This is a genomic window from Streptomyces sp. NPDC001530, from assembly GCF_042894545.1.
GTDB lineage: Bacteria > Actinomycetota > Actinomycetes > Streptomycetales > Streptomycetaceae > Streptomyces.
In genome coordinates, this window is the sequence record NZ_JBIAVS010000005.1 from 335480 (window position 1) to 393150 (window position 57671).

Sequence of the window (57671 nt, forward strand, 5' to 3'; positions counted from 1 at the left end):
GCCTTCCCGAGGACCTCGAGTTCGAGCTCGTCGAGCCGCTGCGCAAGCTCTTCAAGGACGAGGTCCGGATGGTCGGCCAGGAGCTCGGCCTGCCGGACGAGATCGTCCAGCGCCAGCCGTTCCCGGGCCCCGGCCTCGGCATCCGTATCGTCGGCGAGGTCACCAAGGAGCGCCTGGACCTGCTCCGCGAGGCCGACGCCATCGCCCGCGAGGAGCTGACGGCCGCCGGTCTCGACCGCGACATCTGGCAGTGCCCGGTGGTCCTGCTCGCGGACGTCCGCAGCGTGGGCGTCCAGGGCGACGGCCGGACGTACGGCCACCCGATCGTGCTCCGTCCGGTGTCGAGTGAGGACGCGATGACGGCCGACTGGTCCCGTCTCCCGTACGACGTCCTCGCCAAGATCTCGACGCGGATCACGAACGAGGTCGCGGACGTCAACCGGGTCGTCCTCGACGTGACGTCGAAGCCGCCGGGCACCATCGAGTGGGAGTGACCCTCCCCGACAGCTGACGAAAGGCGCCGCCCCTTCCCGGGCGGCGCCTTTCGTCTTGTGCCCCGGGCCGCTTGTGCCCCGGGCCGCGTCTTGCGCCGGGCCGCCTCTTGCGCCGGGTCACGTCCGCTTGACGATCCGCAGGTCCTCGCCCGGCCTCCAGATCTGCAGCACCAGGTACTTCTCGTCCTCCACAGACGTCCGTACGACCTCCGTCAGGTCGGCGCGGAAGCAGTGGAAGGCGGACGGGTCCGGCGGGTGCACCTCGTCGGCGTACCGTCGCAGGGCCTCGGGATCGAGGACCTCGACGGCCCGCCCGCTGATCCGGACGTCGCCGCCGCCCATGTCCGTGCCCGGCCCCGGGTTCGCCTGGAGCGCGAAGCGCGGGTCGCGGCGCAGGTCGAGCGCCTTGAGCGAGTTCGGCATCATGCCGAGGCACAGCTCGCCGTGCAGGAACCGCACTTCGATGCCGGTGGTGCGGGGCGAGCCGTCCTTGCGGAGGGTCGCGAGGACGTGGTGCGTGAAGTTCCCGAAACGGTCCTCGACGGTCTTGGCGAGGTCCGGTTCGGCGGTGGTGAAGGCTGCCCAGTTCGACGTCATACGGGGAGTGTGGCGCGGATACCCGACATCCTCTGTCCGGTTTCCCGGGGCGGGCGCGGGTCGGTGTCAGACCACCGTCTGGACGCGCCGCGCGAGCCTGCGTCGGCGGACGACCTCCAGGTAAAGGAAGCCCAGGAAAAGGGCCTCCGCGCCGATGAAGGCGGCGAGTGCCGCCTGCCAGCCGGAGACGAGAAGGAACAGAGCGATGAAGAGGGCGCAGACAGTCATGATCATCGACTTGGCACGCACGCTCAGATCGCCGGCCAGGGCGTCGAGCTCGATCCGATCCCTCAGCCGCCGGACCGCCGGTGCCGCCTCCGGAAGCGGTCTGAGGGTGCCAGGACGCAGCCCCCGCACCGTGACGGCGCCCGCGGTGTGCGATCGTGCGTCCGCCGGCTCGGTACGCACGAGGTGGACCTGCAGTGCCCGGCTCACCCGGTGCGCCTCCGCGTAACGGAAACCGTGCTGCTCGGCGACGTAGGTGAGGAGGGCCAGCCGGCGCGGGGAGCCGCCGAGATCGCTGAGGACGACGAAGTCGCGCTCCGCGAGCTGCCGGAGCAGGGCGAGGATCCGTCGCTCTGCGCGGTTCATGCGTGCCTCCTGAAGTCCTGGGATACATGGGTTCGAGGCAGGGAGTCGAGTTCGAGGCAGGGAGTCATTCGGGCAGACCAGTGACCACGCGCAACGGTTGTGCCCATCTCTTCACCGACCCCCTCTGTTCTCCTGCGCTGACCGGGGGTAACTTCCGCTCCGTACCGAACACGCCAGTGCTGGAGGACATATGCACGGGCCCACCCCGCCGCTGCCCCTGCCCACCGACCAGCTGCGGTTCGCCATGCCGCCGATGCACGAGTCGCCGGAGGACGAGCGGCGGCACCGCAAGGAACGGCTGGCCGGGGCGCTGCGGCTGTTCGGACGGCTCGGATTCGAGGACGGGGTCTCCGGGCACATCACGGCGCGCGACCCGGAGTACAGCGACTGCTTCTGGGTGAACCCCTTCGGGATGCCGTTCAAGCACGTCACCGTGAGCGACCTGGTCATGGCCAACCAGGACGGGCAGGTGATCGAGGGCCGCTACCACGTGAACCAGGCTGCCTTCACCGTGCACGCCCAGGTCCACGCCGCCCGCCCCGACGTCGTCGCCGTCGCCCACTGCCACTCCGTCCACGGGCGCGCCCTGTCCGCGCTCGGCGACCTGCTCGACCCCATCACCCAGGAGAGCTGCGCCTTTTACGAGGACCACGCGCTGTACGCCGCATACACGGGGGTCGCGGTGGATGCCGAGGAAGGGCGCCGGATCGCGGCGGCGCTGGGCTCCCGAAAGGCGCTGGTGCTGCGCAATCACGGGCTGCTGACGGTCGGGGACTCGGTGGACGCCGCGGCCTGGTGGTTCCTGTCCATGGAGCGGTCGAGCCAGGTCCAGCTCAGCGCGAAGGCCGCGGGGCGGCCGATCCTCATCGACCACAAGCAGGCGGTCGCGACGCGCGAACAGCTCGGCGGCGACCTGGTGGCGTGGATCAACTACCAGCCGCTGTGGCAGGACATCAGCCGCAGCGAGCCTGATCTGCTGTCGTAAGTCCCTGATCGCTGTCGTAGGTCGTGGAACGGGGTCGTGGAAACGGGGGCGCGGGTGGGGCGCGTGTTCAGAACCCGCGGAGCACCGCCGCCTTCGTCATGGCGAACTCCTCGTCCGTCAGCACGCCGTCGCGGTGCAGCTCGCCCAACTCCCGCAGACGGCGCAGGAGTACGTCGTGGTGGTCGCTCTGCGGTGCTACGGCGGAGGCGAGCTGGGGATGATCCACGTACTCGCCCGTACGCGTGGACGGGTGTGGCAGGCGTGCGGTGACCGCGGTCGCGACCAGCGCCGTGAGCAGGTCGCGGCGGGCGCTGCCCCACAGGTCGAGGGCGTACGGGTCCTTCTCCGGCGGCAGTTTGGAGAACACCGTCTCGCGTGTCACAAAGCGCACAAAGCCGTCCTCGTAACCGGAGTTGGGCAGCCACTCGACCTGGACGAGGTCGCCGACGGCGATGATCCGCGGGCCCGTCGCCCGCTTGACCCGGTCGGAGGTGTCCGCCCAGTCGATGCGCACCTGCGCGCCGTCGAAGGAGACCGTACCGTCGCTGGAACGGACCGACACCGGCACCGGCGGGCCGGAGAGGAGATAGGTCTTCGCCGGCTCCTTGGGGATCTGGTCCAGGAGCAGCGCGCGGCGGATCTCCTCGGCGACGTACTCGGCGACCCCGGAACGGTCGACGTCGACCGTGAGCTTGTAGGGGTCCGCCGCCTCGGGCAGCCGACCCCCGGTCGCCTGCAGGAGCGGGTCGGCGCCCTCGCGGAGCCTGAGGCGCAGACGGCCGCGCTTGCGTTCGGGTTCGTAGACGATGCCTGACACCGCCTCCAGGGGGACGGCGATCTCTCCGTACGTCTGCCGGAACAGCGGCACGGAGCGGTGGAGTCCCGGCGTGATCCTGACCGTGTTGCCGTCGAAGGCCCAGGTCCCGTCGCGCTGGATGATCTCGGCCATAGAGAAATTCTCGCAGCCGGGTCAACACGGGGTCCTGTTCTTCACCCGCGCTGACCAGACCTGCCGGATGCGTGCGGTGATTCGTACGGCACAATGCGCTGTCATCGCGAGGCAGTTGTAAGGCAGTTGTACGGCAGTCAGGCGTACGGAAGGTCTGGCTGCGCGGTGTTTTCTGGCGCGGGGAAGGCGGCAGCGGGCGTGGCGGTGCAGGAGGCGGGACACGGCGCGGGGCGCGGTGCCGGGGGTGGTTCCGGGCCCGGCTCTGGGCGTGGCTCAGGGCAGGGCGCGGGGCAGGGTGCGCACGAGGGTGGCTGCACCTGTGGGGACTGCCCGCACGGGGCGCGTGCGGGACACCGGCGCGCTGTCGCCGAATTCCTCGCCAAGCGCGACGAGTTGGCGTCCGGACACGGGCTGCCCGCCGCCGTCGCGCACTCGGCGTCCGCGTCGCGGCAGTGGGTCTCCGACGAGCTGACCCAGTCCGCGGACCTCGTCGCCGAGCGCGGGCGGGTCGAGGGCGAGGCCTGGCTGGGACGGCTGTGGCGGTACACCGCGTACGCGGTCTGGGGCGCTGCCGTGGCCCTGCTCCTGGTGCAGGCGCTCACCGCGATCGGGGCGGGGTGGACGGCCGCGCGGACGGCCGGGCTGCTCGCGGCGGTCGTCCTGGCCGGACTGCTGACGGGGGCGGCCCGGCTGCACCGGGCCCGGGGCGGTGCCCTCGCCCCCGTCATCGGCGAGGACAACCGGCTCTCCACCTCGCGCGCGGTGGCGGCCGGCTGGGTGCTCTTCGTGGTGTACGCGGTGCTCGTGCTGGTCGGGCAGCTCGCGGCGGCCTCCGCGCACCGCTCCCGGGACGAACTGATCGCCGGCCTCGAACTCGCCCGGGGCGCCGGTGTGGTGACCGTCGTCGCCGTGGTGTGCGGGGTCGCGGTGCTGGTGCGGCGGGTGGTGGGGCTGCGGGTGCTGGGGCAGCGCCTGCAGAAGGTACGCGCGGACCGGCCGCGCGCCGCCGATCTGCTGACCGACGACTCCGGGCGGGGCAGCTTCGCCGACATCCAGTACGTCGTGATCGCCGCGGTCGCTCTCGCCTTCGCGGCGGTACGGCTGGCTCGGCGGCCTGCGCAGCTGCCCGACCTGCCCTGGGGGCTGGCCCTGCTGGTGCTGGTGTCGGCCGGCACCTACCTCGCCGGAAAGTACGCCGAGGGCGGGCGTCCCGTGATCCTCTCCGTCGTCCGCTCCCGCGAGGCGGGCGACCTGGACGCACCCATCCGCACCGGCGACGACATCGAGATCCGGGGGGCCGGGTTCGTACCGCCCGGCGCGCAGACGGCCGATCGGCTGTCGCGGATGGTGGTCCGGATCGGGGCGGTGCATGTACATGTGCCACTGGTGCCGGTGGCCGGGGGGTTCAGCAACCCCACGGATGCGGTGCTCACCGTGCCGGTGCCGGTGGATGTGGAGCCCGGGCGGGTGGAGGTGCAGGTGATCACGGCGGCGGGGGCCGAGACAAACCGCTGCGCGATCGATGTGACGGACTGAGGGGGTGGGGTGCCGATGCTGCGCGTCGCGTTCCGCCGGTGGGTGGGGCGGGGCCGTGCCGGTACATCCGCCTCGTCGGCGGTCGCAGTGCGGGGTGGTGCCACGGCTCGGCCCGTTGGCAACCACGTAAGCGACGGGGCATGTGATGTACCGGCACGGCCCCTCCGGTGGTCTGGCGGGTGCGGGTGAGCGGGGGCGGGCGTCGGCGACTGCGGGTGTGTTCCGCTCACCGTGCCTGTGCCCTCCATTTCGGCGGGGCACCAACCAGCCCGCGGGTCGGGAAATCTTTAGCCCGTCCGGCGTTTGAGGACGAGGCCCTTTAGGCCGAAGGGGGGTCTGGGGGCGCAGCCCCCAGGGACGGGGAGGGTAGGGGCGGAGGGGGCGAAAAACGCCGGGGGGTGGCAGCGGTGCCGGGGGCTGTCATGGGGGTGAAGTCAGGAAAAACGGGCCCCCAGGATTGAGCGGGGGCCGACTGTCGTACGTATGGTCTGTTGAGGGGTCAACGGCACGCGGGCGAGAGGCGGCGGAGAGCGATGACTCACGGTATGCGGACGGATACTCATTCCTCCTATCTCGACGAGAGGCGAGACTGGCGGGACTCCGCCACGCGCTACGCCCTGTTGCCCCTACGCGTCTTCCTCGGCGTCACCTTCATCTACGCCGGCCTGGACAAACTCACCGACAGCGCCTTCATGAAGGACTCCGGCTCGGGCTCGATCGGGGACATGATGCGCACGGTCCGGGACTCGTCCGCGATCCCGGCCCTCGTCGACCTCGCCCTGAAGAACCCTGTCGGCTTCGGCTACGCCATCGCCTTCGGCGAACTGGCCGTCGGTATCGGCACCTTGATCGGCCTGCTGGCCCGCCTCGCCGCACTGGGCGGAGCCCTCATCTCCCTCAGCCTGTGGCTGACGGTGAGCTGGGCCTCCGACCCGTACTACTACGGCAACGACCTCGCCTACCTGATGGCCTGGCTTCCGCTCGTGCTCGCGGGCGCTTCGGTCTTCTCCCTGGACGCGGTCCTGCGAGCCCGGCGCGGGCAACGCGCCGGGGGGTATCGCTAGGCGCTCACGTCGGACGACCGGGGCTTGGCCCGGCGTCTGCGGACGGCGTGGGTCAGGAACGCCACCGCGCCCGCCAGGCAGAGCCCGACCGTGACGACGGGGATGACGGCGAACCATGGGGTCTCCCAGGCGCCCCCCGCGTCACCGGCGTAGGTGACGCCCGCGACGGTGAGGAAGAACCCCGCGACCAGCTTTCCCGGCTGGAACTCATGACGTAGCACGGGTCACCTCCGCCTGTCCCACGCCGACATGCAGGTCGAGGTCGAGCATGCCGCCGTTCTTGTCGGTGGTCGTTGGTGACAGCGTCACCTGCTTGGACTTGCCCGGCTCCACGTCCACATCCTTCTTGTCGTCGCCCGGCAGCTGGATGTCTCCGACGCCCACGTCCACGTTCAGTTTCACGGTCGCGTCCTTGGGGATGACGACCTTGAGCCGGCCCACGCCCACTTCGGCGCTCGTCGTCACCGTCCGGCCCTTGGCGAGGTTCAGACGGGTGAGGTCCAGGGTGCCGACGCCGGTGCCGAGGTCGTAATTCTTCTGGACGTCGGCCGTGGCGGCGGGCGTCCAGTCCTTTCGTATCCAGTGCGTGGTGATGTCCTTGGGCAGCGCAGCGGAGGCGGCCAGCAGAGCCGCTGTGAGCACGGCCAGGAAGATCGATCCCGCGCCCGTACGCCCGAGGAAGGCGCTGATGGCTATGCCGAGCCCGAACACGATCAGCGCGCAGGCCAGGCCGGTCTGCAGGCTGGTGCCCAGCGCGTGGTCGTCCCAGGTGAGGCCGGTGCCGAGGCCTCCCGCGAGCAGCGCGAGCAGGAAGACCCAGCCGCCGATCCAGCGGGGGCCGCGCGGCTTCGGCTGCCGTGGCGTGCGGATGTCGGGGCGGGTGGTGCCGCGGGCGATGTTGACCGCCGCCGCGACGTCCCGGTCCCGTGCGTCCTCCGGTCCCCACAGATAGCCGGTGCCGCCCACATGCGACCCGTCCTTGACGATCGGGTCGCGCCACCAGGAGGGGTAGGAGGCGGGCACGGGCGGTGCCTGCGCCTCGGGCGGGGCGTCGGCGACGGCCTGGGCGGCGAGCGGGTCGGGGTCGGGGGCGCCGCGCTGCTGCGACCAGTACCCCGCACCGGCCAGCAGGAGGGAGAGGACGACGGCGAAGGTCAGCACCCCGCCGTTGTTGAGCATGGAGAGGAACACTCCGCAGCCGACCAGCGCGAAGAGCACGGCCGCCAGGGCCTGGCCGTCGACGCGGCCGGTGAGCAGCTTGCGTACCTCGTTCTCCTCTTCGTCGTCGTACGGGACGAACAGCCACACGAAGCCGTAGAAGATGAGGCCGATGCCGCCGGTCGCGGAGAGGACCGCGAGCACGATCCGGAAGATCACCGGGTCCATGTCGCAGTGCCGGCCGAGACCGCCGCACACCCCGCCCAGCATCTTCTGCCGGTGGTCGCGCCGGAACTTGCGCGGGACCTCGGGCGCGGCCGGGTCAGCGGGCGCGGTCGGGACCGAGTCGGCGGGCTCGGCCGCGCCCTCGTGCGCGCGCGGCTCCTCACCTGTGGCGGGGTCCGGTGCGGGCGGCACGGCGTCCCGCGGCCCGGTGCCCGGCGGTGGGGCGCCCGGGCCGGGGCCGGGGTCCGGCTCCGCTGCCGCGTGCTGCTGATCTGTCATGCGTCCATGGTGACGGGCGAGACGGCGCGACGGCAGTCGGGATGACCCTGGCCGAACCCTGATATCGGCCCTGACGGGGGCTGGGGAGGGGGAGGGGGGAGTGTTCGATCGTCTGGTTTCCGGCGATCAACTACCGGCCTTGCGACGATCAATCGCCCGCTTTGCCTAGATCATCGCCGGTTTTCCGAAGATCAGGGGCGTCTCGGGGGTCGACCCTGATGCCCCGGCCCGCTGGGCGTGTGAACATCGATGGCATGCCGGAAGCCGCAGCCATGCCCCTCGACGACCCGCGGCCCACGCGCAAGCTCTACCGCAGCAGCGACGGACGCTGGCTCGGGGGCGTGGCGCGAGGGCTCGCCGGGCATCTCGGGCTGCCCGTGATCTGGGTGCGGCTCGTCTTCGTCGGACTGTTCATGGCGGACGGTCTGGGAGCGCTGCTGTATGCCGCGTTCTGGTTCTTCGTGCCGCTCGGCGTCGGCGGCGTCGGCTCCGGGCGGACGCCGGCGTTCACCACCGAGACCGCCCCCGACGGCCGCCGCAGACTGGTGGCCCGCAAGCCGGACAAGGGTCAGATCGTGGCCCTGCTCCTCATGGTCGTCGTGGCCATGGTCTTCGTCGGCAATGTGAACCTCGGCGGGGGAGCCAAGGCGTATCTGTGGCCGACAGTCCTCGTCGGCGCGGGCGTCGCCCTGGTCTGGCGCCAGGCGGACAACGCGCGGCGGGCCCGCTGGGTGGAGGTCGGCCGCCGCCGTCGTACGCTCACGCTGCTGCGTTCCGCGGCCGGCGTTCTGCTCGTCACCGCGGGCGTCTCCGGGATATTCGTCCTCCAGGGCTCCGCGGCCCACCTCGGCTCCGTTCTGCAGGCGGCGCTCGCGGTCCTCGTCGGCATAGCGCTCCTCGCCGGCCCCTATCTCGTCCGTATGACCCAGGACCTCTCCGAGGAGCGCCTGATGCGCATCCGCGCCCAGGAGCGGGCCGAGGTCGCCGCCCACGTCCACGACTCCGTGCTGCACACCCTGACCCTGATCCAGCGCAACGCGGACAATGGCAATGAGGTACGACGGCTCGCCCGAGCCCAGGAGCGCGACCTGCGCGCCTGGCTCTACAAGCCGGAGGGGACAGGGAAGGACGAGGCCGACGAGCCCGACACCCTCGCCGAAGCGGTCCGGCGCCATGCCGCCGAGGTCGAGGACAAGCACGGCGTCCCCATCGAGGTGGTCGTCGTCGGCGACTGCCCGCTCGACGAGGGCCTGACCGCACAGATGCAGGCCGCGCGGGAAGCGATGGTGAACGCGGCCAAGTACGGTGGCGAGGGCGGCGCGGTACAGGTCTACGCCGAAGTCGAGGGCAGGACGGTCTTCGTGTCCGTCCGCGACCGCGGCCCCGGCTTCGACCTCGACGCGATACCCGCCGACCGCATGGGCGTTAGAGAATCGATCATCGGCCGTATGGAGCGCAACGGCGGCACGGCGCGACTGCGCGCGGTGCCGGACGGCGGCACGGAGGTCGAGTTGGAGATGGAGAGGGCGGAGAAGACGTCATGAGCGACGCTAACGGGCCTGTGGAGTCCGGCAGTTCTGCTGAGGAGACCCCTTCGGCCGCCGCATCCGGAGAGGTCGTGGACGCGGCCGCGTCGGCCGGTGCCGGGGGAGGGCGTCGCGTGCGGGTCGTGCTGGTCGACGACCACCGTATGTTCCGTACGGGCGTGCAGGCCGAGATCGGGCAGACCGAGCGGACCGGCGTCGAGGTGGTCGGCGAGGCCGCCGACGTCGACCAGGCGGTCACGGTCATCACGGCCACGCGGCCCGAGGTCGTCCTGCTCGACGTCCACCTGCCGGGCGGCGGCGGTGTCGAAGTGCTGCGCCGCTGCGCCCCGTTGATGGCCGCCGCCGAGCAGCCGGTCCGCTTCCTCGCGCTGTCCGTGTCGGACGCCGCGGAGGACGTCATCGGCGTGATCCGCGGCGGCGCCCGGGGGTACGTCACCAAGACGATCACCGGCACGGACCTCGTCGACTCCATCTTCCGTGTCCAGGACGGCGACGCGGTCTTCTCGCCTCGCCTGGCCGGATTCGTCCTGGACGCGTTCGCCTCGACCGACGCCCCGCCCGTCGACGAGGACCTCGACCGCCTCACCCAGCGCGAGCGCGAGGTCCTGCGCCTCATCGCCCGTGGCTACGCGTACAAGGAGATCGCCAAGCAGCTGTTCATCTCCGTCAAGACGGTCGAGTCCCATGTCTCGGCGGTCCTCAGAAAGCTCCAGCTGTCCAACCGGCACGAGCTGACCCGATGGGCCACGGCACGACGGCTGGTGTGACCGTCCGGGGGGCTTGACGTCCCGGTCACCGGGTCGGGTTCACGGCGTGGGCCTTGAAGAACGTGTAGTGGAACGTGCCGTCGTCGGTGGTCGTGCGGTACAGGTCCGTGATGCCGCGGTCCCAGTCGGAGGCCGTCATCAGGCCCGCGGCGAGGGCGTCCTCGCGTACGGACTCGATCATGGCGATGAAGGTGTTGCGGGTGAAGCCGTTCACCAGGGCGGGGCGGGAGCGGTCCGCGTAGACCGTACGGGGGCGGACCTCGACGTCCGTGTAGCCGGCGCCGGTGATGAGGGGGTGCAGTTGGCGGCCGATCAGCGCGTTGCCGCCCGCCGTGGACTGGAGTTGGACCTGGCAGTCGATCGCCGCGTGGGCGTACGCGCTGTCGGGGTGGAAGAACGTAGAGCCGTGGTCGCCCTCGATGACCGTGAGGCTGCCGCCGGGACGCAGGACGCGGCGCAGGGCGGTGAGGGCCTGGCGCGGGGCGGCCAGGTGTTCCAGGACGAAGCAGACGAAGACGTGGTCGAAGGAGGCGTCGGGAAAGGGGAGTTCGAAGAGGTTCGCCCGGTGCCACGACACGTGCGCGTCGGGGGCGTGGGCCGTCACGCGGGCGCGGGCCTGGGCGAGGGAGTCGGCCGAGACGTCGACCGCCGTGAAGTGCGCCTGAGGGCTCGCCGTCACCAGGTGCACCGTCTGCGCGCCCACCCCGCAGCCGACCTCGAGAATCTTGCTGCCCGCGAGGTAGGCCGTGCCCGAGTGCAGCAGCGCCGCCAGCGTGTCGGCCTGGTCGCCGAGGCGGCGGGTCTCGTGGGCGGAGTAGCCGTGGACGTAGTCGATTGGCGTGGTCATGAGGCGAGCCTCGTTCGAGAATGGTTCGGTGAACAGGTCCAATGGAGCTCCCGTTGACAGGTCCATACGTGCCGAGTCGGCCGCATCCGTAATCCCCGCGGCGTCGGGGTCCGACTTTCTCCAACTCGACATCGGCGATGCCCCGTTCGGCGGTCGGGCCGACTGGCTGGCGGGGCAGTTGCGGCGGGCGATCTCCGACGGGCGCCTGCCGCTCGGGAGCCGGCTCCCGGCGACCCGGATCCTCGCCGCCGAGCTGCGTGTCTCCCGTGGGGTGGTGACGGAGGCGTACCAGCGGCTGTCCGAGGACGGGCATGTGGCGGGCAGGGGCCGCAACGGGACGGTCGTCGTGGCGGCGCCCGCGCCTCCGGCGGAGCCACCGCGCCACCCCGCGCGGCGCGAGAATCCCGTCGGCTCCATCGACGCTAAGGCCCCCGCGCCGCACCAACTCGTCGCCCCCAAAGGGGTGTTCACCCATCCTCCCGGTGAGGACATCTTCGACCTGGTACGTTCCGCCCCCGCCCGTATCGACCTCTCGCCCGGTGTCCCCGACCTCACCGCGTTCCCGCGGGCGGCCTGGCTGCGCGCCGAGCGGGAGGTGTTCGGGAGCCTGTCCGCGGCGGGCTTCGGGTACGGGGATCCGCGGGGGACGCCGGAGCTGCGGCGGGCCGTGGCGCACTGGCTGGCGCGGAACCGGGGGATCAGGGCCGAGCCGGACGAGGTGGTCGTCGTGGCGGGGACCGCGCAGGCGCTGGCGCTGATCGGGCAGGTGCTGCGCGAGGACGGAGTCGAGGAGATCGCCGTGGAGGACCCCGGCTCGCTCGGGGTCCGGCAGCATCTGCGGCGCCAGGGGCTCCGTACGCCGCCCGTGTCCGTCGACGCCGAGGGCATCCGGGTGGACGAACTGCGGGCGCACCGAGCCGTGTTGCTCACGCCGGCCCACCAGTTCCCGACCGGGGTCGTGCTCGGGGGCGCGCGGCGCCGGGCGCTGCTGCGGTGGGCCGGGGACGGCGGGCTGATCGTGGAGGACGACTACGACGCCGAGCACCGTTACGACCGGCCGCCCGTGCCCGCGCTGCGGTCGATGCTGCCCGAGCGGGTCTGTTACGCGGGCAGCGTGTCCAAGCTGCTGGCCCCCGCGCTCCGTACGGGATGGGTGCTCGCGCCGCCCCGCCACCGCGACGCGCTGGTGTCCGCGAAACGCTTCGCCGACCTCGGCAACGCCGCCCTGCCCCAGCTCGTACTCGCCCGGCTCATGGAGTCCGGCGAACTGGAGCGGCATCTACGGCTGTTGCGCCGCCGCCATCGCCGCCGCCGCGACGCCATGATCACGGCGATCCGCGACCACCTGCCGGGCGCCGTCGTGCACGGAGCGGCGGCGGGACTGCATCTCCTGATCACCTTCGACGGAGACAGGGCGGAGGCGTTCGCGGACACCGACCTCGCCGCCGCCTCCCTCGCCCGTGGCGTCAAGGCCCATCCGCTCTCCTGGCACCACCAGCGCCCGGGCCCGCCCGGCCTGCTCCTCGGCTATGCCGCGTCACCGGCCACGGCCATCACCGAGGGAGTGGCGGCGATCGGCGAGGCGCTACGAGACCTCCGCTGAGAGCCTCCAAGGCTCACACCACCCGGGTGGCCCCCGCGAACGGCATCTCGTCGATCGGAGCCACCCGCACCGGCGCCGTCGGATTCGGGGCGTGGATCATCTGGCCGTTGCCCACATAGATGCCCACATGGCTGATGCTCGAGTAGAAGAACACCAGGTCGCCGGGGAGGAGTTCGGAGCGTGAGACCCGGCGTCCGGCGTCGATCTGGGCGTAGGTCGTACGGGGCAGGGAGATGCCCGCGGAGCGGTACGCGGCCTGGACGAGGCCGGAGCAGTCGAAGGCGTCCGGTCCGGTGGCGCCCCAGACGTAGGGGCTGCCGAGCTTCTCATAGGCGTACGCGATGGCCGTCGCCGCACGGGAGTTGGGGGCGGCGGCGGTGCCGGACGACGACACCGCATCGAGGTCGCGGGCCGAGGAACGCGAGGCGTGCTGCCCGGCGCCGCCGCTCTCCCCGAGCCGCGCGCGCTGATCGGCGCTGAGCTGTGACAGCAGCCGCCGTGCCGCGTCGAGTTTCCCGTTGATCGTCTTCTTGTGCCGCTTCAGCTCGGCCTGCCGCGACTTGAGCGAGCTGAGCTCGATGTGCGCGGCGCCGCGCAACTGCTCGATCTCCCGCAGCTGTTTGCGTACCCCGGCCACGGCCGCCGACTGCCGGCTGCCCGCCCGCTCGGCGAACGCGGCGCCGTCCAGGTACTGGTCGGGATTGTCGGAGAGCGCGAGTTGCAGCGCGGGGTCGAGGCCGCCGCTGCGGTACTGCGCCGCGGCTATCGAACCCAGCGCCTCCCGCGCCGAGTTGAGCCGGTCCTCCTTGCGCGCCGCCTCGTCGCGCAGCGCATTCAGCCGCTCCTCCGCCTTGTCGGCCTTCTCCTTGGCGCCGTTGTACTTCTCGGTGGCGACCTCCGCCTCCTCGTACAACTTGTCGACCTTGGCCTTCACCTGCGCCGGAGACAGTTGCGGATCGGCGTGCCCGGTCCCGTCGAAGCCGGTCGCCGTCGCCGCGCCCGCGAGGGCGATCGTGGCGGCTGTGCGGGCCGTGTTTTCGCCGAGCGAGCGCTGTCTGGGCTTGCGGTGCGCTGCCACGAGGGCCCACGTCCTTCCGTACGACCGCCGGAGCGAGCACCGGAGCGGTCAGCGGTTACACGTCCGGCGGCGGCCTGCACAGGGGGAGCGGGCCGCCGCCGGACCTTCTCGGCGGTGGTGACCGACTGCCGCCCCTGGCCCGGGCGGCGGTGGGGAGCCGGTCACCTGGTGGAGGACGCTAAACCTGGGAGTGAGGGGTTGGTAACGCCATGTACGGAACTGGCGCCACTGGATCGCCCAGTGACCGTATGTGACCGTGATCCTCGCCTGGCGTCACCGGCTTCACGCAGTGCGATGACCGATGCGGCGAATCCGGGACAACCGGCGTTGCTCCGGTGCTATGGGTTACAAGGGGTGGACCGGTGACAAGGGGGACCGGTGACTGGAGGGACCTGGGCGTCCGATTAGGCTCCGGCCTCATGGACGTACTCATCCATCTCTTCGTCGGCCTGCACATCATCGGCATCGCCTCGCTCCTCGGCGGCTTCCTCACGCAGATGAAGGCGATGGGCCAGGGCACCGCCCGCTTCGTCCCCGCGATGCTGCACGGCGCGCTGACCATGCTGGTCACGGGCGTGGTCCTGGTCGGCCTCAACCAGGCCGACGACAACCCGGTCAACAACATCAAGATCGGCGTGAAGCTGGCGCTGCTGATCGTGATCCTCGGGCTCGTCTATGTGAAACGGGACGACGAGAAGGTCGACAAGGGCCTCTTCGGGCTCGTCGGCCTGCTGACCACCGCGAACATCTTCATCGCGGTGCTCTGGACCTGATCGCGTTCATCGCGGCGCCCTGGACCTGATCGCGCGGGCCGGGTCGGTCGGGCTGTTCGAGGCGGCCGCGCTCATCGCGCGGACGGCTCCGGCCGCGACGGCCAGCCACGCCGCCGCCGAGATCCACAGCAGCACCTCCCCGGGGCCCTTGAGCCAAGGGGCATCGACGGCGGTCGCGACCGACAGGGCCGCCACCGCCGTCATCCCCATCGGGAAGACGGTCGCCCAGCGCCGTACGTCGTAGCTCGGGCGCGGCCACACCAGCTCCGCGGCGGCGAGGACGGCGTACCAGGCGAAGGCGAGCACGAGCAGCGCGACGGTCACGGAGCGCAGGACGTCGCTGTCGTCGTCGTTCCACAGGTACGGGTTCACGTGGTGCGCGTCGATGAGCTTGGCCCCGGCCAGCGCCGAGAGGGCGAGGGCGCCGCCCGCGATCCACTGGTCCCCGGCACCCCGGGCCACCTCCCGGACGTCGAAGTGCGCGAACGCCACCCCGTAGAGCACGATCCCCAGCCAGAACAGCACCAGCGCGCCATGCGCGAGCCACTCCGGGCCCACCGCCGCGGCGAGCGTGGCGCCCAGCACCGCGAGCCCTTGCGTGGCCACGCACACCAGGAACACCCCTCCCGGCATACGACGCTTCCAGTGCCGCACGACGACGAAGAGCAGCACCGGCCACAGCATCGCCGACAGCGCGAGCAGGGCCTCGGCCGGCTCCTGCCACCCCAGGGCCGACAGCCGCGTCCCGAGCACCGTGGTCGCCGCGACCGCGGTGAGCCCCGGGGGCGAGCACGCCTCCTCCACCCACCGCGTCCGCTCCCGCATCAGCCGTACGACGAAGTCCGCTGCGAGCGCGAGCCAGGCGACCGACCCCAGGGCCAGCGCGATACGGGACAGGGTCTCGTAGCCGGTCAGATGCAGCCCGACCGAGACGATGCCGGTGGCCATGACGGCGGCACCGGCGGCGGGCGGCCGATGCGCCCACCAGGCGCGGAGCTGGGAGATCGCTGGCATGCGCCTGATGCTAGGGATCTCCGGACAAGTTGCCCGCGGGGCACGCGCGCGGGACGCGTGAAAACGCGGTGGCACGCGCGCGTGGGGCACGAAATCGCGGTGGCACGCGCGCGTCGAGCACGAAGAGGGAATGCACGCGTGCGTCGAGCCCGCAGCCAGAATGCACGCGCGCGTGGGGCACGAAAACGCGGGACACGCGCGCGTGGAGCGCGACATGCCCCACGCGCGCGTGCCCCGCACAAAGCGTTGCTCGCGGAATGGCCTACGCCGGTCGCACCACGCTGTGGATGATCGACTCGCCCGCGTAGTAGATCGACTCCTCGCGGACGTACGCCCCCGGCTTCGGCGCGTGGATCATCATGCCGTTGCCGATGTAGAGGCCGACGTGGCTGATGTCGTCGTAGAAGAAGATCAGGTCACCGGGCTGGGCGTTGGCGAGGGAGACCGTCGTGCCCGCGTTCACCTGGTCCCAGGTGGTGCGCGGGAGGGTGACGCCGGCGGCCTTCCAGGCGGCCTGGGTCAGGCCCGAGCAGTCGTACGAGTCCGGGCCGGTCGCGCCCCAGACGTACGGCTTGCCGATCTGCGCACGGGCGAACGCGATGGACTTCGCCGCCTTCGTTGCGTACGAGGAGTCGGTGGTGGTCGAGCCCGACGAACCGGTCGTGGTGCCCGACGAGCCGCTCGTGGTGTCCGACGAGCCGCTCGTGGTGCTCGACGACGACTCCTGCTCCGCCGCCTTCTTCGCGGCCTCGGCGGCGGCCTGCTGCTCCGCCAGCTCCGCCGCCTTGCGCGCGGCTTCCTCCTGCTTCTTCTTCTCGATCGCCGCGAGCCGCGCCTTCTCCTCGGCGGTCAGCTTCGAGAGCAGTTCGCGGGCCTCGGAGAGCTTGTGCTGGACGTCGGCCTTGGACGTCTTCAGCGCGTTCTGCGACGTGGTGAGCGTCTGCAGGCTCTTGGCGGCCTCCGCGCGCTTCTTCGTGGTGGCGGCCTGCTCGGTGATGTAGTCGTCGACGGCCGCCTTCTGGCGGGTGGTCAGACGGCTCATCAGCTGCGTCTGGTCGAAGTAGTCCTGCGGGTCGTCGGCGAGCAGCAGGGTCGCGGTGTTGGGGGCGGCGGCCCCGGTGCGGTACTGCGCCGCCGCGAACGATCCGAGTTCCTCGCGCGCGGTGTTGAGCTTCTCGGTGCGCTGGGCGACGTCGTCGAGGAGCGTGTCGACGCTCTTGCGCTGCTTGGAGGTCTTCTCCTTGGCGGCGTTGTACTTCTCGGTGGCCGTCTCGGCCTGGTGGTAAAGGTCGTTGACCTTCTTCTCGACTTCTTCGAGGCTCGGCTTGGGTTCGGCCGAGGGCGCGGCGTTCGCCGTCTGGGAGAGCAGGGCCACGGAGGTGAGCGCCGCCGTCGCGAGCGCGGGGGTCCGTATGCCTGCTATCCGCGTACCCGTAGGACGCCATTTGCGATGCGACGCCAAGAGAGGCGACTCCTTCCGTCATCCGCCTACCGAGTTAGCTGTCGGGTTCGGGCGGGTGGTTCCGGAAGGATTGCCCTACGGTCCTTGCCCCACAAGGCAGTTGGACCGATTCACCCCAAGGTCGGTGGGTCCCCGGCTCCGGCTGCTGCGAGGGCGTACCGGACTCGGCGGAGGCCGCACGGCCCGGCGACGTTCGCCGGTGGGTGTCGAGCGGCCTGTGCGCACGCTAGCCAACTCGTGTGGCCCCTGTGAAGGTTGATGTGCGATATGCCCGATACATTTTCGTGACCTTATTCATGGACCTCCCTATGCACGGTCAATGCGGAGGGGTCTGTGACGAGTTGTCCGGAGTGGTGACGTCCGCCCGGTTCTGGGTGGGCAACGACCTGGTGGCCCTCTCGCCCAAGGGCAAGGCCGGCCGTTCACGACGTACGACGGGAAGGCCTACGCAGGCCCATGTAGGTCCATGCAGGTCCATGCCTCGGCCTGGCTGATCGCCGACCGTGACGGAACGGTCCTGGAGGGTGAGGAGGTGCCGGGGCGGCCGGCTCTGGAAGATCATCGGCATCCGAGGACCCGAGGACCCGAGGACCCATATTGGTCCCCATAAAGGTGCGGAGTTTCCGGGGTGGCGGCGGGCTGTCAGTGGGGCGGCCTAGACTCGGAGAGCGATGAGCAGCCTCTTTGATGACAGCTTCCTGGCGGACCTCAAGCCCTCCGGGGCCCACGAGGAAGAGCCCCCGCCGCCGCCCGAGGACGATCACGTGCCGGAGCCCGTTCCGGACGATCTGTTCGGCGGGAAGTTCGACGTGCCGCCGGACCGGGACGCGTACTACCGCGACGGCGCGCACCGCCCTGCCGTGGACCCGGCGGCGCTGCTGGACGGGCTGAACGAGAACCAGCGCGCGGCCGTGGTGCACTCCGGCGCCCCCCTGCTCATCGTGGCCGGCGCCGGCTCCGGCAAGACCCGTGTGCTCACGCACCGCATCGCGTATCTGCTGGCCGAGCGGAATGTCCACCCCGGCCAGATCCTCGCGATCACCTTCACGAACAAGGCCGCGGGCGAGATGAAGGAGCGCGTCGAGCACCTCGTCGGCCCGCGCGCGGGCGCGATGTGGGTGATGACCTTCCACAGCGCGTGCGTCCGCATCCTGCGCCGCGAGTCCAAGAAGCTCGGCTTCACGTCGTCCTTCTCGATCTACGACGCCGCCGACAGCAAGCGCCTGATGGCCCTGGTCTGCCGCGACCTGGACCTCGACCCCAAGCGCTTCCCGCCCAAGTCGTTCAGCGCCAAGATCTCGAACCTGAAGAACGAGCTGATCGACGAGGAGGACTTCGCGAACCAGGCCTCCGACGGCTTCGAGAAGACCCTCGCCCAGGCGTATGCCCTGTACCAGTCGAGGCTGCGCGAGGCCAACGCGCTCGACTTCGACGACCTGATCATGACGACGGTCAACCTGCTGCGCGCCTTCCCGGACGTCGCCGAGCACTACCGCCGCCGCTTCCGGCACGTCATGGTCGACGAGTACCAGGACACCAACCACGCGCAGTACGCGCTGGTCAGGGAGCTGGTGGGGCCTGCCGACAGCGACCCCGGCGAGCTGTGCGTGGTGGGTGACGCCGACCAGTCGATCTACGCCTTCCGCGGCGCGACCATCCGCAACATCCTCCAGTTCGAGGAGGACTACACGGACGCGACGACGATCCTGCTCGAGCAGAACTACCGCTCCACCCAGACGATCCTCTCCGCCGCCAACGCGGTCATCGAGCGCAACGAATCCCGCCGCCCCAAGAACCTGTGGACCAACGCGGGCGCGGGTTCGAACATCACGGGATATGTCGCCGACACCGAGCACGACGAGGCGCAGTTCGTCGCCGACGAGATAGACCGTCTCACCGACGCGGGCGAGGCCAAGGCCGGCGACGTCGCCGTCTTCTACCGGACGAACGCGCAGTCCCGTGTCTTCGAAGAGGTCTTCATCCGCGTCGGCCTGCCCTACAAGGTCGTCGGCGGCGTCCGCTTCTACGAGCGCAAGGAGGTCCGGGACGTCCTCGCGTACCTGCGGGTGCTGTCCAACCCCGAGGACTCGGTCCCGCTGCGCCGCATCCTCAACGTCCCCAAGCGCGGCATCGGCGAGCGCGCCGAGGCGATGATCGACGCGCTCTCGCAGCGCGAGAAGATCAGCTTCCCGCAGGCGCTGCGCCGCGTCGACGAGGCGTACGGGATGGCGGCCCGCTCGACCAACGCGGTCAAGCGGTTCAACACGCTGATGGAGGACCTGAGGACGATCGTGGAATCGGGCGCGGGCCCGGCCACCGTCCTGGAGGCGGTCCTCGAACGCACCGGCTATCTCGCCGAGTTGCAGGCCTCTACCGACCCGCAGGACGAGACCCGGATCGAGAACCTTCAGGAACTCGCCGCCGTGGCCCTGGAGTTCGAGCAGGAGACCGGTGAGGGCGAGGCCGCGGGCGGACTCTCCGACTTCCTGGAGCGGGTCGCCCTCGTCGCCGACTCCGACCAGATCCCGGACGAGGAGGACGGCAACGGCGTCATCACCCTGATGACCCTGCACACCGCCAAGGGCCTCGAATTCCCCGTGGTCTTCCTGACCGGCATGGAGGACGGCGTCTTCCCGCACATGCGCGCGCTGGGACAGGTCAAGGAGCTGGAGGAGGAGCGGCGCCTGGCGTACGTCGGCATCACACGCGCGCGGGAGCGGCTGTACCTCACCCGGTCGTCCATGCGCAGCGCGTGGGGGCAGCCCTCGTACAACCCGCCGTCCCGCTTCCTGGAGGAGATCCCGGCGGCCCATCTGGACTGGAAGCGCACGGGTGCGACGGCTCCCATGCCGTCCGGCCCGGCCTCGGGTGTCGCGGCGTCCCTGTCGTCCTCGCGCGCGCGGTCCGCGGCCTCGGGTGCCTCCGGGTTCGCGACGCGCCGCGGCGTCTCCGAGAAGCCGGTGGTCTCGCTGGCCGTCGGGGACCGGGTCACGCACGACCAGTTCGGCCTCGGCACCGTCGTCGGGGTGAAGGGGACGGGTGCGAACGCGGAGGCGACGATCGACTTCGGCGAGGCGAAGCCCAAGCGGCTGCTGCTGCGGTACGCGCCGGTGGAGAAGCTGTAGCCGGTACGGAGGCGGCTGGGCCCGGCGGTCGGTGACGTCCTACGTCGGGTCCAGGCCGTGGCTGCGCAGCCACGGCAGCGGGTCGATCGCCGAACCGCCGGCCGGCCGGACCTCGAAGTGCAGATGCGGGCCGGTCGAGTTGCCGGAGTTCCCGGAGAACGCGATGGGGTCACCGGCCTTCACGGTGGTGCCCGAGGCGACCCTGTAGCTGGAGAGGTGGCAGTACCACGTCTCCGTGCCGTCCTTCGCGGTGACGATCGCCATGTTCCCGTACGCGCTGTTCCACTGCGTCCGGACGGTCCCGTCGGTCGCGGCCATCACCGTCGTACCGTACGAGACCGGGAAGTCGATGCCCGTGTGCACGGACATCCAGTTGATGCCCGCCTGGCCGAAGTAGGCGCTGAGCCCCTTCTGCATCACCGGGAGCGCGAACTTCGGACGCAGCCGCTCCTTGCGGGCCGCCTCCTCCGCCGCCTTCCTCTTCTGGGCTTCCTGCTCGGCCTTGAGGTCAATACGTTCCTGCGTCCGGCTGGCCCGGTCGGCGAAGTCGTCGGCGCCCGCGGAGAGACTCTCGAGCTGGGTGTCCAGCTTGTTGTTCGCGGTGGACGGCTTCACGGCGGTCGCGTCGGAGGCGCTGGCCGTCGTGTCCTTGCTGTCGTTCCCGCCGATGCCGCCCACGGAGGCGGCGGCGATCCCCGCGACCCCCATCACACAGGCTGAGGGCACGGCGACGGTCAGCAGAGCGGAGCGTTTCGCGGGGCTGCGGCGACGGGAGCGGGAAGCGGCCCGCGACGCGGCGCGGGGGGCCGGGATGATCTCTTCCATGTCGTCGAGCAGCGGCGTCTCGTGCGCGTCGTCGACGTCATGGGCGTCTTGGGCGTCGTGCTCGTCGGCCGACGCCTCGAACTCGTCCTCCGAGGAGGCGGATTGCTCGTACGAGACCTGCTCGAACGTGGCGGTCGCCTGCTGGTCGAAGGGCTCGGGCGCGTGGGTCTCGTGCTGGTGCTCGTACGGCTCGGGATGCGCGTGCTGGTGCTCGTACGACTCGCTCTGCGGGTGCTCGTACACCTGGTACATGTCATGAGCCGTGTCATGGCTGCCGGCGGTGTTCCACTGCGTGGCGTCGTACGCGCCCGTTTCCTGGGTCGGGGCGCTCCACTGCTGGGTCCCGTCGAGCGGCTGCTCGGGCTGGAGCCAGGCGGTCGCGTCCCACTGGCCCGAGGCTTCTGGACCCGGATGCTGCGCGGGGATCTCGGCGAGCTGCTGGTAACCGGTCGCCCACGTGGTCGTTTCGTAGCTGCCGGTGTCGTACGCGGCCTGGTGCTGCGCGGCGTACGGGTCGTAGTTCAGCGTCTGGTGGCTGCCGGTGCCCCACTGCGTGGCGTCGTACGAGCCCGTGCCGCCGCCCGCGCCCGGCATGTCGCCGAAGAGGGGGTCGGTCTCGAAGCTCGCGGTCGCGTAGGTGCCGGTGCCCGTGGTGATGCCCGTGCCGTGGGTGCCCGTGTCAAAACCGGTGGCGGTGTAGCCGTCGTACGTGGTGAAGTCGCCGTACTGGGCTTCCTGCCCGCCGTACGACGCATAGAGCGCCGAGGCGGCATCGGAAGCCGGAGCCGGGGGAGTTACGGTCCCCGACGGGTGACGGTCGTTCACCAACTTCTCTTTCGCCTCGACAACAGGGGCTGGCAGAGCAGTGCGGTGACTGTACCCGGCGGTACGCGGGCGCGACAATCTTCGGCAGGTTTCCCCTCCACAGGAAACGGGCATTCGGCCGTGTTTCGGGGGAGTGCGGGCACGCCTTTGGCCTGGCGTTCGAGAGTTGTTCGAAGCGGCGGGTCCGTCCGGCGGCTGTCCGGTGGCTGTTACGCCACTGTCAGGCCGCCGGTCTGGGCGGTGGCGCCGACTCCTGTCTCCGCGATGTCGAGTGCCTGCCGTATCCCTGCCGCGACCGCGGGGTGCACGGGCAGGGCGAGATGGCCGACGCCGCTCACGCGGACGTTCTGCGCGAGCAGGTCCGGATGGTCGACGCAGGCCGTCTCCAGCGGGTCCATGAGGTGGTCGAGATCGCTCCAGAAGCTGACGAAGTGCGTACGGCAACCCGGTGCGGGGCCCCGCAGCTCCTCGATCACCTCGGAGCCCGGGCGCATCTGACGGACGATCGGGTGCGCGTTCATCAACGGGGCGACGCGGGTGCCCGAATGCGGTGTGCCGAGTGTGACCAGGGTGCGTACGTGCGTGTCACCGCCCAGGCACTGTACGTAATAACGCGCGATCAGGCCACCGAGGCTGTGCCCGACGATGTCCACCCGCTCATGACCCGTGCGCTCACAGATCTCCTCTATGTGCCGACCGAGCAGCTCGGCCGCGGTGCGGATGTCGCACGTTAATGGGGAGTAGTTGAGTGACTCGACGTGCTGCCTGCCGTGCTGGGCGAGATTGCGGCGCAGTAAGACGAAGACCGAGCGGTTGTCGATGAAGCCGTGCAGCAGGACGACCGGAGGCTTGGCCTCGGTGGGCAGCTGGGCGGCGTCGGGCGAGGGGAGCGGCGGGGCGGAACGGCGCTCCGGGGTGATGCCGGAGGGGTAGAGGAGGAGGTGTCCGGCGAGGATCGCGATCTCCAGGGCCGTCGCCTTCAGGATGGCCACCGAGATTCCTGCCAGTCTGCTCGGAAACAGGCGTTGACAGAGGGGGAGAAAGGGCAGCGCTGCCCTGGTGACCTTCATGGCCGACCTCCAGTCGGCACGCGGCAGGACCGCTCTGTCCCCCGTGTGCCCTCGTGGAAAGCCGCGGTGATGGTGACGACGGTGGCCGACGGTGCGTGTGCGGCGCGTGAGGCGCCGGTGACGCTACGGAGTGCCCTGTCGAGGGGCGCGATACGGTTCCACGCCGTGGGCGGTGGGCCCGGTGGCGCCGTGGAGTCGTCTTCGTCGTCCCGTCGTGATGGTGCTTGTGCTGGCTGGCTCCCCGCTGTCGTGCCTCCGCTGATGTGCCCCACCGCCGCGGTGTCCCGCTGACGTCGCGGTGGTAAGGCCACCTGATCGCGGCTCTCCTTGCGCAGGCTCCGGCCGGGGCCCGTGTGCCGCATCTCCATGCGGCGCGTGTGCCGCCGGACGCGGAACGGTGCGCGGTGAACTTGTCCCAGTGTGTGATTTCCCCCTCGGTCTCCACCGTGAAACTGCCGGTTGCGGGATGCTGGCGATAACGTTCGTTCACTTCCCCGGCTTGTGCGGCTCGGGGCGCCCGTGCCGCCAGGCGCATCCGGTGCGGTGAGCAGCGGAATATGCGATATGTGTCGGTAGTCGTATTCGGTAGTTCAGTTAGCCATGTGTCGGTAGTCGGTACAGGTTGATACAGGTTGATGTAGTCGGTTCATGGAGGCAGTGATGGGTGTGGCAGCCGGTCCGATCCGCGTGGTGGTGGCCAAGCCGGGGCTCGACGGCCACGATCGCGGGGCCAAGGTGATCGCGCGGGCGCTGCGCGACGCCGGTATGGAGGTCATCTACACCGGGCTCCATCAGACCCCCGAGCAGATCGTCGACACCGCGATTCAGGAGGACGCCGACGCGATCGGCCTCTCGATCCTCTCCGGCGCCCACAACACGCTCTTCGCGGCCGTCATCGACCTCCTCAAGGAGCGCGACGCGGAGGACATCAAGGTTTTCGGCGGCGGGATCATCCCCGAGGCGGACATCGCGCCCCTCAAGGCGAAGGGCGTCGCGGAGATCTTCACCCCGGGCGCGACGACGGCGTCGATCGTGGACTGGGTACGAGCGAATGTGAGGCAGCCGGCGGGGGCGTAGTGCGGTTCTGGCGGGGGCGTGCGCAGAGGGTTTTTCGCCCCCGCCGCCCCTGCCCATTCCCGTCCTCCTGGGGCTCCGCCCCAGACCCCGCTCCTCAAACGCCGGAGGGGTTGAACCTTTGCCGGCCGGGGCTGGAGAGTTTTAGCCCGTCCGGCGTTTGAGGACGAGCGCGAGGTCTGGGGGGCGGAGGGGGGCGAAAAAATCCCTCACGGTGCCGCAAGCTCCGAAGCCATGGCCGCGCGCAGACGCAGGGTGGTGACGAGGCGCTGGAACGCCTCGGCCCAGTAGCCACCGGCACCCGGCGCCGCGTTCTCCGACTCGTCGGGCACCGAGGTGAGCCCATCGAGCCGCACCGCCTCCGCCGGGTCGAGACACCGCTCGGCCAGCCCCATCACCCCACTGAAGCTCCAGGGATAACTCCCCGCGTCCCGCGCGATATTGAGCGCGTCGACGACCGCCCGCCCCAAGGCCCCCGCCCAGGGCACCGCACACACCCCGAGCAACTGAAACGCCTCGGACAACCCGTGCGTACCGATGAACCCCGCCACCCACTCGGCCCGCTCCCCGGCCTCCAACGTGGCGAGCAGCTTGGACCGCTCGGCCAGTGACACCGCACCCGGCCCCCCGGCCTCCGGCGCGGAGGGCGCTCCGAGAAGCGCCCTGGACCACCCGGGATCACGCTGCCGCACGGCCGCCCGGCACCACGCGGCATGCAGCTCGCCCTGCCAGTCGTCCGCCACGGGCAGCGCCACGATCTCCTCCGGCGTACGCCCCCCGAGCCGCTCCGGCCATGCCCCGAGCGGCGCCGCCTCGACCAACTGGCCCAGCCACCACGACCGTTCGCCCCGCCCGGCCGGAGCCTTCGGCACCACGCCGTCCCGCTCCATACCCGCGTCGCACTCGTGCGGCGCCTCGACCACGATCGTGGGCGTGCCCCGCGTACGGTCGACGGACACGCACGAACCGGCCCGGGCCGCCATCCGCGCCGCGAGCGCGGAACCGGGCAGCGCGGACAGCAACTCCGCCGCCGTCGCCCTCACGTTCCGGCTCCGGTCGGTCAGCGCCCGCTCCAGGAACGGCTCGTCCGCCGCGCACAGCCCCGACCGCAGCGAGTCGAGGAACATCAGCCGGTCCTCGGCCCGCTCCGTCGCCCAAGTCGTGGCGAGCAACTCGCGTGCGGCGGCGGGTTCCTTCGCCCGTATCGCCGAGAGCAGCGCGACCCGCTCGGCGAACAACCCCTCCTGCCACAGCTGTTGGACGCGCTCGGTCTCCTCCGGGCCGGGCAGCGCGGCGCCGCCACCCGGGGCGGCGCGCAGCGCGAACCGCCACTCCTGGTTCAGCCGCGCCAGCCACAGCGCCCGCGGCCCTGCGAAGGCCAGGGCCGCCGGCCGCAGATCCGTGCGTCCGCGGGCCGCGTCGAGGAGGGCGGGCAGTGCCTGTGGAGGCGCCGCGAATCCGCGCGCGTTCGCCAGAGCCAGCCACTGGGGCAGCAGCTCCATGAGGTCCGGCGCCGTCCCCCTGCGGCCACCGCCTCCCGTGCCGGGCCGGTCCGCCAGCAGCATCGCCAGCCTGCGGGCCGCGGCGTGCGGCAGCGGGGGGCGGGGATCCCGCGCCGCCGGCTCCGGCCGGGCCGCCGCCCGCGCCGGCCGCACGCCGGCCCGCCGCCGCAACGTCTCCACTGCGGCCGCGTCCAGCAACGCCACCGGCGCCGCCCACCCCGGAGGCGGACGCCGCTCGGTCCCGAGCAGCGCCACGGTGACGAGCTCCTCCCAGGAGCCACCGGCGGGCGCGCCCGCGGAAGCCGAGGTCGTGTTCATGAGCGTCCTTTCCGTATGAGTCCGTACGGGGCCGTATGTCCGTACGGGGCCGTATGGGGCCGTTTGGGGACGTGTATGAGTCTGTGTGGGTCTGTATGGGGCCGTATGGGTCCGTACGAGCCGGGTCCGTACGGGTCCGTACGAGGTCGTCAGGCTGGTCGGTGCGGTCGGTGCGGTCGGTGCGGTCGGTGCGGTCGGTGCGATCCGTGCGGCCGGGTGCGGTCTGCCTGGTCAGGGCGGCCCCTGACGCTTCCGCGGCCCATGCAGCCCGTGCAGCTCCCGCGGCCCGCGCAGACCGCCTGGTCAGCACAGCGGCACCGCATCCCCCGGATCCCCCGCGCCCTCCGCCCAGGCCGTCAGCGGAGTGAAGCCGCGGTGGCCGCATTCGCCGAAGACCGTGACGGGGGCGCCGCCGGAGAGGGCGACGAGACGCCACAGGTCGGGGCGGGATCGGGCGGAGGGAGTGAGGGGCAGGGCCAAGTCGCCGTCGGCGTCGGCGAGTTGCCAGGAGTCGCCGTCCGGGGTGGGTACGACGCGGTCCAGGGTGACGGGGTAGGAGTCCAGCCACGGGTCGGTCCGCAGAGCCTCTCCGTAGCGGGCGGCCGCCTGGGGTGTGGTCAGCCCCGGTGGGCGTATCGCCGTGGGTGCGGGAGGCGTGAACTGCTCGCCCAGCGCGGCCCGTAGCTGCCCGGCGCCCGGGTACGCGGACACCTCCGCCTCGAAGGCCAGCCCCACGGGCAGCGCCAGCTCCGGTGCGCGGCCTGCCGCCCCGTACGAGAGGAGCAGGACCGTGCGGCCGGACTCCGCGCCGTACAGCCAGATTCTGCGCGTCGTGAGACGGGCGTCCGCCGTGTCGTACTGGGCGAGGACCAGCCAGCGGTCCCGCAGCGGTGGGCCGTCCGCCGAGCCGGACAGCCCGACCCGTGAACGGACCGTCGCGGCAAGGCCGTCCGGCAGCCGCTCGCGCCGCAGCCAGCCCTGGTCGAGGAGGTGAAGCAGCGCGCACTCCTCCAGCAGGCGCACCGGCCAGCCCGGACCGGACGACGGGATCGCGCCCAACTCCCTTACCCGCGCGGCCAGTCCGGGCGCCTGTGCGTCGACCATCCGGGCCGCCGTCTCCTCCCACAGCTCGTACCCCGTCTGCTCGGCCGTGGCGAGGCCGCCGCGCAGCAGATCCGCCAGCCGCTGCTCCAACTCGGCCGCGCCCGCGGTGATCCGCTCGGCCCGCCGCTCCGCCCTGCGCCGGGCCGCCTCCGGATCACCCGACGAGGACGCTCCAGATGCCCCGCCCGCCGTCCTCTTCTCCTCCGCGCGCTTTCGTCTCCCCTCTATCCACTGCTCCGCCCAGTCCGGTGCCTGCCCCCGCGGCACCGTGCCGTCCGCGCCCGTCCAGAGCAGCAGCAGCCCCAGCGCGTGCTTGCAGGGGAACTTTCGGCTCGGGCAACTGCACTTGCAAGCGGGCCCGGTGGAGTCCGCGATGTCGATGACCGTCTGATACGGCTTGCTGCCACTTCCCCTGCACAGTCCCCATACCGTCCCCTCGTCAGAACTGCCCGCCTCCGACCACGGCCCGGCCGCGCCGAGTTTGCTTCCCGCCTTGCGTGACGCGGCGTCAGGCGCCAGTGCCAGCACCTGATCCGCCGTCCAGCGCACCGCCTGCTGAGTCATGCCATCGAAGGTAGATCCCGCCACTGACAATCGGCCCTCGCGAGCGCATTTGCGCAGGTCAGAGCGGATTGTCAGTGGCGTGGTGCACGGTGGAACCAGATCCGAACCGGCCGAGCTGGAGGGGGACCGAGCCATGTCCGTGTCCGTTGAACCGACGTCCGTCCATGCGCCCGCGGGAAAGAGCGCGGGAGCGATCGCGAACGAGTCGGGTGAGGCGCTGCGACCGCACGCCGAACACGCCTTCGCCGCCGAACTCGCCGCGCTGGCCGCGCAGGACGACCGGCCCCGCCCGGCCCGCTGGCGGCTGTCGCCGTGGGCCGTGGCGACGTATCTGCTGGGCGGCACGCTGCCGGACGGCACGGTGATCACACCCAAGTACGTGGGACCGCGCCGCATCGTCGAGGTCGCCGTCACCACGCTCGCCACCGACCGGGCGCTGCTCCTGCTCGGCGTGCCCGGCACCGCGAAGACCTGGGTGTCCGAGCACCTGGCCGCGGCGGTCAGCGGCGACTCGACGTTGCTCGTGCAGGGCACGGCCGGCACGCCGGAGGAGGCGATCCGCTACGGCTGGAACTACGCGCAGCTGCTCGCGCACGGGCCCAGCCGGGACGCGCTCGTGCCGAGCCCTGTCATGCGAGCCATGGCCGAGGGCATGACGGCCCGCGTCGAGGAGCTGACCCGCATCCCGGCCGACGTCCAGGACACGCTGATCACGATCCTGTCGGAAAAGATCCTGCCGATACCGGAGTTGGGGCAGGAGGTGCAGGCCGTGCGGGGCTTCAACCTGATCGCCACGGCCAACGACCGCGACCGCGGGGTCAATGAACTGTCGAGCGCGCTGCGCCGCCGCTTCAACACGGTGGTGCTGCCGCTGCCGGAGAGCGCCGACGCCGAGGTCGACATCGTCTCGCGCCGCGTCGACCAGATCGGCCGCTCGCTCGACCTGCCCGCCGTGCCCGACGGCATCGACGAGATCCGCCGCGTGGTCACCGTCTTCCGCGAACTGCGCGACGGGGTCACGGCCGACGGGCGTACGAAGCTGAAGTCGCCCAGCGGCACGCTGTCCACGGCCGAGGCGATCTCCGTCGTCACCAACGGCCTTGCCCTGGCCTCCCACTTCGGCGACGGCGTGCTGCGGGCGAGCGACGTCGCCGCCGGCATCCTCGGTGCCGTCGTCCGCGATCCGGCGGCCGACCGCGTCATCTGGCAGGAGTACCTGGAGGCGGTCGTCCGCGAGCGCGACGGCTGGAAGGACTTCTACCGGGCCTGCCGCGAGGTGAGCGCATGACGGTCTTCAGCGGAGGGCCGATGCTGCTGGGCGTACGGCATCACGGGCCGGGGTCCGCGCGGGCCGTGCGCGCCGCGTTGGAGGCGGCGGCTCCCCGGGTCGTGCTGATCGAGGGACCCCCGGAGGCCGACGCGCTCATCCCGCTCGCCTCCGACAAGGACATGCGGCCCCCGGTCGCCCTCCTCGCGCACGTCGTGGACGAGCCCGGCCGCTCCGCCTTCTGGCCGCTGGCCGAGTTCTCACCGGAGTGGGTGGCGATCCGGTGGGCCCTGGACCACGGAGTCCCGGCCCGCTTCATCGACCTCCCGGCGGCCCACACGCTGGCGTGGGGGAGGGAGGAATCCACTTCGGAAGCCCCCTCGCAAGCACCTTCGGGAGCCCCGGCGGAATCCGCTCCGGGAGACCCTTCGAAGGCCCCTTCGAAAGACCCCTCGGAGGACAAGGAGGAGTCGTCCCCCTCGGTCGAGGCGACCGTGCGGATCGATCCCCTCGCCGTACTCGCCGAGACGGCCGGTTACGACGATCCCGAGCGCTGGTGGGAGGACGTGGTCGAGCACCGGAGCGGGGCCGGGAGCGACCCGTTCGCGCCGTTCGCCGCGCTCGAGGAGGCGATGGGGGCGCTGCGGGAGGCGTACGGGGTCGGGGGACACGACCGGGATCTGGTGCGGGAGGCGTACATGCGACTCCAGGTGCGGGCGGCCCAGCGGGAGTTCGGGGATGACGTGGCCGTCGTGTGCGGGGCCTGGCACGTGCCCGCGCTGCGGCAGCGGACGACGGTCGGCGCCGACCGGGCGCTGCTCAAGGGGCTGCCCAAGGCGAAGGCCGACATGACGTGGGTGCCGTGGACGCACCGCCGGCTGTCCCGGGTCAGTGGGTACGGCGCGGGCATCGACTCTCCGGGTTGGTACGGGCATCTGTTCGGCGCCCCCGACCGTCCGGTCGAGCGGTGGATGACCAAGGTGGCCCGGCTGCTGCGCGACGAGGACCGCAGCGTCTCCTCCGCGCACGTCATCGAGGCGGTGCGGCTGGCCGACACGCTCGCCGCGATGCGCGGCCGCCCGTTGCCGGGGCTGACCGAGACCACCGACGCCGTACGGGCCGTGATGTGCGAGGGCTCGGACGTGCCGCTGGCGCTGGTGCGGGACCGGCTCGTGGTCGGGGATGTGCTGGGGGAGGTGCCGGAGTCCGCCCCTGCGGTGCCGTTGCAGCGTGACCTTGCGCGGCTCCAGCGACGGCTGCGGTTCAAACCGGAGCCGCTGGAGCGGGAGTTGGAGCTCGACCTGCGCAAGGAGACCGACGCCGAGCGCAGCAGGCTGCTGCACCGGTTGCGGCTTCTGGGCGTCGAGTGGGGCGAGCCCACGGTGTCGCGCGGCAGCACGGGCACCTTCCGGGAGACCTGGCGGCTGCGCTGGGAGCCGGAGCTGTCGGTGCGGGTCGCCGAGGCCGGCGTGTGGGGCACGACGGTGCTGGCCGCCGCGACGGCCAGGGCCGAGGCGGACGCCGTCGCCGCGCACGCGCTGGCCGACGTCACGGCACTCGCCGAGCGCTGCCTGCTGGCCGAACTCCCGGACGCGTTGCCCGTGGTGATGCGGGTCCTCGCCGACCGGGCCGCCCTCGACGCGGACGTCGGCCACCTCGCCCAGGCCCTGCCCGCCCTGGTCCGCTCCCTGCGCTACGGCGACGTACGCGGCACGGACACCCACGCCCTCACCGACGTGGCGGCCGGCCTCGCCGAGCGGATCTTCGTCGGCCTCCCACCCGCCTGCGCGGCCCTCGACACCGAGGCCGCCGAGGAGATGCGACGCCATGTGGACGCGGTGCACGGGGCGGTGGGACTACTGGGGGAGACGGCCACGGCGTCTCCCGGCGCCACACCGGCGTCCAGCGACGGCGACGCACCACCATCCAGCGACGACAACACACCAGCGTCCAGCGACGGCAACGCACCAGCATCCAGCGACGGCGAAACACCCCCACTCGGCGAAGCCGCGCAGGATGTCCGCCGTACAGCAACCTCCGGCGGCACACGCGGCCGCTGGCACTCCGTGCTCCGGGTGCTGGGCGGGCGGGACACCGTGCCGGGGGTGATCCGCGGACGGGCGGTACGACTGCTGCTGGACGAGGGGGAGTTGGCGCAGGACGAGGCGGCGCGGCTCATGGGGCTCGTGCTGTCGCCGGGGACCGCGCCCGGGGACGCGGCCGCGTGGATCGAGGGCTTCGTCGGGGGCGGTTCCGGCGGCGGGATGCTGCTCGTGCACGACGAGCGGCTGCTCGGGCTGGTGGACGCGTGGCTGACGGGGGTGCCGGCGGAGGCGTTCACCGATGTGCTGCCGCTGCTGCGGCGGACGTTCTCGGCGTACGAGGCCGGGGTGCGCAGGATGCTGGGCGAGCTGGTCCGGCGTGGGCCGGGAGCGAGCGGGAGTGCGGCGGTCGCCGCCTCCGGGATACCCGGGTTCGCCCCCGACCTCGACCCCGAGCGCGCGGACGCCGTACTGCCGGTGCTCCGTCTGCTGCTTGGGCTGGGCGAATCCGACGCCGGTGACGATCGCGCCGGTGGCAGTCGTGTCGATGACGATCACGCCGGTGACGATCGCACCGGTGGCGATCACATCAGTGACGACAACGACCTTGTAGGGATGGCCCGATGACCGCACCGGCGAACGCGCGCGAAGTGAACGACGACACCGGCGCGATCGGCGGGACCGACGCAACCGACGCAACCGGCCCAACTGGCCCAACCGACGACACCGACGCACCCGGCGCGGCGGGCGAGCGACTTCGCCGCTGGCGGCTCGTGCTCGGCGGCGACGAAGCGGACGGCACGGGATGTGTGCTCGCCGGGCAGGACGCCGCGATGGACGGGGCGCTCACCGCGCTCTATGGAAAGGGGAAGGGGAGCAAGGCGCAGTCGGGGCGGGACCGTTCGGCGGGGCTCGGGGCGTCGGCGCCGTCCGTCGCGCGTTGGCTCGGGGACATACGGACGTACTTCCCCTCCTCCGTCGTCCAGGTCATGCAGCGCGACGCCATTGACCGGCTCGGGCTGGCCACCCTCCTGCTGGAGCCCGAGATGCTGGAGGCGGTGGAGGCCGACGTACACCTGGTCGGCACCCTCCTCTCCCTCAACAAGGCCATGCCGGAGACGACGAAGGAGACGGCGCGGGCCGTCGTGCGCAAGGTCGTCGAGGATCTGGAGAAGCGGCTCGCCACCCGCACCCGGGCCACGCTCACCGGCGCCCTCGACCGCAGCGCCCGGATCAGCAGACCCCGCCACCACGACATCGACTGGAACCGCACGATCGCGGCCAACCTGAAGCACTACCTGCCCGAGTACCGCACGATCGTGCCCGAGCGGCTGATCGGGTACGGGCGCGCCTCGCAGTCCGTGAAGAAGGAGGTCATCCTCTGCATCGACCAGTCGGGGTCGATGGCGGCGTCCGTCGTCTACGCGTCCGTGTTCGGTGCCGTGCTGGCCTCGATGCGGTCTATCTCGACCCGGCTCGTCGTGTTCGACACGGCCGTCGTCGACCTCACCGACCAGCTCGACGACCCGGTCGACGTGCTCTTCGGCACGCAGCTCGGCGGCGGTACGGACATCAACAGGGCGCTCGCGTACTGCCAGTCGCAGATCACCCGGCCCGCCGACACGGTGGTCGTGCTCATCAGCGACCTCTACGAAGGGGGGATACGCAACGAGATGCTGAAGCGGGTGGCGGCGATGAAGGCGTCGGGGGTGCAGTTCGTGACGCTGCTCGCGCTGTCCGACGAGGGGGCGCCCGCGTACGACCGTGAGCACGCGGCGGCGCTCGCGGCTCTCGACGCACCGGCGTTCGCCTGTACGCCCGACCTGTTTCCCGAGGTGATGGCGGCGGCGATCGAGAAGCGTCCGCTGCCGATACCCGACACCAGGTGAAGGGAGCGGAGAATCCGGACATGAATACCCATCGGTAACAGGGGACTTGCGCAACCTCGGGAGTCCCGTGCGAGGATCGACGCGGCCCCAGAGCCTTCACCTGCCTTCGTACGGGAGGACCCTCCCCGTCTTGACCCTGTCAGCCGCACTGCCCGGTGCCGCTGTGCGCGTGCTGCGTACGGCGGCCGGACGACGTGCGCTGCAAGTGGTGCTGCTGGTGGGTGGGTTGTTCGCGCTCGGGTTCCTCTGCGGGGAGCAGGCGCACGCGGCCGACGGGGCGGTGCCGACGGTTCCGACGGCGGCCGTGCAGTCGGCGAAGGGCGCCGTGGATCGGGTGGTAGCGGCGGGTACTTCGGCCTCCGAGGCCGCTTCGGACGCGTCCCCGTCGAGCTCCGACACGCCTGTCACGGGCGCCGTTCCCCAGGGCACGGACGCCGTCCCCCACGTCACAGACGCCTTCCCTCACGTCACGGGCGCCGTTCCCCATGTCGCGGACAGCGTCACGCATGTCACGGACACCGTTAGCCAGGTTGCCCAGCCGGTCGGCGGCCTCGTCGAGCCGGCCGCCGACTCTGCCGAAGCCGTCGTAGGGCCGATCGGTGATGCGGTGAAGACCGTCACCGGCGGACTGACGGCAACTCCGCCGGACGTACTGCCGTCCGTGCCGGGACTCCCCGATCGGCCGGGTGATCTGCCGGGTCTGCCCACGCTCCCCGGTGTGGGTGCGCAGACTCCGCCGGTCACGGCGGCCCCGCAGCCGTCGGACGGGGTGACGGAGCAGCCGAGTGCCACGATCGGGCACGACACGGGTCGGCGGTCGGGCGCGCCCGCCCACCCCTCGTACGGACCGAGCGGCCCCGCGGTCGGTACCGGTGGCGTTGACGTGCGCCGCGACCACCACGGGGTACGGGCGGGGCAGGTCCCCGCTCACCAGGCGCCCGGCGGCGACCCGACCGGCGCGCTGGGCAACCAGTCCGCCGTCGACAACGGCGCGCCGCGGCACGGCGATCCGTATGCCGTCACTCCGAACCACCGGGCGCCGCTGCGGCTCGTGCCCGGCGCTTCCGCGGTCGTGACTGCGGCCGAGACCCGGGACAGGTACCGGGACATTCCCGTTTTCCCCGGCTAGGGCAGCCCCTCCCCCGCTGCACGACCTGCCGCGCGGGGGCGGATCAGGTCTGCCCGCCGTCCGGACACCCCTCCGATCCCCGGACGCAAGCCCCCAGGAATTCAACGGAATTCAACGGACTGTCCCGAACTCTCGGAATCCCGAAGGATCTGACGCACGCATGAACAAGAACATCCGCCGTTCCATCGTCATAGCCGCCGGTGTCACCGGCGCGTGGGCGCTCGGCTCCGCCGTCGCCAGCGCGGACGAACTGCCCTCGTCGTCCCTGTCCGCTCCCGACGTGAGCGTCGACGTGACCGACACCGTCGGCACGGTCACCGACACCGTCGACGGCGTCGTCGGGGACGTGACGAGCGACGTGCAGAGCACGGTCTCCGGCGTCACCGACGGCGCGGCTGTCGACGGGGCCACCTCGACCGTCTCGGACACCGCCGCGAAGGCGAAGTCGACGGTTGGTCGGGCCGCAGCCACCTCCACCACCTCCACCACCCAGGCCAGGAAGAGCACCGGCACGGCCACGACGACCGCCGACCACGCCCGTCGCTACGTCGACGCCAAGGTCCCCTCCGTCACCCACCTCTCGCAGGCGAAGGCCGCCGTCGCCGCCACCGCGGAGCACACCACCGGCAAGGCCGAGGAGACGGTCGCCGACGCCAGTGCCCCGCAGGACGAGATCGACTACCTCTTCGGGCCGCTCGGGGCCTTCGCGCCGGAGCTGGAGGAGGCCCTCGCCGGGGCGCAGAGCAAGCTCGCGGCCGCCCAGCGCACCGCCGCGGCCGCGCCGTCCGCCGCGCAGAGCAAGGTCCAGCAGACCGTCGCCACGGCGGAGAAGACCGCGGGCCGGACGGTCACCGGCGCGCCCGCTCGAGCCCAGGGCGCGGCCCAGGGCGCCGCCGGCACCGCCACGGGCATCGCGATCCCGGTCGTCGACGAGACCGCGGCCGCCGCCCTGCCGCCCGTCGCCGTCGGTGCCGTCCAGGGCGTCACCCCGGTCGTGGACCACGCAGTCGGGAACGTCACGCCACTGGCGTACGGCGCCGTGGGCGACGCGACCGCGCTGGCGTACGGCGTCGCCGGTCATGCGACGGCCCTGGCGCACGGTGTCACGGGCGGCGCGAGCACGCTGGCGTACGGCGCCGTCGGTGACGTACAGCCGTTCGCCGGAGGCCTGGTCGGTCAGGTCGTCGACGACACCGCGGCCTCCGTGCTGCCGCCCGTCGCCGCCACCGCCGTGCACGGCGTCGTCCCGGTCGCCGGGCAGGCCGTCGGGGACGCGGGCGCGCTGGCGTACGGCTTGGACGGCGACGTCCAGCCCTTCGCGGGCGGCGTCGCGGGTGACGCGGGCACGCTCGCGTACGGCGTCACCGGCCAGGTCGCCCCGTTCGCGCAGGGTGTCGTCACCGACGACGTGCAGCCCTTCGCCGGGGGTGTGGTCGGCGCGGTGCAGCCGGTCGTCGACCTCGTGCAGCCGGTCGTGGCGGGGGTCGAGGGCAGCGCCACCGGGCTCGCGTACGGCGTCGCGGGCGATGTGCGGCCCTTCGCGGGCGGTGTCGTCGGCCAGGTCGGTGCCCTCGCGCAGGACGTGACCGGGACCGTCGGCGCGACCGGCGGCCCGCTGGCCGGGCACGCGGTGAGCGGTGTCCAGGGCGTGGGCGAGTCGGTCGCGCCGAGCTACGTGCAGGACGTACATCGCGCGCACTACACGCAGAACGTGCAGAACGCGCAGTACGGCGCGTACAGCATCTGACGTCCCCCTCTCCCATGCGGCGTCCTGGACGGGACGCCGTACCCCCCAGCCGTACGGCGGCGACCGGCGAAGTCGACGTACGGCATCCGACCGACTCCGCGGGGCCACGGACCCGGACGGCCGAAAGCCGTCGGTCCGTCCGGCCGAAACCCCGCGGATAGGGAGGGTGGTCCCCATTGGGGTGGGGACCACCCTCCCTGGGCCCCTTCGGGGCTGTTCAAGGGGTCTCACCAGGCAAACCCCAGCCTGGTGAGGCCCTGCTCTGTGACAGGTATCACCGCTCAGGTGTGATCTGCGATTTAGAGACCCCCGTCAAGCGGCGATAACCTGCGAGACGGACATGCCGCGCGCTCGGACACCGTGTGCGCCACCCTTGTGACAGCGGACGTCACGTTGCCCTTCGCGGCACGCCCACGCATCCAACGAACCGCGAGATCACTGATAGGGACGGACGCGCGTGGACCTGTTCGAGTACCAGGCGAGGGACCTCTTCGCCAAGCACGGTGTACCGGTGCTGGCCGGTGAAGTCATTGACACGCCTGAGGCAGCCCGCGAGGCGACCGAGCGTCTTGGCGGCAAGTCCGTCGTCAAGGCCCAGGTGAAGGTCGGAGGCCGTGGCAAGGCCGGTGGCGTGAAGCTCGCCGCCACCCCGGACGAGGCCGTCGCCCGCGCGACGGACATCCTCGGCATGGACATCAAGGGCCACACGGTCCACAAGGTGATGATCGCCGAGACCGCGCCCGAGATCGCCGAGGAGTACTACGTCTCGTACCTCCTCGACCGCACCAACCGCACCTTCCTCGCCATGGCGTCCGTCCAGGGCGGCGTGGAGATCGAGGTCGTCGCGGAGGAGAACCCCGAGGCTCTCGCCAAGGTCCCGGTCGACGCCAATGAGGGCGTCTCGATCGAGAAGGCCCGCGAGATCGTCGCCCAGGCGAAGTTCCCGGCCGAGGTCGCCGAGCAGGTCGCCGAGATCCTGGTGACGCTGTGGGACACCTTCATCAAGGAGGACGCCCTCCTCGTCGAGGTCAACCCGCTCGCCAAGGTCGCCGACGGCCGCGTCATCGCGCTCGACGGCAAGGTGTCGCTGGACGAGAACGCCGAGTTCCGCCAGCCGGAGCACGAGGCGCTCGTCGACCACGCGGCGGCCAACCCGCTCGAGGCCGCCGCCAAGGCCAAGAACCTCAACTACGTCAAGCTCGACGGCGAGGTCGGCATCATCGGCAACGGCGCGGGTCTCGTCATGAGCACCCTCGACGTCGTCGCGTACGCCGGTGAGAACCACGGTGGCGTGAAGCCCGCCAACTTCCTCGACATCGGCGGCGGCGCCTCCGCCGCGGTCATGGCGAACGGCCTGGAGATCATCCTCGGCGACCCGGACGTCAAGTCCGTCTTCGTCAACGTCTTCGGTGGCATCACCGCCTGTGACGAGGTCGCCAACGGCATCGTCCAGGCGCTGCAGCTGCTCGCCGACAAGGGCGAGGAAGTCACCAAGCCGCTGGTCGTGCGCCTCGACGGCAACAACGCCGAGCTGGGTCGCAGGATCCTGTCGGACGCCAACCACCCGCTCGTGCAGCGCGTGGACACCATGGACGGCGCGGCCGACAAGGCCGCCGAGCTGGCCGCGGCCAAGTAAGGGACGAGGGAACACCAAGCCATGGCTATCTTCCTCAACAAGGACAGCAAGGTCATCGTCCAGGGCATGACCGGTGCCACGGGCATGAAGCACACCAAGCTCATGCTGGCCGACGGCACGAACATCGTCGGCGGCGTCAACCCGCGCAAGGCGGGCACGTCCGTCGAGATCGACGGCCACGAGATCCCGGTCTTCGGCACGGTCGCCGAGGCCATGGAGAAGACCGGCGCCAACGTGTCCGTCCTCTTCGTGCCGCCGGCCTTCGCCAAGGCCGCCGTCGTCGAGGCGATCGACGCGGAGATCCCCCTCGCGGTCGTCATCACCGAGGGCATCGCCGTCCACGACTCCGCCGCCTTCTGGGCGTACGCGAAGGCGAAGGGCAACAAGACCCGCATCATCGGCCCGAACTGCCCCGGTCTCATCACCCCGGGTCAGTCCAACGCCGGCATCATCCCGGGCGACATCACGAAGCCGGGCCGCATCGGCCTGGTCTCGAAGTCCGGCACGCTGACGTACCAGATGATGTACGAGCTCCGTGACATCGGCTTCTCGTCCGCCGTCGGCATCGGTGGCGACCCGATCATCGGTACGACGCACATCGACGCGCTCGCCGCGTTCGAGGCCGACCCCGACACCGACCTGATCGTCATGATCGGTGAGATCGGCGGCGACGCCGAGGAGCGTGCGGCGGACTTCATCGCCAAGAACGTGACGAAGCCGGTCGTCGGCTACGTCGCCGGCTTCACCGCGCCCGAGGGCAAGACCATGGGCCACGCCGGTGCCATCGTCTCCGGCTCCTCCGGTACGGCCGCCGCGAAGAAGGAGGCCCTCGAGGCCGCCGGCGTCAAGGTCGGCAAGACGCCGACCGAGACGGCGAAGCTTGCGCGTGAGCTTCTTGCGGGCTGACGCTCTGCTGGGCTGAACGTCGAGTGGGCCCGTACCCCTTGCTGGGGTGCGGGCCCACCGGCGTTTTCCGGGGCGGGACTTGGTTGCAAGGCATCGGGCACAGCGCCAACGGTGGCTAGCGGCTCTCCGGGACCAGCCGTGCTGGGCCGCTTACCGTTTGTGACTTGAGTTTGGCGTGGAGTTTCAGCTGGGATGGGGAGAGGGGGCCCAGGGCGGCTCGGGGTGGGAGGCCGTGGACCGCTACGCCTGGGGCCAGGGAGGGCTCGTAGTGGTCGGGGGCCATACGGAGGGTCAGGCTCGTGGTGCCGATGAGGAGGGCCGTGAAGGCGATGGCCGCGCGGGTCCAGCGGCGGGCGCGGCGTTCGCCGACCCAGCGGACCGTGGGGGACTTCGCCGCCCGCAGCCGCTCGGTACTGGCGAGTTCGGCGAGCCGCTGGTGCAGTTCCTCCGGCACCGCCAGCTCCGGCAGCCGCGCCGCGACGGCTTCGCGCGCGTGCAGCAGCCGTTTGGCCGCCGCGGGCGTGCTCGCCTCCGTCTCGGCCGCGGTTTCGGGCAGATCGAGCCCGACCCCGTCATACAGCAGCAGCGTGCGCCGGTGCGCCGGCGGCAGCTTCAGGAGTACGTCGAGCAGCGCACGGTCGGCGGCGTCGGCGGGCGGCGCCTCCGGGTGCCGGTGCCGGGGACGCATCCGGTGCCAGGGGGAGAGCGCGTACTCGTACGCGGTCGCACGCACCCACCCGGCCGGATCCCGGTCCAGGGCGACCTCGGGCCAGCGGTGCCAGGCCAGTTGGAAGGCCCGCTCCACGGACTCGCGCGCCAGCTCGCGCCGCCCCGTGAGCAGATAGGTCTGCCGTACGAGGGCGGGAGCGCAGAACGCGTAGAGGGCGTCGAAGGCCTGAGCGGGCGTCAGCGCCGTTGCCGGTTCCGGGGGCACGGGGTCGGCGCCCTCGGAGGGCTGCGCCTCTTCGGGTGACGTGACCGCGTCTGCCTCCACCCGTGCGGGAACAGCGCGCTGATGACGGGCGGTCAGCTCGGCTTCCGCGGGCGCCGGCTCGGTCAGCAGCTTTGCGTACGCTTCCCCTTTTCGGCCGCGCGGCGTCGTACGGCCGGTCTCCCATGAGCGCACCGTCTCGCGGGAGACGCCCACCCTGACGGCGACCTCGGCCTCGGTCAACGACTTGGCCTCGCGCAGCCGGCGGCGCTCCTCGGGGGTCGGCAGTGAGGCCGGCTGCGGGGTCGGCTGTGCGGGCGTAGGGCTCTGCGTCATGTCGGACCCCACAGCTTGCCCCTTCGTACGAAAAAGTGCATAGCTGCATATTGAGCGACACATCCGGGGTTCGCCTGTTACGCCGAGAAAGCGCGTGTCGTTGGGAGCATGAGGGCGTGACCCAAATGACCGATCGCAGGCTGTCGTTGTCGCCCCTGCTCACCCGGATGCGCGACCGATCCCCCGGACTGGCCGCCAGCCTCCTGGGTGGCGCCCTCGCGGCGGGGCTCGGGCTCGGCTCGTTCGCCGTCCTCGTCATGGTGCTGTGGATCAGCTCGCCGTATCCCGACAGCGGGCCCGGTGGGGCGCTGCACGTGGCAGCGGCGCTCTGGCTCCTCGCGCACGGCGTGGAGTTGGTCCGCACCGATACGTTGTCGGGCCAGCCCATGCCGATGGGGGTGACGCCGCTGCTCCTTCTCGTGCTGACGGTGTGGCTGTTGCACCGGGCGGGGCGCGACGCGGCCGCCGCCGACTCCGAGGCGGCGCCGCGGACGGCGTGGGCCGGGGTCGTCGTGGGCTATCTGTCCGTCGGCGCGGCCGCCGCGCTGTACGCGTCGGGCGGTGCGTTGCGGCCGTCCTGGGTGTGGACTGCCGTGTGCCTGCCGTTGCTTGCCGCGGGTGCGGCCGGGGCGGGGGTGTGGACGGCGTACGGGCGTCCGCGGGGGCCGCTGCCGGCGTGGGTGCGCAGGGCTGTCGGTGTGCTGCCTCTTTCCGGCGTACGTCGCTTCGTGGCGCTGTCCGAAGCGGAGGCACCGGAGGCTTCCCGGTTCCTCGGGGGTGTGGTGCGGGCGGCCGGGGGTGGGGTGGCGGTGCTTGTCGGGGGAGGGGCGTTGTTGGTCGGGGCGTCGCTGGTGTGGCACGGGGGGACGGCTCGGGACTCGTTTCTGCAGCTCACCGAGGGGTGGTCGGGGCGGTTCGCGGTTCTGTTGTTGTGTCTCGCGCTCGTGCCGAATGCGGCGGTGTGGGGGGCGGCGTATGGGCTCGGGCCCGGGGTCGTCCTCGGTGCCGGGCATGTGGCGGGACCGCTGTCCGCGGCCTCGCCGGGGCCGTTGCTCCCCGCGTTTCCGCTGCTGGCGGCGGTGCCGGGGGCCGGGGGGCCGGTGAGTTGGGTGAGTGGGGTGGTGCCGGTGGTCGCGGGGGTGACGGTGGCGTGGTTCGTGGTGGCGGCGGCCGTGCCGGGGGATGGGGGGCAGGGGGTGGTCTGGTCCCGGGGGCGGACCGTTGCCGCCGTTGCGGTGGCCGCCGGGGTGTGCGGGGTCGCGCTCGCGCTGTTGGCCGCGTTGGCCGGGGGGCCGTTGGGGGTGGCGGCTCTGGCCCACTTCGGGCCGGTGTGGTGGCAGGTGGGGGGTGCCGCTGTGGTGTGGGTGGGGGTGGTGGGGGTGCCTGTGGGGGTGGGGGTGCGGGGGTGGCGGGCTCGGGGGGATGTGGGAACTGGGGCGGGGCGTGGGCGTGGGCGTGGGCTTGGGTGTGGGCTTGGGGGGTGGCTCGGGTGGGGGTTTCGGGTGCCGGTGGGCTTGTGGTTGTCTCGGGCGAGGCGGTCTGGAGCTGAGGTGGCGACGGGGCCGACAGGGTCGGCGGGGTCGGCGGGGTCGGCGGATGGTGCCGGGGCCCCGGCTGCGGTGCTGGACTCCATGCTTGAGCCTTCTGAGCACCTTGAGCCGTACGATTTCCTGCCCGCCGACTCCGTGGGTCCCTCATGGCATGAGGACACGTCTCGTGAGGCCCGCTGGGCGGCGCTGAAGGAGGCGTCCACACCTCCCGAACCGACGGACTCTGCCTGAGATCGGCTTGGGGTGGGTTTTTCGCCCCCTCCGCCCCTACCCGTCCCGTACCTGGGGGCTGCCGCCCCCAGACCCCCGCTATCGCGCTGACGCGCTCGTCCTCAAACGCCGGACGGGCTGAAGATGCTCGGCCTGGGCTGAAAGCTTGAGGCCGCCGCCGAAAGTGCGAACCGCAGCTCGAAGATTCAGCTCCGGCCGGAGCGAAAGTTCCCCAGCCTCGGGCTGAGTGGCGTTCTCAGTCCCGGGCGGCGAAAGATTCAGCCCCTCCGGCGTCTGAGGAGCGGGGGTCCAGGGGGCGGAGCCCCAGGCGCCCAGGGGTGCAGCGCCGTAGCGGGCGCGGAGCCCCGGGCAGGTGTTTCGGGGGCGGAGCCCCAAGGGGTCCAGGGGCGCAGCCCCGGCGGGGACGGGGGCGGAGCCCCGAGGTGGGGTGCAGGGGGGCGCAGCCCCTGTCGGGGTTCAGGGGCGGAGGCCCAGGTATGGGACGGGTAGGGGCGGAGGGGGCGAAAAAACACCCCCGATGCCGACGGACGTCAGCTGCGGGTTCCCAGCAAGCCGCGGAGCTCCTTCGGGAGGAGGTCGTTGCAGGACTGCTTTGCGGCGTTGGTGAGGGCGTCGTTCGTACAGGCGTAGTAGTCGCTGTAGACCAGCTGCGCGGTGAAGGTGGCCGCGACCATGACGATGGCCAGGGAGGCGGTGACGATCCCGCTCACCGCGGCAGTCGTCTGGGGGCGGGCGTTCGGATCGGGCGCCGGAGTGTCCGGGTCCGGAGTGCGGGGCTTGGCACGCAGGGCGCTGCCGCCCCAGTACAGCGCGAGCGCGCCCAGCAGCAACGCCACGTACGGCCAGCTGAACAGGGCGAAGAAGAACGCCCACATGCCGGAGAGCAGGGCGTAGCGCGCGCGGCGCTGAGCCGGGTCCGTCGGGTCCCAGCGCATGCCGCTGCCCGGACCACCGCCGGGCCCCTCCGGACCGCCCTGCCCCTGCGGTGCTCCTGGCCGGTCACCGAAACCGCCGCCGGTCGACGGCCCGGGCTGCCGGTCGCTCCACTGGCTGCCCCAGGGGGACTGCCCGCTCGGGCCGGACCCACCGTCCTCGTCCGTGCCCTGCCCGTGCGCGGGGCGCCTCGGCCGCCACGGCCGGTCGGGCGCCCCCTCCGGCGGCGGAGCGAACGGATTGTCGTCCGAGGGAGAAGAGGGAGAGGAGGGGGAAGGCGGAGACGGAGGAGAGGCGGGAGGGGCAGGCGGGGGAGCGTCGGTACCCCGGCCCCCCGAGGAGCCATTGCCGCCCGCCGAGCTGTTCCCGCCCGCGGGGCCGCGTCCACCTGTGGAGCCGTTCCCGCCCGCTGGCGCGTCCCCGCTCGACCGCGGCGGGGTGGGCGAAGGGCGCTGCTCGCGCAGCAGGAGCGGAGGGAGTCGGAGACTGCGGTCCGGCATCAGGTGTGCGTCTTCCCCTTGGTGGTTCTGGCGGGCGGTGTGTCCACACAGCATCGTGCTCGCGACGCGCGCCCCGAGCTTCTTCACCCCGGGCTCGCGCCCCGAGTTTCGTACCCCGGGCTCGCACCCTGAGCGTCCTGCCCCGGGCTCGCACCCGAGTTCGTACCCCGGGCTCGCACCCTGAGCGTCGTACCCCGGGGTCGCGCCCCGAGTTCGTACCCCAGGCTCGCGCCCTGAGCGTGCCTGCCCAAGGCTCGTAACCCCAGACGATCCCGCCCCGGGCTCGCGCCCCGAGCGAGCGTGCCCCAGGCCCGTAACCCTGGACAATCCCGTCCAAAGTCCGCGCCCCGAGCGTGCCTGCCCAAGGCCCGTAACCCCAGACGATCCCGCCCCGGGCCCGCGCCCAGAGCGTTCATGCCCGTCACAGGTCAACGTCCCGCGTGCGCAGGGCGTTCCCCCGTGGTGGTGGGTGTTCCCGGGTGGATCCTCCCCAGACGCTACCTTCCGGCCACGCCCCCGTCCCATGGGGGCCGCCCGGTGTGCCGGTATCGTTGCTGACGGTCGGCCGCTTCGTAGACTTCCCCGTATCCGGGGGCGCGAAGCATTCGTACGACCGTACAAACGCTCCCCCGAGAAAGGGCCCCGTCGTGGCCAAGGCCAAGCGCCTCGTCGTGCTGGTCTCCGGATCAGGCACGAATCTGCAGGCACTGCTCGATGCCATCGCGACCCATGGCGTCGAGGCCTATGGGGCCGAGATCGTGGCCGTCGGGGCCGATCGGGACGGGATCGAGGGGCTTGCGCGGGCCGAGCGGGCCGGGCTGCCCACCTTCGTCCGTCGAGTCAAGGACTATGACACTCGCGACGAATGGGACGCGGCCCTGACCGAGGCGACGGCCGCCTTCGAGCCCGATCTCGTCGTCTCCGCCGGGTTCATGAAGATCGTGGGGAAGGAATTCCTCGCCAGGTACGGGGGGCGGTTCGTCAACACGCATCCCGCCCTGCTGCCCAGTTTCCCGGGGGCCCACGGCGTACGTGACGCGCTCGCGTACGGCGCGAAGGTCACCGGATGCACCGTCCACTTCGTCGACGACGGCGTCGACACCGGACCGATCATCGCTCAGGGCGTGGTGGAGGTCCGGGACGAGGACGACGAGAGCGCTCTGCACGAGCGCATCAAAGAAGTCGAGCGAAGGCTGCTCGTCGATGTCGTGGGGCGGATCGCCCGCAACGGCTATCGCATTGAGGGACGAAAGGTAGTTATCCAGTGACCGCCGAGAGCAACAAGCGGCCCCTTCGCCGGGCGCTCGTCAGCGTCTATGACAAGACCGGGCTCGAAGAGCTCGCGCGCGGGCTGCACGAAGCCGGTGTCGAGCTGGTGTCGACAGGCTCCACGGCCGCCCGTATCGCCGCCGCCGGCGTCCCCGTCACCAAGGTCGAGGAGCTGACCGGCTTCCCCGAGTGCCTGGACGGCCGCGTCAAGACCCTGCACCCGAAGGTCCACGCGGGCATCCTCGCCGACCTGCGGCTGCCCGATCACCGCCGCCAGCTGGAAGAGCTCGGTGTCGAGCCGTTCGACCTCGTCGTCGTCAACCTCTACCCGTTCCGGGAGACCGTCGCCTCGGGCGCGACGCCCGACGAGTGCGTCGAGCAGATCGACATCGGTGGGCCCTCGATGGTCCGCGCCGCCGCCAAGAACCACCCGTCCGTCGCCGTCGTCACCAGCCCGGCGCGCTACGGCGACGTCCTCGCCGCGGTGAAGGACGGGGGCTTCGACCTCCGCACCCGTAAGCGGCTCGCCGCCGAGGCCTTCCAGCACACCGCCTCGTACGACGTGGCCGTCGCCTCCTGGTTCGCCGACGACTACGCGGCCGTCGACGACAGCGGCTTCCCCGACTTCCTGGGCGCGACGTACGAGCGCAAGAACACCCTCCGCTACGGCGAGAACCCGCACCAGGGTGCCGCGCTCTACGTCGACGGCACGGGCGGTCTCGCCGAGGCCGAGCAGCTGCACGGCAAGGAGATGTCGTACAACAACTACACGGACACGGATGCCGCGCGCCGTGCCGCGTACGACCACGAGGACCCCTGCGTCGCGATCATCAAGCACGCCAACCCGTGCGGTATCGCGGTCGCCTCGAACGTCGCCGAGGCGCACCGCAAGGCGCACGCCTGTGACCCGCTGTCCGCGTTCGGCGGTGTCATCGCCGTCAACCGGCCGGTGACGAAGGAGATGGCGGAGCAGGTCGCCGAGATCTTCACCGAGGTGATCGTGGCGCCCGAGTACGAGGACGGCGCCCTCGAAGCCCTCACCAAGAAGAAGAACATCCGGGTGCTGCGCGCCCACAAGGCGCCCGCCAACCCGACCGAGGTCAAGCAGATCGACGGCGGCGCGCTGCTCCAGGTCACCGACCGCCTCCAGGCCGACGGCGACAACCCGCACAGCTGGACCCTCGCCACCGGCGAGCCCCTGAACGAGGGCGAGCTCGACGAGCTGGCCTTCGCCTGGCGGGCCTGCCGCGCGGTGAAGTCCAACGCGATCCTGCTCGCCAAGGACGGTGCCTCGGTCGGCGTCGGCATGGGCCAGGTCAACCGCGTCGACTCCGCGAAGCTCGCGGTGGAGCGGGCGGGCGCCGAGCGGGCCCGCGACTCGTACGCCGCCTCGGACGCCTTCTTCCCCTTCCCCGACGGCCTGGAGATCCTCGCCGAGGCGGGCGTCAAGGCCGTGGTCCAGCCCGGCGGTTCGGTCCGTGACGAGCTGGTCGTGGAGGCCGCGAAGAAGGCGGGCATCACGATGTACTTCACGGGGACGCGGCACTTCTTCCACTGACCTCGACCCCGCGGTCATGACGGCGGCCTCCGGCCCTCCCCCGAGGGAGCCGGAGGCCGCCGCCGTCGCGTCAGCAGGTGGGCAGGCCCGGGATCGGCTCGTAGTTGTTGCCGCCCGACACCTTGTTCGCGGGGAACCAGCCCCAGCCGCCGTCGGAGTAGGCGACATCGCCCTGGGTGAGCAGCCACCAGTTGTTCTTGGCGTCGCCCACCGGGGCGTTCTCGACGTCCTTGATCTGGCACAGGAACCAGTTGTCGCCCGCGTAGAGGTAGCCGGTGTCCCCGGTGTCGTAACCGACGTAGTCGCCCAGGTAGTTGTGGCAGTAGCGCGCCGCGTACGTCGCGCCCCACGGGGTCGTCTTCTGCCCGGCGTCCCCCCAGCAGCCGGACGCGGCCGACGCGCTCGCCGGCGTCAGGGCGATGGCGCCCGCCGCGAGCACCGCGGCCGCGCCGAGCGAGGCGAGTGTGCGCTTCATGGTGCGTGTCCCTCCGTTGTGCCACCCCCGTTGGTGGACACGACCACGGTGGCGACGCAGCCCGGCGAGCGGTACCTCGGAACTCTCAGGGTCACTTCTTCCCGGGCGGGGTGTACTCCTTGAGGTAGTGAGCGACGCGGTCGGCGTAGGTGCGGTACTTCGGGGGAACCCCGCCCGCGTCGTTCACTTTTCCGTACGAGGTCCGGTACGCGGCGGCGATCAGCACCTGCTGGTCGCCGTCCAGGCCCGGCTTGAGCCGCGGCACGATCGCGCACAGATAGCGGCTCATGGCCGGGATGGACTGGGCGGGCGTGAAGGGGGGCTTGGGGATCTCCGGCGTCGGCTGTCCGTCGGAGCGGAGGTAGTAGCGCAGTACGCGCGGGGTCCAGCGGGCGATCCCGTACTCGTCCATGGCGGGATCGGAGAGATGGGCGTCGAAGTTGCTCTCGGCCTTCAGCATCGCGGCGATCAGCCCTGGCGTGACCGCGGCCTGCACACAGTCGTGCGCCGAGTCGACGATCAGCGCGCGGTACGCGACGGGAATGCCCTTGTCCGTACGGAGTTCGGAGGCGCCGTACCGCGCGGCGCTCACCTTGGTCGTGCTCTTCGCGTCGGCGCCCTGCCGGTCGCTGCCGTCGTTCGCGATCGCACTGATCCCGTACGCGAGCGCGGCCACCGCGACCACCCCGGCCACCGCGCCCAGGACGGCCCGGCCACCGCGTACGGGCCGTCGCGGGGCACGCGCCGAGCGGGTCGTTCCGGCGGCCGCCTCCACCCGCCGCAGGAGCGCCTCTCCGGTGACCCGCTCCTGGTGCGTACGGGCCAGACAGTCCCGTACGATCTCCCGCCACGCGTCCGGCAGTTGGGGCGAGAGGCGCAGCTCGTCGGTGCCGCGTGCGTAGGCGACCGCCGCGTCCCGGCGGGCCGAGGGGGTGCCGCCGGGCAGGGGGTAGGAGTCGGTGAGCACGAGGTGGGCCAGGACGCCGAAGGCCCAGATGTCGGCCGACGGTCTGATGCGGCGGCCGCGTTCGCCGATCTCGGACCAGAGGAGTTCGGGCGGGGTGTAGTCGGGGGTGGAGAAGGCGGGCGTGTACGCGTGGGTGCCCTCCATCTCGGCGGCCATGTTGAAGTCGGCGAGCCGGGCCGAACCGTCCTTCATCAGCAGCACGTTGGCCGGTTTGAGGTCTCCGTGCACCCAGCCCGCCCGGTGCAGCTGGGAAAGTCCCGCGCAGATCTGCGCGAGCAGCGCCGGACCGGCCGCGGGGCGCGGCGCCCGGGACAGCAGGGCGGCAAGGGAGCCTTCCGCCTTCTCCAGTACGAGGACGGTGGCACCGTCGAGTTCGGGGCGGGCCGGGTCGTCGACGGTGAGGGTCTCGTACAGCCGGATCAGCCGGGGCGCCGAGCGCAGTCGGCCGAGCAACTCCAGCTCCCGCTCGGCCAGTTCGCGCAGGTGGGTGAGCTGGCGGGGGGTGTGGGTGCCGGTGGGCAGGAACTTGAGGGCGGCGGTGGTGGGGAGGTCGTCGCACGGAGCGGCCCGCCGTGCCGCGTACACGCTCCCGAAGGCGCCCGTGGCGATCGGCTCGCGCACCTCCCAACGGCCCACCCGGTAGCCCTTGGGGACCGGCACCGCGTAGGGATCGCTCACGGGGCGGCCCGGGGCAGCGGCGTCGCGAGGACGACCAGATCGTCCTCGCGTACGAGGTCGAAGCGGAGCGCCAGGGAGACCAGGGACTCCTTCTTGCCGTTGAGGCGAGGGCCCGTGTCCGCCGTGTCGGGGCCGGGCTTGAGGCGCAGCTTCACGGCCAGGTAGTCGATGTTCCACTGCACGGTGGTGCGGCTGGCGGACGGCCACAGGGGGCGCAGCCGGTGCACGACCTGGTCGACCGTGGGGAGCGGGGCGTGCGGTGCGCCGCGCAGGCGGGGCTCGCACAGGGCGGCGAGGACCGCGAAGTACCGCTTGGTGCGGTCGACGGAGAAGGCGGGGGCGGTCGTCGCGCCGTCGAGGCCGCCGGGGGAGCGCAGGTAGTCGTGGCGGGGCGCCCACACCTCGATCGGCAGCAGGTCGCCGGCCGCGGGCAGCACGATCCGGGAGAACTCGAAGGGGACGGGCGCGTCCAGGCGCCCGGGGCCGACCTTGATGTGCTCGCCCGCGCCCTCCGGATTCTCGACGACGTACGTCTGGTGCGCGGAGAGGTTGCTCAGGATCCAGAAGGCGCCGTGCGCGGTGATCTCGCCGGCCGCGCGCGAGACGCCCTCGTGCGCGATCGCCAGGTCGTTGTCGGCCGCGGACCGGCCGAAGGTGAGGCGCTCGCCGGGAGCGAGGCGGAACTGGGGGGTGTCGGGTTCGCCCTCCGTGGTCGGCGGAGGTACCACGATGATGCTGTACAAGGTGCGTCTCCCCGTGCACGCGGCTACGGGATTCAGGGTAGACAGACGCACCAGGGCCGTGTCCCCCCTTGTGCAGGGTGAGACACGGCCCTCGGAGTGAATGGCGTGAACTGTTCAGTGACGCCGGGCTGTTCGGTGCCGCGAGGTTGTTCCGGCGGCGCCGGTGTTCACTTCAGTAACGCGGGCGACTTCAGTAACGCGGGCGCGCGAACCAGGCCGTACCGCTGGCCGTGACCGGAGCCGCCGTGATGATGACGGCGAACACCACCCAGATCAGCGGGAAGATGACCGCGGAGGCCATCCCGGAGTCCAGGCCGACGAACAGCATGATCAGGCCGACGATCCCCCCGAGCGCGCCGTAGATGACGGTGGTGATGCGGATGCCCTGACCGCCCTTGCTGAACTTCACGCCCAGTGTGATCGAGAGGGTCGCCAGACCCGCCGCGATCAGCGCGATGATCACGAGGACGCCCGTGGCGATGTCGGCACCGTCACTGAACGCGCCGAACGGGTCGTCGGACGACGAGCTGTAGCTGTCCGCCGCGTCCGAGACGTCGTTGGCGATGGCGGCGACGTAGAACCAGCCCAGCGCCGCGAGGATCTGCACCGCGGAGATGATGAACAGGAAGACGCGAGCCGTGACCAGAAGCCCCGGCATCGACTGCGGAAGCATCTGGTTGCCGCCCGGGTAGCCGGGGTACGCCGGCTGCTGCGGGTAGCCGTAGCCCTGCGGGGGTACGCCGGGCGGAGCCTGCGGGTAGCCGTAGCCGGGAGCGGCCGGCGGGGCGGCGGGGGGCTGCTGGGGCGGCTGCCCGTAAGGGTTGTTCGGGTCGCCGAAACTCATGGCGGGTTTTCCTCCGTTGCCTGGTGCGGGGACGACGCGCGGCACGGTTCGGAGGAATTTCTACAGAGCGGTCCGTCCCCCCGGTACTGCCCGCGGCACTGTCTGCTCATCGTTCTTTAGCCGACTCTTACTTGTCCAGCCGCATTCCTTATGTGTTGTGCAAGTGCAACATCGGTGATCATGGCGGGATACGGTCGAAACGGTGCCGTGACGGGCCTCGGAGCGGCGCCGGACGGCCGTCGGGTGCCCGGATTGGAACCGGGAGCGGGTCATCCGGGAGGATGGGGGCATGACCGCCCAGATTCTCGATGGCAAGGCCACCGCAGCCGCGATCAAGTCCGATCTGACCGCCCGCGTGGCGGCCCTGAAGGAGAAGGGCGTCACGCCCGGCCTCGGGACGATCCTGGTCGGGGACGACCCCGGCAGCCAGAAGTACGTCGCGGGCAAGCACCGCGACTGCGCCCAGGTCGGCATCGCCTCCATCCAGCGTGAACTGCCCGCGACCGCCACGCAGGAGGAGATCGAGGCGGTGGTCCACGAGCTGAACGAGGACCCCGCCTGCACCGGCTACATCGTCCAGCTGCCGCTCCCCAAGGGCATCGACGAGAACCGCATCCTGGAGCTGATGGACCCGGACAAGGACGCGGACGGCCTGCACCCGATGAACCTCGGCCGTCTCGTGCTGAACGAGCCGGCCCCGCTGCCCTGCACCCCGAACGGCGTCCTCACCCTCCTGCGCCGCTACGGCGTGGAGATCAAGGGCGCCGAGGTCGTGGTCGTCGGCCGCGGCGTGACCATCGGGCGCCCGATGCCGCTGCTGCTGACGCGGCGCAGCGAGAACGCCACGGTCACCCAGTGTCACACCGGCACCCGTGATCTCTCCGCCCACCTGAAGCGCGCCGACATCATCGTCGCCGCGGCGGGCTCCGCGCACCTGATCCGGGCCGAGGACGTGAAGCCGGGCGCCGCCGTCCTCGACGTCGGTGTCTCGCGCAGCGCCGAGGGCAAGATCGTCGGTGACGTCCACCCGGACGTCGCCGAGGTCGCGGCCTGGATCTCCCCGAACCCGGGCGGCGTCGGCCCGATGACCCGCGCCCAGCTGCTCGTCAACGTGGTGGAAGCGGCGGAGCGCAGTGCCGGCTGAGGGCAGGCCCAAGGACAGTGAGGCGCGGGCCGGCGAGGCGCGGGGCGCGCAGACCGCCGACGCCGAGTCGGCCCTGCGGGATGCCGAAGCGGCCGTCTGCGATGCCGTCAGCGCCCCCGACGCCGAGGGGAAGCCGCGGCGCACCACGCGGCGCTTCCCGCGGATCACCCGGGACACCGCGCGGCCCGAGGGCGGTGGCCGGGCGGCGCCCGGGGACGCCCCGGCGCCCGCGCGTCAGTGGCCGATCCTCGCCGTGCTGTCGGCCGTCGGGCTCGGTCTGCTGCTGACCGCGTTCGACGTGTTCCGGTTCGGCACGATCCTGATCGGCGCCGCGCTGCTTGCGGGCGCGGTGATGCGCTGGATGCTGCCGAGCGTGGGCATGCTGGCGGTCCGCTCCCGCTTCACGGACATGCTCACGTACGGCGTGCTCGGCGGGGCCATCGTGCTGCTCGCGATGATGGCGCAGCCGAACCCGTGGCTGGAGATCCCGTTCCTGGACGACACGTTGCACTTCACGGTCCGCTGACCCTCGTGCATGACGGTGGCCCGCGCCTCCCCCCGGGGGGTGCGGGCCACCGTGTCATCGAGGCCACCGTCAGGACTCACCTCAACCACACATGACCAAGCTCGACCTGGACAGCAGGGCGCAGGCGGTGGTGGTCGCGTACGAGACGGGGCTGGTCCGGCCGCGCGGCTGGGCGCCGTTGAGGACGGCATGACCGCGGCCCGTCCTCTCCCCCGAGTAAGGACGGGCCGCGACCGGGCGGGTGTTCCGCCTGGAGACAACACTTGTGCACGGGAACAGGCTGTTCAACAGCTGGCAGTTCGCTGTGGCACGGAAGTGACCATTCCGGTACGGGGTCCGTGCCGTGCGCCGGGAACCGGCCGCGATGCGGCTGCCGATCGAGCCGGTCCGCCTGCGCGCCGACCGGTCAACCGTCGGCGCCGCGGACAGCTCAACCGGCCGCTCAACCCTCCGCGCCGCCGACCGCTCAACCGTCCGCCCATGGCGCCGCCGACCGTGCACGGGAACCGTCCGCCGCCCGGTGTCGTCCCTCGCTCAGGGAACGCCGAGGGAGGTCAGCGATGAGTTCCTGGCAGCCGCTGCCAGAGCGACTTCCGCCGGAGGTACGCCACTTCGTCGAGCACTTGCGGCAGCTCAAGGACCGCACCGGCCTCAGCCTGGTCGCCCTGGGCGCGCGCACCGCGTACAGCAAGTCCTCCTGGCAGCGCTACCTCAACGCGACCCAGCCGCCGCCCCGCCAGGCCGTCGTCGCGCTGTGCCGGGTCGCGGGTCTCTCGGTCGAGGACGCCGAACGCTTCGGCGTGCGCTGGGAGCTGGCGGTGCAGGCCTGGCCCCGGGTGCCGGTGACTGCCGGCCCGGTGTCCGGCGGTTCGGCCGCGGGTGGTCCCGTGCTCGACGGTCCGTCCGCGGGTGGTCCCGTGCTCGACGGTCCGTCCGCGGGCGGGCTCGGGGCAGACGGTCCGTCTGTGGGCGGCGCCGTCCCCGGCGCGTACGAGGACGACCCCACGCTTCCGTGGTGGGACGCGCCGCCCGACGCGCCGTCGTCCGGGCCCGCCGCGGGCCGCCTGCCGCTCTACGCCGCCCTGCTCCTGCTCGCTCTCCTCCTCGTCGCCCTGGCCGGTGCCGTCACCCTCGGGTGAGCTGGTCGCTCCCGTGGCTCCTGAGGTCACACCTGTGTTCTCGTTGTGTCGATGTCTTGACAAGTTCAAGGATTTGCACTGATCCATCACAACAGCTGGGTTAACGTGGCCAATCGGGACGGTCCGGGAGGTCCCGTGCGGAGCCCGGGGGTTCGACCGGTCGCACAAGATGCCGGTGGGACACTGGACCGCAGTCCAATGGGCGTGCAACGGTGCATGCCCCAGCCCGAATGCTCCCGTGCGCCCCCACCCCGGGAACTGAGATCCTGACCGAGCGCATCCCTGTGGGTAGCCAGAACGGGGACTCGGCCGAGGGCGCCACGCGCGGGGGAACAGTTGTGCACGTACGGGGGAAAGAGGGGGGAAGCAATGCCTCGTTGGAGGGCCTTGCCGGATGAACTCGATCCGCAGGTCAGGGAGTTCGCCAGCCAGTTGCGCCGGCTCGTCGACCGGAGCGGGCTGAGCATCGCCGCCGTGGCCGACCGCACGGGCTACAGCAAGACGTCCTGGGAGCGTTACCTCAACGGCCGGCTCCTCGCGCCCAAGGGCGCGATCGTCGCGCTCGCCGAGGTGACCGGGACCAACCCCATCCATCTGACGACCATGTGGGAGCTGGCCGAGCGCGCCTGGAGCCGCTCGGAGATGCGCCACGACATGACGATGGAGGCGATCCGGATCTCCCAGGCGCGCGCCGCGCTCGGGGAGTTCGGACCGACTCCGGCGAAGGGGAGCAACGGCCAGCAGGCCGCGCGCAAGGGCGGCAGCGCGACCGCGACGCCCGGGATCGCCGGGCCCGCGGGCGTGGCGCCGACGGTGCCGCCGTCCGTTCCGTCCGTGCCGTCACAGCCGTCCGGTCCGGACGCCGGGGAGTCGTCCTCGTACGGGGCTTCGGGGCACGGGGCCGGCTCGCGCGGCGGGTCAGGCTATGGCGGCTCGTCGTCCGGCGGCTCGTCGTCCGGTGGGTCTTCGTCCGGCGGGTCCGCGTCCGGTGGGGCGGGGCGCGGTGGCAGTTGGGGGGCTGTCGCCACGCCGTCCGACGGGGCGGGGCAGTTCGGTCCCTCGGCGCCGGCCGGACCGGCCCGGCCGGCGGGGGGTCCCGCCGGGGGGCCGCCGCAGGACGCCCGGCCCGGTGCCGCGGGCGCGGGGGACCGGGCGCGGCGGGGGCGGCGGCTCACGATGTTCCTCGCGGGGATCGTCGGCGCGCTCGTGGTGGTCGCGGTGGCCGTCTACCTCACCAGCGGCGGGGACAAGAAGAACGCGGGCGACACGCCCAAGACGCCCGCCACCTCCGCCAGTGTCAACCCCGACCTGCCGGCCGGGGTGAAGTGCAGCGGCGCGGACTGCACCGGCAAGGACCCGGAGAACATGGGCTGCGGCGGCGAGTTGGCCAAGACCACCACCAGTGTCACCGTCGGTAGGACGCTCGTCGAGGTGCGTTACAGCAAGACCTGTGGTGCCGCGTGGGCCCGTATCACCCAGGCCGCGGTCGGCGACCAGGTCGAGGTGTCCTCGGGCAGCGCGGCCAAGCAGACCGGGTCGGTCGACGCGGACACGGACGCGTACACGCCGATGGTCGCGGTCAAGGACGCCGGTGACGCGACGGCGTGCGCGACGCTGAAGTCGGGCCAGAAGGGCTGCACGAAGTAGAAGTAGCGGTTCGGCGTGGGGTGGGTGAGGGGTGCGGGTGGGAGAGTTTCTCGCCCCCTCCGCCCCTGCCCTCCCCCAAGCTCTCGGCTTCTCCCCCAGTGCCTTAAGGGCCTGGGAGGGACCCCCAGAGCAGGGAGGACCCCCATCGTCCCTGGGGCCCGCGGCGGAGCCGCTGATGGATGCAGCGCCCCCAGACCCCCTGGGTTGTCTTTTGGCCGCGGGTGGGTGGGGGGCTGGTCGCGCAGTGCCCCGCGCCCTTGAAGGGGTGCGAGGCACTGCGTGAAAAACCATCCCCGACAGGGATTGCCCGCCCCGCGATGGGGCAGGCGCCCCGTACCCCCACGGGATCCGGTGACCCCGGTACCCCAGTGGCGGCCGCCCCGCCCCCTCTCCCGGGCCCGGCGGCCGCCTCCCGGGCGTTCTGTGGGGTGGGCCACACGGACCCGGACGCCGGGGGTCCCGGATGCGCGATAGCCTGACGGCGGATCTCTCTTGACGCCAAGAGATCGATCATCGGAACCCCTGATCGATCATCGCGGCGGACGCCGGTCACCAGGATCGGTGGGCGGGGATCCTGCACCCGGGGCAGGGACGCCCCACCGCCAGCTGTCATACGGAGAACGCCATGACCCGCACTCCCGTGAACGTCACCGTCACCGGCGCGGCCGGCCAGATCGGTTACGCCCTGCTCTTCCGCATCGCCTCCGGCCAGCTGCTCGGCGCGGACGTGCCGGTCAAGCTGCGCCTCCTGGAGATCACGCCGGCGCTGAAGGCCGCCGAGGGCACCGCCATGGAGCTCGACGACTGCGCCTTCCCGCTCCTTCAGGGCATCGACATCACGGACGACCCGAACGTCGCCTTCGACGGCACGAACGTCGGTCTGCTCGTCGGCGCCCGCCCCCGCACCAAGGGCATGGAGCGCGGCGACCTCCTGGAGGCCAACGGCGGCATCTTCAAGCCGCAGGGCAAGGCCATCAACGACCACGCCGCGGACGACGTCAAGATCCTGGTCGTCGGCAACCCGGCGAACACCAACGCGCTGATCGCGCAGGCCGCCGCCCCGGACGTACCGGCCGAGCGCTTCACGGCCATGACCCGTCTGGACCACAACCGCGCGCTGACCCAGCTCGCGAAGAAGACGGGCACGACGGTCGCGGACATCAAGCGCCTCACCATCTGGGGCAACCACTCCGCCACCCAGTACCCGGACATCTTCCACGCCACGGTCGCCGGCAAGAACGCCGCCGAGACCGTGAACGACGAGAAGTGGCTCGCCGAGGACTTCATCCCGACCGTCGCCAAGCGCGGCGCCGCGATCATCGAGGCCCGTGGCGCGTCCTCCGCCGCGTCGGCCGCCAACGCCGCCATCGACCACGTCTACACCTGGGTCAACGGCACGGCGGACGGCGACTGGACGTCGATGGGTATCCCGTCGGACGGTTCGTACGGCGTTCCGGAGGGGCTCATCTCCTCCTTCCCCGTCACCACCAAGGACGGCCAGTACGAGATCGTCCAGGGCCTGGACATCAACGAGTTCTCCCGCGCCCGCATCGACACGTCGGTGAAGGAGCTCGAGGAGGAGCGCGAGGCCGTTCGCGCCCTCGGCCTCATCTGAGTCACGTAATCGTCGAGCTGATGCCCGGGCGGTGGGAACCGCCCGGGCATCAGTGCGTTTCGTCCTCGACGACCAGCTCCGCCAGGTCCAGGAACGCCCGTGTCGTCGCCGCCCGCAGTCGGCTCAACTCGCGGAATCCGGGCGAGCGCAGTGAGGGGTCGAAGGGGACGACGACCACCGCCGGGGAGGTGGCGTTGCCAAGACGCACGGAGAATTCGGTGGGCAGGACCCGGTTTCGGGTGCCCTCGATGTCCGTGGCCACCACGATCGCCTCGTCGGCGAGCCTGCCGTGACCCGCGTCGTGCACCTTCGCGAGCATCCGGGCCGCCGCGTCCAGGAACCAGTCGGTGGTTCCGCAGCACAGGATCAGCCGGTCCGTGTGCGTCAGCGCGACCTCGGCGGACGGGTCGACCCGCACGGGTGACCAGTCGGTGAGGACGAAGGGGTAGTACGGCGCCGTCTGGGCCAGTACGCGGGCGTACTCCTGGGCGTGCACGGGGCTGGAGTTGAAGTGGCCGGCGTGGTGCGCGATCACTTCGAGGCCCGAGTCCAGGCGCGTGGTGCGGGCGCTGATGTCGTCGTACGAGGCGTCGGGCGGCAGGGCCGCGAGGTCGCGCAGCGTGGCCTCGCCGCGGGTGGCCAGGAAGGAGCCGAGGGCTCCCTCCGAGGGCGCCCCGTCGAGGGCCAGTACGGGTTCGGCGCGGACGGCGGCGAGCAGGGAGCCGAGGACCATCGTGGTCGTGGCCCGTCCGCTGTAGTGGTCGGCGCCCATGAGGGTGATGCGGCGGCTGCGGCGCAGCGGTGCGCACAGCCGCGCCAGACGGGCCTCGCGGTCGCCGATGCGGAAGCGGGGCAGTCGGTGCCGGCCGGTGGGGCGCGCGTCGGCCGGGGGCAGGGTGAGCGGTACCTCCGGCAGGGCGTGGACCGGGGTCCTGGCCTGTGGTTCCGCGGTGTCCTTCGACGCCCGGGCCATGGCGATGTACCGCGCCAGGACCCCGGCGACCTCGCCCGCCGTGGGGCGCTGTTCCGGATCCGGGTCCAGGCAGCGGAGCACGAGCAGCCGCAGTTGCTCCCAGGTTTCGCTCTGCCACATGTGCATGCCCTCGGGGAGACCCGGTACCTCCCAGCCGGCCTTGGTGCTGACGATCTGGAGCATCTCGCCCAGGGAGCGCACATTGTCCTCGGCGGTCGGGACGGGGCCCGTGCCCAGGTAGCGCCCGTCGACGACGCAGTCCGACAGGTCCCCGAGGACCACGGAGCGCCGCAGCACGAAGACGCTGTCGGCATTGAAGTCCGCGAGGACGAGCCCGTTGACGTGACAGACGGCGAGGGCGCTCGCCAGATACCAGGCGACGAGCAGTCCGGCGATCTTGTCGAACGGGGCTGTGCCGTCGAGCAGAGCCCTGCTGAAGAGCTCCGAGAGGCGCGGCGGCTGGGCGCCGGGGGCGTCGGCGTCGGCGATGGGCGCCATCGCGAGCCAGGGCGGGCTCTGGTCGAGCGCCGTGCCGAGCAGGGCGGGCGCGTACTGCCCGTTCAGCCGGGTGAGCACCTCGGCCTCCACCTCGATCAACTGGGCGTTGACCGTGGGGAGATCAGGGCGCGGTACGCGCACCACGACCGTCTCGCGGCCCACCGCGCCGTCCGCGACGACACCCCGGTACACCACCGTCCGGCGTCCCCTGCGCCGCCCCACCAGCGTGTACGGTCCCAGCTCGCGGGGATCGTCGTCCGTCAGCGGCTCCCAGTCGTCCGCGGCGACGACGGGCGCCGCCTGTTCACCGGCGTCGAGGCCGGTGGGGGCCGACTCGACCGAGACGCCGAAGCGGGTCAGCAGCCGCCGCTCGACGCTGGTGAACGGGCGGTGGGAGCCGGGGAGTTGGGCGCTGCCGTCCGGGTGGGCCAGCCAGGCGGGGAAGTCGGGGGAGTTGCCCGCGAGTTGTTCCAGGCGGCGGCCGATGCTGCGGCCGGTCCTGAGGAGTTCGGCCTGGGGGACCGCGTCGAGGAGGACCGACTTGGACTCGTCGGAGAAGTCGAAGATGAGGTGCTTGGCGGGCAGCGGCCCCGGCACGGGCGCGGGCCGGGGCCGGATGAGGCCGCCGAGGAACACCTCCGCGAGATGCGAGGTGCGGGCCGGCCACGGCACCGCCGTCTGGACGAGCCGCATCACCGGCACCGACAGCGGTGAGACGGCCGCCAGATGGGCCGCGAGCCGGTATGCCTCCGGAGTGGCCGCGTCGCGGAAGTGCTGGGCGCTGCTCAGATCGCGGGAGGCGGCGACGGCCGCGTACCGGCTGGGGCGGGCGAGCAGCGGGAGTTCCATGGTGGCGCCGGGGGAGGCGAGCAGATGCGCCCAGTCCCGCAGCGCGCCGGGTGTCGGCTCCAGGACCGGTACCGGTACGCCGTCGAAGCGGGCCAGCTCGGGCGGCAGCACCCGGTCGGTGATCTCCCAGGAGGTGTTGGCGCCGCCGACCCGCCGGGTGGTGGCCTGCCAGCGTTCGGCGTGGATGCCGGACGCCTCCCACATCTCGGGCGGCAGGGTGTGCAGCAGCGCTACGGGACCCCGGGCGGCCCACGCGGACAGGAGTTCGTGCAT

At 71.8% G+C, this 57671-nt stretch carries 45 protein-coding genes, 1 pseudogene and 1 riboswitch (2 of these 47 running past the window's edge); of the genes and pseudogenes, 26 read left to right on the forward strand and 20 right to left on the reverse strand.

Annotated elements, in window-relative coordinates; genetic code table 11:
- A protein-coding gene (gene guaA / locus ACFY0T_RS12185) for a glutamine-hydrolyzing GMP synthase (RefSeq protein WP_388867881.1) crosses the window boundary here: on the forward strand, positions 1 to 494 show its end. The gene continues 1087 nt to the left of window position 1, outside the view; 494 of the gene's 1581 nt are visible here — the last part of the coding sequence; the start codon falls outside the window, past its left edge; its stop codon occupies positions 492 to 494.
- Between the two features lie 117 nt (positions 495 to 611).
- On the opposite strand, the gene ACFY0T_RS12190 is transcribed toward guaA, so the two are convergent.
- Positions 612 to 1091, reverse strand: coding sequence for a pyridoxamine 5'-phosphate oxidase family protein (locus tag ACFY0T_RS12190; RefSeq protein ID WP_388867885.1), 480 nt, complete (start codon positions 1089 to 1091; stop codon positions 612 to 614).
- 66 nt (positions 1092 to 1157) lie between these two features.
- Positions 1158 to 1682, reverse strand: a complete 525-nt coding sequence (locus ACFY0T_RS12195) for a hypothetical protein (RefSeq protein ID WP_388867888.1) — start codon at positions 1680 to 1682, stop codon at positions 1158 to 1160.
- A gap of 190 nt (positions 1683 to 1872) precedes the next feature.
- Here ACFY0T_RS12195 and ACFY0T_RS12200 point away from each other — a divergent pair, with 190 nt between their 5' ends.
- Positions 1873 to 2667: a class II aldolase/adducin family protein gene (locus ACFY0T_RS12200; RefSeq protein ID WP_388867891.1), complete on the forward strand. Its 795-nt coding sequence runs from the start codon at positions 1873 to 1875 to the stop codon at positions 2665 to 2667.
- Positions 2668 to 2734: 67 nt separating this feature from the next.
- On the opposite strand, the gene ACFY0T_RS12205 is transcribed toward ACFY0T_RS12200, so the two are convergent.
- On the reverse strand, positions 2735 to 3616 hold the full coding sequence (locus ACFY0T_RS12205) for a DUF4429 domain-containing protein (protein ID WP_388867894.1): 882 nt from the start codon (positions 3614 to 3616) through the stop codon (positions 2735 to 2737).
- Between the two features lie 198 nt (positions 3617 to 3814).
- Between ACFY0T_RS12205 and ACFY0T_RS12210 the strand changes: the two genes are divergently transcribed.
- Entirely contained in the window at positions 3815 to 5152 is a 1338-nt protein-coding gene (locus ACFY0T_RS12210) for a hypothetical protein (RefSeq protein ID WP_388867897.1), read from the forward strand.
- A 533-nt stretch (positions 5153 to 5685) separates the two neighbouring features.
- A complete protein-coding gene (locus ACFY0T_RS12215; protein WP_388867900.1) occupies positions 5686 to 6216 on the forward strand; it encodes a DoxX family protein in 531 nt (176 codons plus the stop codon).
- Here the strand turns inward: ACFY0T_RS12215 and ACFY0T_RS12220 are convergent.
- Together ACFY0T_RS12220 and ACFY0T_RS12225 are read right to left on the reverse strand one after the other, a co-directional pair.
- Positions 6213 to 6437, reverse strand: coding sequence for a hypothetical protein (locus ACFY0T_RS12220; protein WP_388867903.1), 225 nt, complete (start codon positions 6435 to 6437; stop codon positions 6213 to 6215). The two genes, ACFY0T_RS12215 and ACFY0T_RS12220, sit on opposite strands and share 4 nt — an antisense overlap.
- The gene (locus ACFY0T_RS12225) at positions 6424 to 7878 is read right to left on the reverse strand and encodes a PspC domain-containing protein (RefSeq protein ID WP_388867906.1); all 1455 of its coding nucleotides are present in this window, start codon (positions 7876 to 7878) and stop codon (positions 6424 to 6426) included. Before ACFY0T_RS12225 ends, ACFY0T_RS12220 begins: the two co-directional genes overlap by 14 nt.
- 218 nt (positions 7879 to 8096) lie before the next feature.
- Here ACFY0T_RS12225 and ACFY0T_RS12230 point away from each other — a divergent pair, with 218 nt between their 5' ends.
- Positions 8097 to 9422, forward strand: coding sequence for a PspC domain-containing protein (locus ACFY0T_RS12230; RefSeq protein WP_388867909.1), 1326 nt, complete (start codon positions 8097 to 8099; stop codon positions 9420 to 9422).
- Positions 9419 to 10192: a LuxR C-terminal-related transcriptional regulator gene (locus tag ACFY0T_RS12235; RefSeq protein WP_388867912.1), complete on the forward strand. Its 774-nt coding sequence runs from the start codon at positions 9419 to 9421 to the stop codon at positions 10190 to 10192. Before ACFY0T_RS12230 ends, ACFY0T_RS12235 begins: the two co-directional genes overlap by 4 nt.
- 25 nt (positions 10193 to 10217) lie before the next feature.
- On the opposite strand, the gene ACFY0T_RS12240 is transcribed toward ACFY0T_RS12235, so the two are convergent.
- Positions 10218 to 11039, reverse strand: a complete 822-nt coding sequence (locus ACFY0T_RS12240) for an L-histidine N(alpha)-methyltransferase (RefSeq protein WP_388867915.1) — start codon at positions 11037 to 11039, stop codon at positions 10218 to 10220.
- 28 nt (positions 11040 to 11067) lie between these two features.
- Here ACFY0T_RS12240 and ACFY0T_RS12245 point away from each other — a divergent pair, with 28 nt between their 5' ends.
- Entirely contained in the window at positions 11068 to 12642 is a 1575-nt protein-coding gene (locus ACFY0T_RS12245) for a PLP-dependent aminotransferase family protein (protein WP_388867918.1), read from the forward strand.
- A gap of 13 nt (positions 12643 to 12655) precedes the next feature.
- Here ACFY0T_RS12245 and ACFY0T_RS12250 read toward each other — a convergent pair whose 3' ends face one another.
- Complete coding sequence (locus tag ACFY0T_RS12250; RefSeq protein ID WP_388867921.1) at positions 12656 to 13720, reverse strand: NlpC/P60 family protein; 1065 nt, start codon at positions 13718 to 13720, stop codon at positions 12656 to 12658.
- Positions 13721 to 14139: 419 nt separating this feature from the next.
- Between ACFY0T_RS12250 and ACFY0T_RS12255 the strand changes: the two genes are divergently transcribed.
- Entirely contained in the window at positions 14140 to 14493 is a 354-nt protein-coding gene (locus ACFY0T_RS12255; RefSeq protein WP_369248664.1) for a hypothetical protein, read from the forward strand.
- Positions 14494 to 14499: 6 nt separating this feature from the next.
- Here the strand turns inward: ACFY0T_RS12255 and ACFY0T_RS12260 are convergent, their stop codons facing one another.
- A complete protein-coding gene (locus ACFY0T_RS12260; protein ID WP_388867925.1) occupies positions 14500 to 15507 on the reverse strand; it encodes a tellurite resistance/C4-dicarboxylate transporter family protein in 1008 nt (335 codons plus the stop codon).
- A gap of 262 nt (positions 15508 to 15769) precedes the next feature.
- Positions 15770 to 16969, reverse strand: a complete 1200-nt coding sequence (locus ACFY0T_RS12265; RefSeq protein ID WP_388867928.1) for an NlpC/P60 family protein — start codon at positions 16967 to 16969, stop codon at positions 15770 to 15772.
- A gap of 7 nt (positions 16970 to 16976) precedes the next feature.
- Positions 16977 to 17149: riboswitch (cyclic di-AMP (ydaO/yuaA leader) on the reverse strand.
- Between the two features lie 491 nt (positions 17150 to 17640).
- On the opposite strand from ACFY0T_RS12265, the gene pcrA reads away from it, so the two are divergent.
- On the forward strand, positions 17641 to 20094 hold the full coding sequence (pcrA, locus tag ACFY0T_RS12270; protein ID WP_388867931.1) for a DNA helicase PcrA: 2454 nt from the start codon (positions 17641 to 17643) through the stop codon (positions 20092 to 20094).
- Positions 20095 to 20133: 39 nt separating this feature from the next.
- On the opposite strand, the gene ACFY0T_RS12275 is transcribed toward pcrA, so the two are convergent.
- Both ACFY0T_RS12275 and ACFY0T_RS12280 read right to left on the reverse strand, forming a co-directional pair.
- Positions 20134 to 21744, reverse strand: coding sequence for a M23 family metallopeptidase (locus tag ACFY0T_RS12275; RefSeq protein ID WP_388867934.1), 1611 nt, complete (start codon positions 21742 to 21744; stop codon positions 20134 to 20136).
- 209 nt (positions 21745 to 21953) lie between these two features.
- A complete protein-coding gene (locus ACFY0T_RS12280; protein WP_388867937.1) occupies positions 21954 to 22814 on the reverse strand; it encodes an esterase/lipase family protein in 861 nt (286 codons plus the stop codon).
- Positions 22815 to 23474: 660 nt separating this feature from the next.
- Between ACFY0T_RS12280 and ACFY0T_RS12285 the strand changes: the two genes are divergently transcribed.
- The gene (locus ACFY0T_RS12285; RefSeq protein WP_388867940.1) at positions 23475 to 23891 is read left to right on the forward strand and encodes a cobalamin B12-binding domain-containing protein; all 417 of its coding nucleotides are present in this window, start codon (positions 23475 to 23477) and stop codon (positions 23889 to 23891) included.
- 206 nt (positions 23892 to 24097) lie between these two features.
- Here ACFY0T_RS12285 and ACFY0T_RS12290 read toward each other — a convergent pair whose 3' ends face one another.
- Both ACFY0T_RS12290 and ACFY0T_RS12295 read right to left on the reverse strand, forming a co-directional pair.
- Positions 24098 to 25708, reverse strand: coding sequence for a DUF5691 domain-containing protein (locus tag ACFY0T_RS12290; protein ID WP_388867943.1), 1611 nt, complete (start codon positions 25706 to 25708; stop codon positions 24098 to 24100).
- 303 nt (positions 25709 to 26011) lie between these two features.
- On the reverse strand, positions 26012 to 27376 hold the full coding sequence (locus tag ACFY0T_RS12295; RefSeq protein ID WP_388867946.1) for an SWIM zinc finger family protein: 1365 nt from the start codon (positions 27374 to 27376) through the stop codon (positions 26012 to 26014).
- Positions 27377 to 27509: 133 nt separating this feature from the next.
- Between ACFY0T_RS12295 and ACFY0T_RS12300 the strand changes: the two genes are divergently transcribed.
- The 7 genes from ACFY0T_RS12300 to sucD all read left to right on the forward strand — a co-directional run bounded on the left by ACFY0T_RS12300 (position 27510) and on the right by sucD (position 37992).
- On the forward strand, positions 27510 to 28664 hold the full coding sequence (locus ACFY0T_RS12300; protein ID WP_388867949.1) for an AAA family ATPase: 1155 nt from the start codon (positions 27510 to 27512) through the stop codon (positions 28662 to 28664).
- Entirely contained in the window at positions 28661 to 31312 is a 2652-nt protein-coding gene (locus ACFY0T_RS12305; RefSeq protein ID WP_388867952.1) for a DUF5682 family protein, read from the forward strand. Before ACFY0T_RS12300 ends, ACFY0T_RS12305 begins: the two co-directional genes overlap by 4 nt.
- Positions 31309 to 32574: a VWA domain-containing protein gene (locus ACFY0T_RS12310; protein ID WP_388867955.1), complete on the forward strand. Its 1266-nt coding sequence runs from the start codon at positions 31309 to 31311 to the stop codon at positions 32572 to 32574. The genes ACFY0T_RS12305 and ACFY0T_RS12310 overlap by 4 nt, the downstream gene beginning before the upstream one ends.
- A gap of 130 nt (positions 32575 to 32704) precedes the next feature.
- Positions 32705 to 33703: a hypothetical protein gene (locus ACFY0T_RS12315; RefSeq protein ID WP_388867958.1), complete on the forward strand. Its 999-nt coding sequence runs from the start codon at positions 32705 to 32707 to the stop codon at positions 33701 to 33703.
- Between the two features lie 160 nt (positions 33704 to 33863).
- The gene (locus tag ACFY0T_RS12320) at positions 33864 to 35450 is read left to right on the forward strand and encodes a hypothetical protein (RefSeq protein ID WP_388867961.1); all 1587 of its coding nucleotides are present in this window, start codon (positions 33864 to 33866) and stop codon (positions 35448 to 35450) included.
- 457 nt (positions 35451 to 35907) lie between these two features.
- The gene (sucC, locus tag ACFY0T_RS12325; RefSeq protein WP_369248679.1) at positions 35908 to 37086 is read left to right on the forward strand and encodes an ADP-forming succinate--CoA ligase subunit beta; all 1179 of its coding nucleotides are present in this window, start codon (positions 35908 to 35910) and stop codon (positions 37084 to 37086) included.
- 21 nt (positions 37087 to 37107) lie between these two features.
- A complete protein-coding gene (sucD, locus tag ACFY0T_RS12330; RefSeq protein WP_388867964.1) occupies positions 37108 to 37992 on the forward strand; it encodes a succinate--CoA ligase subunit alpha in 885 nt (294 codons plus the stop codon).
- A gap of 115 nt (positions 37993 to 38107) precedes the next feature.
- Here the strand turns inward: sucD and ACFY0T_RS12335 are convergent, their stop codons facing one another.
- Complete coding sequence (locus ACFY0T_RS12335) at positions 38108 to 39259, reverse strand: helix-turn-helix domain-containing protein (protein ID WP_388867967.1); 1152 nt, start codon at positions 39257 to 39259, stop codon at positions 38108 to 38110.
- Positions 39260 to 39384: 125 nt separating this feature from the next.
- Between ACFY0T_RS12335 and ACFY0T_RS12340 the strand changes: the two genes are divergently transcribed.
- Positions 39385 to 41040 carry a DUF6350 family protein gene (locus ACFY0T_RS12340; protein WP_388867970.1) on the forward strand — a complete coding sequence of 552 codons (1656 nt, stop codon included), beginning with the start codon at positions 39385 to 39387 and terminating at the stop codon, positions 41038 to 41040.
- A gap of 530 nt (positions 41041 to 41570) precedes the next feature.
- Here the strand turns inward: ACFY0T_RS12340 and ACFY0T_RS12345 are convergent.
- Positions 41571 to 42473 carry a hypothetical protein gene (locus ACFY0T_RS12345; protein ID WP_388867973.1) on the reverse strand — a complete coding sequence of 301 codons (903 nt, stop codon included), beginning with the start codon at positions 42471 to 42473 and terminating at the stop codon, positions 41571 to 41573.
- Between the two features lie 647 nt (positions 42474 to 43120).
- Here ACFY0T_RS12345 and purN point away from each other — a divergent pair.
- Positions 43121 to 43741: a phosphoribosylglycinamide formyltransferase gene (gene purN / locus ACFY0T_RS12350; RefSeq protein WP_388867976.1), complete on the forward strand. Its 621-nt coding sequence runs from the start codon at positions 43121 to 43123 to the stop codon at positions 43739 to 43741.
- On the forward strand, positions 43738 to 45300 hold the full coding sequence (gene purH, locus ACFY0T_RS12355; RefSeq protein WP_388867979.1) for a bifunctional phosphoribosylaminoimidazolecarboxamide formyltransferase/IMP cyclohydrolase: 1563 nt from the start codon (positions 43738 to 43740) through the stop codon (positions 45298 to 45300). Before purN ends, purH begins: the two co-directional genes overlap by 4 nt.
- Before the next feature lie 70 nt (positions 45301 to 45370).
- On the opposite strand, the gene ACFY0T_RS12360 is transcribed toward purH, so the two are convergent.
- The 4 genes from ACFY0T_RS12360 to ACFY0T_RS12375 form a co-directional block, all read right to left on the reverse strand.
- Positions 45371 to 45775, reverse strand: coding sequence for a hypothetical protein (locus tag ACFY0T_RS12360; protein WP_388867982.1), 405 nt, complete (start codon positions 45773 to 45775; stop codon positions 45371 to 45373).
- A gap of 91 nt (positions 45776 to 45866) precedes the next feature.
- Positions 45867 to 47420: a serine/threonine protein kinase gene (locus ACFY0T_RS12365; protein ID WP_388867985.1), complete on the reverse strand. Its 1554-nt coding sequence runs from the start codon at positions 47418 to 47420 to the stop codon at positions 45867 to 45869.
- Entirely contained in the window at positions 47417 to 48163 is a 747-nt protein-coding gene (locus tag ACFY0T_RS12370) for an FHA domain-containing protein (protein WP_388867988.1), read from the reverse strand. Before ACFY0T_RS12370 ends, ACFY0T_RS12365 begins: the two co-directional genes overlap by 4 nt.
- A gap of 190 nt (positions 48164 to 48353) precedes the next feature.
- Positions 48354 to 49007: a hypothetical protein gene (locus ACFY0T_RS12375; protein ID WP_388867991.1), complete on the reverse strand. Its 654-nt coding sequence runs from the start codon at positions 49005 to 49007 to the stop codon at positions 48354 to 48356.
- A gap of 289 nt (positions 49008 to 49296) precedes the next feature.
- On the opposite strand from ACFY0T_RS12375, the gene ACFY0T_RS12380 reads away from it, so the two are divergent.
- The 6 genes and pseudogenes from ACFY0T_RS12380 (at position 49297) to ACFY0T_RS12405 (ending at position 55078) form a co-directional block, all read left to right on the forward strand.
- Positions 49297 to 50151 carry a bifunctional methylenetetrahydrofolate dehydrogenase/methenyltetrahydrofolate cyclohydrolase gene (locus ACFY0T_RS12380; protein WP_388867994.1) on the forward strand — a complete coding sequence of 285 codons (855 nt, stop codon included), beginning with the start codon at positions 49297 to 49299 and terminating at the stop codon, positions 50149 to 50151.
- Complete coding sequence (locus tag ACFY0T_RS12385; protein WP_388867997.1) at positions 50141 to 50677, forward strand: DUF3017 domain-containing protein; 537 nt, start codon at positions 50141 to 50143, stop codon at positions 50675 to 50677. The genes ACFY0T_RS12380 and ACFY0T_RS12385 overlap by 11 nt, the downstream gene beginning before the upstream one ends.
- 53 nt (positions 50678 to 50730) lie before the next feature.
- Positions 50731 to 50870, forward strand: a pseudogene (locus ACFY0T_RS12390) (LuxR C-terminal-related transcriptional regulator); the annotation flags it as partial.
- Between the two features lie 367 nt (positions 50871 to 51237).
- Positions 51238 to 51816, forward strand: a complete 579-nt coding sequence (locus ACFY0T_RS12395; RefSeq protein ID WP_388868000.1) for a helix-turn-helix domain-containing protein — start codon at positions 51238 to 51240, stop codon at positions 51814 to 51816.
- Between the two features lie 369 nt (positions 51817 to 52185).
- Complete coding sequence (locus ACFY0T_RS12400; protein ID WP_388868002.1) at positions 52186 to 53463, forward strand: XRE family transcriptional regulator; 1278 nt, start codon at positions 52186 to 52188, stop codon at positions 53461 to 53463.
- Positions 53464 to 54088: 625 nt separating this feature from the next.
- The gene (locus ACFY0T_RS12405) at positions 54089 to 55078 is read left to right on the forward strand and encodes a malate dehydrogenase (RefSeq protein ID WP_388868005.1); all 990 of its coding nucleotides are present in this window, start codon (positions 54089 to 54091) and stop codon (positions 55076 to 55078) included.
- Between the two features lie 49 nt (positions 55079 to 55127).
- On the opposite strand, the gene ACFY0T_RS12410 is transcribed toward ACFY0T_RS12405, so the two are convergent.
- A protein-coding gene (locus ACFY0T_RS12410) for an SAV_2336 N-terminal domain-related protein (RefSeq protein WP_388868008.1) crosses the window boundary here: on the reverse strand, positions 55128 to 57671 show its 3' portion. It continues 807 nt past the right edge of the window; only the last 2544 of its 3351 coding nucleotides appear in the window; its start codon lies off the right edge, out of view; the stop codon is at positions 55128 to 55130.

Bases quoted from the DNA above. Each gene is read 5' to 3' on its own strand.
- ACFY0T_RS12190 (WP_388867885.1), bottom strand. From the start codon at position 1,091: ATGACGTCGAACTGGGCAGCCTTCACCACCGCCGAACCGGACCTCGCC.
- ACFY0T_RS12195 (WP_388867888.1), bottom strand. From the start codon at position 1,682: ATGAACCGCGCAGAGCGACGGATCCTCGCCCTGCTCCGGCAGCTCGCG.
- ACFY0T_RS12200 (WP_388867891.1), top strand. From the start codon at position 1,873: ATGCACGGGCCCACCCCGCCGCTGCCCCTGCCCACCGACCAGCTGCGG.
- ACFY0T_RS12205 (WP_388867894.1), bottom strand. From the start codon at position 3,616: ATGGCCGAGATCATCCAGCGCGACGGGACCTGGGCCTTCGACGGCAAC.
- ACFY0T_RS12215 (WP_388867900.1), top strand. From the start codon at position 5,686: ATGACTCACGGTATGCGGACGGATACTCATTCCTCCTATCTCGACGAG.
- ACFY0T_RS12225 (WP_388867906.1), bottom strand. From the start codon at position 7,878: ATGACAGATCAGCAGCACGCGGCAGCGGAGCCGGACCCCGGCCCCGGC.
- ACFY0T_RS12230 (WP_388867909.1), top strand. From the start codon at position 8,097: ATGCCCCGGCCCGCTGGGCGTGTGAACATCGATGGCATGCCGGAAGCC.
- ACFY0T_RS12235 (WP_388867912.1), top strand. From the start codon at position 9,419: ATGAGCGACGCTAACGGGCCTGTGGAGTCCGGCAGTTCTGCTGAGGAG.
- ACFY0T_RS12240 (WP_388867915.1), bottom strand. From the start codon at position 11,039: ATGACCACGCCAATCGACTACGTCCACGGCTACTCCGCCCACGAGACC.
- ACFY0T_RS12255 (WP_369248664.1), top strand. From the start codon at position 14,140: ATGGACGTACTCATCCATCTCTTCGTCGGCCTGCACATCATCGGCATC.
- ACFY0T_RS12260 (WP_388867925.1), bottom strand. From the start codon at position 15,507: ATGCCAGCGATCTCCCAGCTCCGCGCCTGGTGGGCGCATCGGCCGCCC.
- pcrA (WP_388867931.1), top strand. From the start codon at position 17,641: ATGAGCAGCCTCTTTGATGACAGCTTCCTGGCGGACCTCAAGCCCTCC.
- ACFY0T_RS12280 (WP_388867937.1), bottom strand. From the start codon at position 22,814: ATGAAGGTCACCAGGGCAGCGCTGCCCTTTCTCCCCCTCTGTCAACGC.
- ACFY0T_RS12285 (WP_388867940.1), top strand. From the start codon at position 23,475: ATGGGTGTGGCAGCCGGTCCGATCCGCGTGGTGGTGGCCAAGCCGGGG.
- ACFY0T_RS12290 (WP_388867943.1), bottom strand. From the start codon at position 25,708: ATGAACACGACCTCGGCTTCCGCGGGCGCGCCCGCCGGTGGCTCCTGG.
- ACFY0T_RS12295 (WP_388867946.1), bottom strand. From the start codon at position 27,376: ATGACTCAGCAGGCGGTGCGCTGGACGGCGGATCAGGTGCTGGCACTG.
- ACFY0T_RS12300 (WP_388867949.1), top strand. From the start codon at position 27,510: ATGTCCGTGTCCGTTGAACCGACGTCCGTCCATGCGCCCGCGGGAAAG.
- ACFY0T_RS12305 (WP_388867952.1), top strand. From the start codon at position 28,661: ATGACGGTCTTCAGCGGAGGGCCGATGCTGCTGGGCGTACGGCATCAC.
- ACFY0T_RS12310 (WP_388867955.1), top strand. From the start codon at position 31,309: ATGACCGCACCGGCGAACGCGCGCGAAGTGAACGACGACACCGGCGCG.
- ACFY0T_RS12320 (WP_388867961.1), top strand. From the start codon at position 33,864: ATGAACAAGAACATCCGCCGTTCCATCGTCATAGCCGCCGGTGTCACC.
- sucD (WP_388867964.1), top strand. From the start codon at position 37,108: ATGGCTATCTTCCTCAACAAGGACAGCAAGGTCATCGTCCAGGGCATG.
- ACFY0T_RS12335 (WP_388867967.1), bottom strand. From the start codon at position 39,259: ATGACGCAGAGCCCTACGCCCGCACAGCCGACCCCGCAGCCGGCCTCA.
- ACFY0T_RS12340 (WP_388867970.1), top strand. From the start codon at position 39,385: ATGACCGATCGCAGGCTGTCGTTGTCGCCCCTGCTCACCCGGATGCGC.
- ACFY0T_RS12345 (WP_388867973.1), bottom strand. From the start codon at position 42,473: ATGCCGGACCGCAGTCTCCGACTCCCTCCGCTCCTGCTGCGCGAGCAG.
- ACFY0T_RS12360 (WP_388867982.1), bottom strand. From the start codon at position 45,775: ATGAAGCGCACACTCGCCTCGCTCGGCGCGGCCGCGGTGCTCGCGGCG.
- ACFY0T_RS12375 (WP_388867991.1), bottom strand. From the start codon at position 49,007: ATGAGTTTCGGCGACCCGAACAACCCTTACGGGCAGCCGCCCCAGCAG.
- ACFY0T_RS12380 (WP_388867994.1), top strand. From the start codon at position 49,297: ATGACCGCCCAGATTCTCGATGGCAAGGCCACCGCAGCCGCGATCAAG.
- ACFY0T_RS12395 (WP_388868000.1), top strand. From the start codon at position 51,238: ATGAGTTCCTGGCAGCCGCTGCCAGAGCGACTTCCGCCGGAGGTACGC.
- ACFY0T_RS12400 (WP_388868002.1), top strand. From the start codon at position 52,186: ATGCCTCGTTGGAGGGCCTTGCCGGATGAACTCGATCCGCAGGTCAGG.
- ACFY0T_RS12405 (WP_388868005.1), top strand. From the start codon at position 54,089: ATGACCCGCACTCCCGTGAACGTCACCGTCACCGGCGCGGCCGGCCAG.